Origin of the sequence: Streptomyces sp. H27-H5, from assembly GCF_026627505.1 — a bacterium.
Taxonomy (GTDB): domain Bacteria; phylum Actinomycetota; class Actinomycetes; order Streptomycetales; family Streptomycetaceae; genus Streptomyces.
On the sequence record NZ_JAPNLK010000021.1, the window covers coordinates 57,672 to 107,026 of the forward strand.

Annotated in this window: 42 protein-coding genes and 2 pseudogenes; 20 read left to right on the forward strand and 24 right to left on the reverse strand. The window is 70.0% G+C overall.

From position 1 onward, the window contains the following. The first annotated feature begins 595 nt into the window (after positions 1 to 595). Positions 596 to 1,609: an SPFH domain-containing protein gene (locus OTB19_RS13335; RefSeq protein WP_267798351.1), complete on the forward strand. Its 1,014-nt coding sequence runs from the start codon at positions 596 to 598 to the stop codon at positions 1,607 to 1,609. Beyond that, positions 1,606 to 2,505 carry a hypothetical protein gene (locus OTB19_RS13340; protein ID WP_267798353.1) on the forward strand — a complete coding sequence of 300 codons (900 nt, stop codon included), beginning with the start codon at positions 1,606 to 1,608 and terminating at the stop codon, positions 2,503 to 2,505. Before OTB19_RS13335 ends, OTB19_RS13340 begins: the two co-directional genes overlap by 4 nt. A 65-nt stretch (positions 2,506 to 2,570) precedes the next feature. Here the strand turns inward: OTB19_RS13340 and OTB19_RS13345 are convergent, their stop codons facing one another. Together OTB19_RS13345 and OTB19_RS13350 are read right to left on the reverse strand one after the other, a co-directional pair. Then, positions 2,571 to 2,846, reverse strand: coding sequence for a hypothetical protein (locus tag OTB19_RS13345; protein ID WP_267798354.1), 276 nt, complete (start codon positions 2,844 to 2,846; stop codon positions 2,571 to 2,573). A 260-nt stretch (positions 2,847 to 3,106) separates the two neighbouring features. After that, on the reverse strand, positions 3,107 to 3,634 hold the full coding sequence (locus tag OTB19_RS13350; protein ID WP_267798355.1) for a 2'-5' RNA ligase family protein: 528 nt from the start codon (positions 3,632 to 3,634) through the stop codon (positions 3,107 to 3,109). A gap of 314 nt (positions 3,635 to 3,948) precedes the next feature. On the opposite strand from OTB19_RS13350, the gene OTB19_RS13355 reads away from it, so the two are divergent. The 3 genes from OTB19_RS13355 (at position 3,949) to OTB19_RS13365 (ending at position 6,608) form a co-directional block, all read left to right on the forward strand. Then, positions 3,949 to 4,575 (forward strand): hypothetical protein, encoded by a 627-nt coding sequence (locus tag OTB19_RS13355; protein WP_267798356.1) that lies wholly within the window; start codon positions 3,949 to 3,951, stop codon positions 4,573 to 4,575. A gap of 214 nt (positions 4,576 to 4,789) precedes the next feature. Then, entirely contained in the window at positions 4,790 to 5,449 is a 660-nt protein-coding gene (locus tag OTB19_RS13360; protein WP_267798357.1) for a maleylpyruvate isomerase N-terminal domain-containing protein, read from the forward strand. A gap of 388 nt (positions 5,450 to 5,837) precedes the next feature. Beyond that, complete coding sequence (locus tag OTB19_RS13365) at positions 5,838 to 6,608, forward strand: hypothetical protein (RefSeq protein ID WP_267798358.1); 771 nt, start codon at positions 5,838 to 5,840, stop codon at positions 6,606 to 6,608. A gap of 257 nt (positions 6,609 to 6,865) precedes the next feature. Here OTB19_RS13365 and OTB19_RS13370 read toward each other — a convergent pair whose 3' ends face one another. Next, the gene (locus tag OTB19_RS13370; protein WP_267798359.1) at positions 6,866 to 7,771 is read right to left on the reverse strand and encodes a S41 family peptidase; all 906 of its coding nucleotides are present in this window, start codon (positions 7,769 to 7,771) and stop codon (positions 6,866 to 6,868) included. Between the two features lie 57 nt (positions 7,772 to 7,828). Here OTB19_RS13370 and OTB19_RS13375 point away from each other — a divergent pair, with 57 nt between their 5' ends. Next, a complete protein-coding gene (locus OTB19_RS13375; RefSeq protein WP_267798360.1) occupies positions 7,829 to 8,371 on the forward strand; it encodes an ArsR/SmtB family transcription factor in 543 nt (180 codons plus the stop codon). Between the two features lie 187 nt (positions 8,372 to 8,558). Here the strand turns inward: OTB19_RS13375 and fabV are convergent, their stop codons facing one another. Both fabV and OTB19_RS13385 read right to left on the reverse strand, forming a co-directional pair. Then, the gene (fabV, locus tag OTB19_RS13380) at positions 8,559 to 9,833 is read right to left on the reverse strand and encodes an enoyl-[acyl-carrier-protein] reductase FabV (RefSeq protein WP_267798361.1); all 1,275 of its coding nucleotides are present in this window, start codon (positions 9,831 to 9,833) and stop codon (positions 8,559 to 8,561) included. A 207-nt stretch (positions 9,834 to 10,040) separates the two neighbouring features. Beyond that, complete coding sequence (locus tag OTB19_RS13385) at positions 10,041 to 10,922, reverse strand: endonuclease/exonuclease/phosphatase family protein (protein ID WP_267798362.1); 882 nt, start codon at positions 10,920 to 10,922, stop codon at positions 10,041 to 10,043. A 67-nt stretch (positions 10,923 to 10,989) separates the two neighbouring features. On the opposite strand from OTB19_RS13385, the gene OTB19_RS13390 reads away from it, so the two are divergent. Then, complete coding sequence (locus OTB19_RS13390) at positions 10,990 to 11,571, forward strand: NADAR family protein (protein WP_267798364.1); 582 nt, start codon at positions 10,990 to 10,992, stop codon at positions 11,569 to 11,571. A gap of 127 nt (positions 11,572 to 11,698) precedes the next feature. After that, on the forward strand, positions 11,699 to 12,286 hold the full coding sequence (locus OTB19_RS13395) for a hypothetical protein (RefSeq protein ID WP_267798366.1): 588 nt from the start codon (positions 11,699 to 11,701) through the stop codon (positions 12,284 to 12,286). A gap of 268 nt (positions 12,287 to 12,554) precedes the next feature. Here OTB19_RS13395 and OTB19_RS13400 read toward each other — a convergent pair whose 3' ends face one another. After that, complete coding sequence (locus OTB19_RS13400; RefSeq protein ID WP_267798367.1) at positions 12,555 to 12,725, reverse strand: NAD(P)H-binding protein; 171 nt, start codon at positions 12,723 to 12,725, stop codon at positions 12,555 to 12,557. A 402-nt stretch (positions 12,726 to 13,127) separates the two neighbouring features. On the opposite strand from OTB19_RS13400, the gene OTB19_RS13405 reads away from it, so the two are divergent. Next, positions 13,128 to 15,155 (forward strand): HelD family protein, encoded by a 2,028-nt coding sequence (locus OTB19_RS13405; RefSeq protein WP_267798368.1) that lies wholly within the window; start codon positions 13,128 to 13,130, stop codon positions 15,153 to 15,155. A gap of 182 nt (positions 15,156 to 15,337) precedes the next feature. After that, positions 15,338 to 17,785 carry a hypothetical protein gene (locus OTB19_RS13410; RefSeq protein WP_267798369.1) on the forward strand — a complete coding sequence of 816 codons (2,448 nt, stop codon included), beginning with the start codon at positions 15,338 to 15,340 and terminating at the stop codon, positions 17,783 to 17,785. A 64-nt stretch (positions 17,786 to 17,849) separates the two neighbouring features. On the opposite strand, the gene OTB19_RS13415 is transcribed toward OTB19_RS13410, so the two are convergent. Together OTB19_RS13415 and OTB19_RS13420 are read right to left on the reverse strand one after the other, a co-directional pair. Next, on the reverse strand, positions 17,850 to 20,189 hold the full coding sequence (locus tag OTB19_RS13415; protein WP_267798370.1) for a TCP-1/cpn60 chaperonin family protein: 2,340 nt from the start codon (positions 20,187 to 20,189) through the stop codon (positions 17,850 to 17,852). Further along, positions 20,186 to 21,202 carry a trypsin-like serine peptidase gene (locus OTB19_RS13420; protein WP_267798371.1) on the reverse strand — a complete coding sequence of 339 codons (1,017 nt, stop codon included), beginning with the start codon at positions 21,200 to 21,202 and terminating at the stop codon, positions 20,186 to 20,188. The genes OTB19_RS13415 and OTB19_RS13420 overlap by 4 nt, the downstream gene beginning before the upstream one ends. A gap of 960 nt (positions 21,203 to 22,162) precedes the next feature. Here OTB19_RS13420 and OTB19_RS13425 point away from each other — a divergent pair. Then, positions 22,163 to 24,589 carry a DUF4157 domain-containing protein gene (locus OTB19_RS13425; RefSeq protein ID WP_267798372.1) on the forward strand — a complete coding sequence of 809 codons (2,427 nt, stop codon included), beginning with the start codon at positions 22,163 to 22,165 and terminating at the stop codon, positions 24,587 to 24,589. A 161-nt stretch (positions 24,590 to 24,750) separates the two neighbouring features. Here OTB19_RS13425 and OTB19_RS13430 read toward each other — a convergent pair whose 3' ends face one another. The 4 genes from OTB19_RS13430 to OTB19_RS13455 form a co-directional block, all read right to left on the reverse strand. Continuing rightward, positions 24,751 to 25,230 (reverse strand): serine hydrolase, encoded by a 480-nt coding sequence (locus OTB19_RS13430; protein WP_267798373.1) that lies wholly within the window; start codon positions 25,228 to 25,230, stop codon positions 24,751 to 24,753. 228 nt (positions 25,231 to 25,458) lie between these two features. Further along, positions 25,459 to 26,358: a GNAT family N-acetyltransferase gene (locus OTB19_RS13435; protein ID WP_267798374.1), complete on the reverse strand. Its 900-nt coding sequence runs from the start codon at positions 26,356 to 26,358 to the stop codon at positions 25,459 to 25,461. Positions 26,359 to 26,658: 300 nt separating this feature from the next. Next, positions 26,659 to 27,450 carry a hypothetical protein gene (locus tag OTB19_RS13440; protein WP_267798375.1) on the reverse strand — a complete coding sequence of 264 codons (792 nt, stop codon included), beginning with the start codon at positions 27,448 to 27,450 and terminating at the stop codon, positions 26,659 to 26,661. A gap of 594 nt (positions 27,451 to 28,044) precedes the next feature. Then, on the reverse strand, positions 28,045 to 28,953 hold the full coding sequence (locus OTB19_RS13455) for a LysR family transcriptional regulator (protein WP_267798376.1): 909 nt from the start codon (positions 28,951 to 28,953) through the stop codon (positions 28,045 to 28,047). Positions 28,954 to 29,096: 143 nt separating this feature from the next. Between OTB19_RS13455 and OTB19_RS13460 the strand changes: the two genes are divergently transcribed. Together OTB19_RS13460 and OTB19_RS13465 are read left to right on the forward strand one after the other, a co-directional pair. Beyond that, positions 29,097 to 29,447 (forward strand): carboxymuconolactone decarboxylase family protein, encoded by a 351-nt coding sequence (locus OTB19_RS13460; RefSeq protein WP_267798377.1) that lies wholly within the window; start codon positions 29,097 to 29,099, stop codon positions 29,445 to 29,447. A gap of 178 nt (positions 29,448 to 29,625) precedes the next feature. Beyond that, complete coding sequence (locus OTB19_RS13465; RefSeq protein WP_420716835.1) at positions 29,626 to 30,039, forward strand: SgcJ/EcaC family oxidoreductase; 414 nt, start codon at positions 29,626 to 29,628, stop codon at positions 30,037 to 30,039. Positions 30,040 to 30,352: 313 nt separating this feature from the next. Here the strand turns inward: OTB19_RS13465 and OTB19_RS13470 are convergent, their stop codons facing one another. The 4 genes from OTB19_RS13470 to OTB19_RS43615 all read right to left on the reverse strand — a co-directional run bounded on the left by OTB19_RS13470 (position 30,353) and on the right by OTB19_RS43615 (position 34,254). After that, the gene (locus OTB19_RS13470) at positions 30,353 to 30,883 is read right to left on the reverse strand and encodes a GNAT family N-acetyltransferase (protein WP_267798380.1); all 531 of its coding nucleotides are present in this window, start codon (positions 30,881 to 30,883) and stop codon (positions 30,353 to 30,355) included. A 266-nt stretch (positions 30,884 to 31,149) separates the two neighbouring features. Further along, positions 31,150 to 32,799 (reverse strand): amidohydrolase family protein, encoded by a 1,650-nt coding sequence (locus OTB19_RS13475; protein ID WP_267798381.1) that lies wholly within the window; start codon positions 32,797 to 32,799, stop codon positions 31,150 to 31,152. 121 nt (positions 32,800 to 32,920) lie between these two features. After that, positions 32,921 to 33,064 (reverse strand): hypothetical protein, encoded by a 144-nt coding sequence (locus OTB19_RS13480; RefSeq protein WP_267798383.1) that lies wholly within the window; start codon positions 33,062 to 33,064, stop codon positions 32,921 to 32,923. A 105-nt stretch (positions 33,065 to 33,169) separates the two neighbouring features. After that, positions 33,170 to 34,254 (reverse strand): IS630 family transposase gene (locus OTB19_RS43615; protein ID WP_420716834.1). Its coding sequence is split into 2 segments (ribosomal slippage): positions 33,170 to 33,808 and positions 33,811 to 34,254, totalling 1,083 coding nucleotides; the frame shifts between segments, so codons are not numbered across the junction. Positions 34,255 to 34,332: 78 nt separating this feature from the next. Between OTB19_RS43615 and OTB19_RS13495 the strand changes: the two genes are divergently transcribed. The 3 genes from OTB19_RS13495 (at position 34,333) to OTB19_RS13505 (ending at position 35,386) form a co-directional block, all read left to right on the forward strand. Further along, entirely contained in the window at positions 34,333 to 34,482 is a 150-nt protein-coding gene (locus OTB19_RS13495; protein WP_267798387.1) for a hypothetical protein, read from the forward strand. A gap of 78 nt (positions 34,483 to 34,560) precedes the next feature. Next, on the forward strand, positions 34,561 to 34,719 hold the full coding sequence (locus OTB19_RS13500) for a hypothetical protein (RefSeq protein WP_267798388.1): 159 nt from the start codon (positions 34,561 to 34,563) through the stop codon (positions 34,717 to 34,719). 367 nt (positions 34,720 to 35,086) lie between these two features. Further along, complete coding sequence (locus OTB19_RS13505; protein ID WP_267798389.1) at positions 35,087 to 35,386, forward strand: peptidase inhibitor family I36 protein; 300 nt, start codon at positions 35,087 to 35,089, stop codon at positions 35,384 to 35,386. 168 nt (positions 35,387 to 35,554) lie between these two features. Here the strand turns inward: OTB19_RS13505 and OTB19_RS13510 are convergent. From OTB19_RS13510 to OTB19_RS13540, 7 genes and pseudogenes are all read right to left on the reverse strand, one after another. Beyond that, positions 35,555 to 37,280, reverse strand: a pseudogene (locus OTB19_RS13510) (ATP-binding protein). Between the two features lie 10 nt (positions 37,281 to 37,290). Continuing rightward, positions 37,291 to 37,434, reverse strand: a pseudogene (locus OTB19_RS43620) (winged helix-turn-helix domain-containing protein); the annotation flags it as partial. A 237-nt stretch (positions 37,435 to 37,671) separates the two neighbouring features. Beyond that, positions 37,672 to 38,388: a potassium-transporting ATPase subunit C gene (locus OTB19_RS13520; protein ID WP_267798390.1), complete on the reverse strand. Its 717-nt coding sequence runs from the start codon at positions 38,386 to 38,388 to the stop codon at positions 37,672 to 37,674. Positions 38,389 to 38,394: 6 nt separating this feature from the next. Further along, the gene (gene kdpB / locus OTB19_RS13525) at positions 38,395 to 40,494 is read right to left on the reverse strand and encodes a potassium-transporting ATPase subunit KdpB (protein ID WP_267798391.1); all 2,100 of its coding nucleotides are present in this window, start codon (positions 40,492 to 40,494) and stop codon (positions 38,395 to 38,397) included. Next, complete coding sequence (kdpA, locus tag OTB19_RS13530; RefSeq protein ID WP_267798392.1) at positions 40,491 to 42,155, reverse strand: potassium-transporting ATPase subunit KdpA; 1,665 nt, start codon at positions 42,153 to 42,155, stop codon at positions 40,491 to 40,493. The genes kdpB and kdpA overlap by 4 nt, the downstream gene beginning before the upstream one ends. A 6-nt stretch (positions 42,156 to 42,161) precedes the next feature. Continuing rightward, a complete protein-coding gene (gene kdpF / locus OTB19_RS13535) occupies positions 42,162 to 42,251 on the reverse strand; it encodes a K(+)-transporting ATPase subunit F (protein ID WP_267724323.1) in 90 nt (29 codons plus the stop codon). Between the two features lie 239 nt (positions 42,252 to 42,490). Beyond that, the gene (locus OTB19_RS13540; RefSeq protein ID WP_267798393.1) at positions 42,491 to 42,949 is read right to left on the reverse strand and encodes a hypothetical protein; all 459 of its coding nucleotides are present in this window, start codon (positions 42,947 to 42,949) and stop codon (positions 42,491 to 42,493) included. A gap of 242 nt (positions 42,950 to 43,191) precedes the next feature. Here OTB19_RS13540 and OTB19_RS13545 point away from each other — a divergent pair, with 242 nt between their 5' ends. From OTB19_RS13545 to OTB19_RS13555, 3 genes are all read left to right on the forward strand, one after another. Continuing rightward, positions 43,192 to 45,102 (forward strand): APC family permease, encoded by a 1,911-nt coding sequence (locus OTB19_RS13545; RefSeq protein ID WP_267798394.1) that lies wholly within the window; start codon positions 43,192 to 43,194, stop codon positions 45,100 to 45,102. Between the two features lie 206 nt (positions 45,103 to 45,308). Further along, positions 45,309 to 47,246 carry an APC family permease gene (locus tag OTB19_RS13550; protein ID WP_267798395.1) on the forward strand — a complete coding sequence of 646 codons (1,938 nt, stop codon included), beginning with the start codon at positions 45,309 to 45,311 and terminating at the stop codon, positions 47,244 to 47,246. Positions 47,247 to 47,354: 108 nt separating this feature from the next. After that, entirely contained in the window at positions 47,355 to 47,528 is a 174-nt protein-coding gene (locus tag OTB19_RS13555) for a hypothetical protein (RefSeq protein WP_267798396.1), read from the forward strand. A 61-nt stretch (positions 47,529 to 47,589) separates the two neighbouring features. On the opposite strand, the gene OTB19_RS13560 is transcribed toward OTB19_RS13555, so the two are convergent. Then, positions 47,590 to 48,270: a TetR/AcrR family transcriptional regulator gene (locus OTB19_RS13560; protein WP_267798404.1), complete on the reverse strand. Its 681-nt coding sequence runs from the start codon at positions 48,268 to 48,270 to the stop codon at positions 47,590 to 47,592. Between the two features lie 101 nt (positions 48,271 to 48,371). Here OTB19_RS13560 and OTB19_RS13565 point away from each other — a divergent pair, with 101 nt between their 5' ends. After that, positions 48,372 to 49,265 carry an NAD(P)-dependent alcohol dehydrogenase gene (locus OTB19_RS13565; protein ID WP_267798398.1) on the forward strand — a complete coding sequence of 298 codons (894 nt, stop codon included), beginning with the start codon at positions 48,372 to 48,374 and terminating at the stop codon, positions 49,263 to 49,265. Positions 49,266 to 49,355: the final 90 nt, after the last annotated feature.

Below are 49,355 nucleotides of genomic sequence, written 5' to 3' on the forward strand. Positions count from 1 at the left end.
TCAGACAGTTTTGTGCTCGGTATCGCGATCAGCGCGAGATCGGTCTCAGTTGGTGTGTCGCCTGACCCAGGAGATGAAATCGCTTTCCGAGGAGAACGTGTGGTTGCGTTCCCTCGTGATTCCGTTGTTGTCATCGACGGTGGCATTTTTCAAGCTACCGTCCGTTTGAAGCTGCCCCGTGGCTTTCCAGTGACTGCTCGGGTCGATCCACATCTTCGTCGTCACTATCGCCTCCGCCGTGCGCACATGAGTCCTGCGAACTTCCGTGAAGGCTAACCGGCGCGAATGCAGGTTGTCTCAGAATCGGGCCAATCGACTGCGCATCCACACCTCGGCCAGGTCGCCAAGACGAACTCCCTGACCACGTGCCCCACGCCTACCTCAGCCGGCCCGTCACTACCCCCTGCGCAGGTCACACTGGCGCCGCAGACGACGACACCGAGCCCGCACCGGGCAGCCCCGTCCCGCGAGCCGAGGATCCGTTTGAGGACTCCGTTGTTGCTGGTCCAGTGCCCCGGATCCTCTCTTTTCGTCCCCTTGACGATATCTGCCCGCCTCGTTATCGTCGTCCTGACGAAATGAAGGGGGTTCAGTCATGGCCGACATCACCCGGCGCTTCGGCTGGCGTCACCTGCGCTCCGCGCCCACCACCCACATCCGCCACCACAAGCGCGGCCGGCTCGTCCACGACGGACGGGGGCTCAGTTTCTGGTACCGGTCGCTGTCGGCGGCGCTTTCCGAAGTGCCGGTCGACGACCGGGAGCTGGCCATGGCGTTCCACGCCCGTACCTCCGACTTCCAGGACGTCGCGGTGCAGGCCACCGTCACTTACCGGATCAGCGACCCGGCCGAGGCCGCGGAACGACTGGACTTCTCCGTCGACCCGGACACCGGGAGTTGGCGCGGCGCACCCTTGGAGCAGATCGCCACTCTTCTCACCGAGACCGCGCAGCAGCACAAGCTGGACGTACTCGCCCGCACCCCGCTGGCCGTCGCCCTGGTGGGCGGTGTCGCCTCCGTGCGGGAACGGGTCGCCGCCGGTCTCGCCGACGAGCCCAGGCTCCCGGCCACCGGCATCGAGGTGGTGGCCGTGCGGGTCGTGGCGATCCGCCCCGAGGCCGATGTGGAGCGCGCCCTGCGCACCCCGGCCCGCGAGCAGATCCAGCAGGAGGCGGACCGGGCCACCTATGAACGGCGGGCCGTCGCCGTCGAGCGTGAACGCGCCATCGCCGAGAACGAGTTGGCCAGTCAGATCGAACTGGCACGACGCGAGGAGCAGTTGATCGACCAACGCGGCACCAACGCCCGTCGCGAGGCCGAGGAGAAGGCGGCGGCCGACAGCGTACAAACCGAGACCGAGGCGGCCCGCAAGGTCGCCCTGGCCCGCGCGGACGCCGAGGCTGCCCGCGAGACGGGAGCCGCGCGCGCCGAGGTCCAGGCGGCCTGGCTGCGCGTGCACGGCGAAGCCGGCACGGGCACGCTGCACGCCCTGGCGGCGACCCGGCTGGCGGAGAACCTGCCGCGGATCGAGAGCATCACGCTCTCTCCCGACGTCCTCACCGGGCTCCTCACCAGGCTCGGACGTCCGGAAGGCGGCGCGGGAGCGTGAGCCTGGCCCCCCGGGCGGTGCTCGTGCACCGCAGAACCGAGTACGAGGAGCTGCTCGCCCGGCACGGGACGCACGGGCAGGCCGCGTTCTTCCTCTCCAGCCGGGGCCGTTCGATCGACGAGGTGGTACGCCGCCACGACCGCACGCGGGAGGCGCTGCGGGAGGTGGCCGCGGCGGTGCCGCTCACCTGGCGCAGCTCCCGGGTGGAGCGGGCGGACCTGGACCGCTTCCTGTTCGCCCCGGAGGACGTGGTGGTCGTGGTCGGCCAGGACGGCCTGGTCGCCAACACCGCGAAATATCTGCGGGGACAGCCGGTGGTGGGCATCGACACCGACCCGGGGCGCAACCCGGGGGTCCTGGTCCGTCACCGCCACGCCGACGCGGCCGCCCTGTTGCGTGCGGCGATCGGCGCCGGAGGCCGGGCAGAGGAGTTGACCATGGTCGAGGCCGTCGCGGACGACACCCAGCGCCTTCTCGCGTTGAACGAGATCTACCTGGGCTCGCCCGGTCACCAGACGGCCCGCTACCGCCTGGGCTCCGACGACGAGACGGGCCCGGGGGAGGCCCAGGCATCCTCCGGGGTGCTGGTGGGCACCGGCACCGGCGCCACCGGCTGGCTGCGCTCCCTGTGGTTGGAGCGCGGCAGCGCCGCGGGATTGCCCGCACCATGCGACCGGCGGCTCCTGTGGTTCGTGCGCGAGGCCTGGCCCTCCCCGACGACCGGAACCACGAAGGTCGCCGGTGAACTGGGGCAGGGGCAGGAACTGCAGCTGACCGTGGAGTCGGACCGGATCGTGGTCTTCGGCGACGGGATGGAGAGCGACGCCCTGGTGCTGACCTGGGGCCAGAGCGTACGGCTGGGCATCGCCGGAACGTCACTGCGCCTGGTGACGTGAGCGTCCAGCCCGGCCCGCTGTCGCCACTGCGGACCCACGGGGAGGACGACGCGCGAAAGAACGGCCTAGCGAGGCTCGTGGGCCGCCTCGCGACAGGCACCATTGGCGGCGCCACCGGAGACACCGGCGGCAGTCAGGCCGTTCACGCACCCCTGTACGTCTCCCGATACGCCACGGGTGCAGGCGGACGTGACGGCGTCGGTGACCTGGACACCCGTCCTCTCCGCAGTCTTCGTACAGGCCGGGATGTCCGTGGGCGCGGCGTGGACGGCGGGGGCCAGGCCGCCGAGCGCGAGGGCCAGACCGGCGAGGACGCCTGCGGTGCGGGTCGACGCGCGCATGCGACGCACCTGCTCTCCGGGGACTCGGGGCTCGGGGTACCGGCCCGGCGGGGGCCGGTGCTTCCTTACCCCTTCGACGCTAGACCAGCCCCCCGGCGCCCGCACCCGAGGGCCCGGGATACGGGGCGACCTGGTCTCCCTCCATCGCGGCAGCAGCCCGGCCCCCCATCCGGTCCGAGCGGAGGTCGTTCTTCACCGGCTGACGACACTGGTCTGCACCAGCATGCGAGGCGCGGCAGCACTGGGTGGGTGTGCGGAGTTCACGGCCCGTCCGGGACACCGAGCGGCACGGTGAACCGCGACTGCCAGCCTTCCTCCGTCAACACCACCAACTGGACCGCCGCCGCACGGGCGGGCAGTGGCAGCAGGTTGTCGATCGCAGCGCGGACATGGGCGGCAGTCGTCGGGTTGTCCGCGCCCAGGGCGACAGTGACATGGGCGGCGGGCCGCGCTCCGAAGCGGCCCCCGTACGGGCGCGACCCGGGCCACTGCGCGCGGAACGCGTCGACGATCGCTTGGAGTCCCGGAACGGTGACGGCGATGAAGCCGGGCTCCGTCGCGACCTCCTCCAGGAGCAGATCAGCCGCCGGAAAACTCGCCGCCAGGGAACGCACGTCCTTCTCGTCCTGGCCCGTCAGTGCCGATGCCGGCACGAACGGGTAGAGGAGCGAGACGTGCGCCGGCACCCCACGACGCACCAGAGCCGGGTCGATACCCGACGCCGCGTCAAGGAGCGGGGCGGCATCGGGCAAGACAATGACGACGGCGGTGGTCCCTGGATCTGGCATGCCGTCATCATCGCAGCCGGTCCGAATACTGCGCCCATCGCACTTCGAGGGAGGCGAGCTGGGCATGGTCAAGGCGGTCAGTCTGGTCGCGGTGGTGTCTGTCAGCGTGGGGGCTTGGCCCTTGGCTCATGCAGGCATCTTCGCCCAGGCGGTCAAGTTCACCGCAACCGAACTACCAGAGAGCCTTCAGGTGCGATGTGAGGGAAGGTACCGCTTCGTCGGACGCACGTGTGAGAGACTCTGCGGCACCTGCATGTCATGTTCCGGACAATCGTGTACCAGTGCGGTGCACAAAGGAGAAGGGCTGCGACGCCATGAACGGATCCGCCTCGAAGAAGTTAAGCCGGGTGGGCCTCGCGCTCGGTGCGGCCCTGGCGTCGACCATGCTCTGTACCACGGTGAGTGCCGCGGCGCCCGGGGGCGTGGGCGGGGTCGCGGGTGTGGACTCCGTCGCGCGTACGGTGGGCCTGCGAGACTGCCCCGTCGTGTACTTCGATCTGGGCGAGACCCTCGTGCACACCGCTGACGACGGCAGCATCACCTACCAGTCCGGAGCGGCCTCGTACCTGCGCGCCCTGCGTGAGCGCCACATCAGAATCGGGCTGATCACCAACGTGCCGCCCTCCTGGGGCGCGACTGACGCCGAGCGTGCCGCCAGGCTGAAGAAGGAAGTCGACGCTACCTGGAAGGGACCTGAGCCCTTCGCGTGGAAGGACTTCGGCGGCCGGATCCTGACCCCCCGCACCGAGGTGGAGCGCAAACCGGCTCCCGCTCTCTGGCAGCGCGCGAGGGCCGAGTCGGGGTCCTGCCGGCTCGTCTTTCAGGCGGAGACGACCGAAGAGGTCAAGGTCGCCGCCTCGCTGGGCTATGTGCCGTACCAGGTCGGACAGCCCCACCGACCCGCGTTCCTCCCGGTCGCCCTGGTCCGACTCCTCGGATAGCCGGCAGGGAGCGCGGCGGCCACGGTGACCACGGCGCCCATCACGGTCACCTGAGTGGTGCACAGGCTGGTGAGGTCTTTCCCCCGGCCGCTGTACCCACGATGGAGAGAGAACCACTGCCCAATAAGCGGAGCAGTGGGCGGCGGGGACACGACCCGGCCGGACCGGCCGGCCGCGCTTGTCCGCCGCCGGGGCGTCGCACGACGGTGCCGGTGTGGACCTTTTCACCCGTTCCTGGACGGCGTTGCGCACGGCGGTCGCCGAGATCCCGGATCCGGACTTCGCGCGGCCGTCGGGTTGCGCGGGCTGGCTCGTACGGGACCTCGTGTGCCACCTGGTCATCGATGCCCAGGACGTTCTGATCACCCTCGCCACCCCCGCCGCGACGAACCCGACCGTCGACGCGGTGACCTACTGGCACGCCCAGGACCAACCCCCGACCGACGAGGATCCGCTCGACGCCCTCACCGTCCGGCTGGCCGCCGCGTACGGGGACCCGCACCTGCTCCGGTTCCACCTCGACGACGTCGGCTCCGCCGCCGGCCGCGCCGCCGAACTCGCCGATCCGCGGGCCCGGGTGGGTACGCGCGACGAGGTCCTCACCGTGGGCGACTACCTCGGCGCGTACGTCCTGGAATGGACGCTGCACCACCTCGACCTGATCGCCCACCTCCCCAACGCGCGGATCCTGCCGCCCGAGGAGAGCATGGCCCGCTCCCGCGCCATGCTGGAGCGGATCGCCGGCGCGGCGTTCCCGACGTCGTTCACCGACCGGGACGCACTCCTGGTCGGCACCGGCCGCATCGCGCCCACCGACGCGCAGCGGGCCGAACTACGCGACACCGCGGTGAGGTTCCCGCTCGTCCTGGGCTGATCCGGCCCCGCCGGGCATTGGCGGGGACTCCGAGCGGAACACCGGCCGATGGTCCGTTGGTCTTCACGCCGGAGCCCGTGGAACTGTACTCCTTCGCTGCGGAGCGCGAGCGGCTGTCCACTTCTCCTGAGTCAGGAATCGTCCGGGTGCTCCAGGCCCGGCTTCGCGATGCCAAGAGCGTAGACATGCTGTGCTGTGTGCTGCTGTGTGCTGCGCCTGATCGCGCGACTCAAGTGGCCTGCGCCGTCTGCTGTTCGGGCTCTTCGCAGTGACGGCCGAGCCGGAGCCGCAGGACTTCCGGCCGCGCCCTCGGTGTGGTCGCCCCGTCGGGCAGCCGCACCACATTGCGTAGCCTGGCCCCCTTGCAACGGCGCGTACGGGGAGCGGCATGAGGCATCAGCAGGTGTTGGACAAGCTGGCCGCACGGGGGCACGTACGGGCGCTGGACGAGGATCTGGCACGCCAGGTGGCTCACCAGATGAGCTACCCGGGCTGCTCGCACGAGGACGTGGCCCGCGCGGTGATTCCCCCGATCCTCGCCCGGTGGCGCTGCCTGCTCGAATCCGAGGAGGCGCGCCCCGCGACGAAGGACGTGGTCCGAGTCGCGCTCGCCACGCTTCTGCACAAGTACGGTTTCCAGGATCCGGCGATCACCGCGGAGGCGATCGCGGCGGTGGACGCGCTCAACGACGCGGTAGTGCTCTCAGACGCCTTCGAACGACAGTCTGCAGACATCAAGAAACTGCTGCGCACGGCGCCGACTCCGCTGTCCCGCCGACCCGGTTCACCCCGGTCCGTCACTTTCCTGCGGGTCGGCGACGTTCTGTCGATCGAACTGAGAGGGCACTTCCAAGCCGCGTACGTGCGGCAGGTGACCGGCTTGAACGAAACCCCGGTGATCGAGTTCTACGCCGGCGCTTTCACCCGGCCGCCCGAACTCGCCGACCTCGCGGGCCGTGAGGCGGCACGGCCAGGCGGGCGGGCACGCTTCTCGGTCGACGGCCTCACCTACCTGCCCGACCCCGCCCACCAGGTCCGCGCGGTCGCCGCCGCACACGGGGAAGGGCCGCACGGCGGCGAGCCCGGCCCCAGCCAGGGCCTGCACACGATCACGGACATCCTCACCCTGCAGCGGCACATGGACGAACTCATCGCATAGAAACGGCCAAAGGCTACCGGTGCCCCCACCCGCGCCGCGCTCGCTCTGGTGGACTCGCTGCCGCAGGTCACGGTCCCACCGGCCGAGGTACGGCGAGCTCATTGCCGCCCCCCGAGCTGGGTTCCCGGCGTGGTGACGCGAAACGCCACGACGACAGATAACTGAACGGGGACGGAGCGAAGGCCCGTTGCTCTACTTTGCAGCCGCCACGGCCTGTAACCGGCGTGCGGTGTGGAATCTGGCGCGGTGCTCCCTGTTCAGTCTGCCAGGCGGGCGAGGGCCAGCGCGTGGGCCTGGGCGAGGGAGTCGGCAGCAGCGCAAGGGATGTCCGGCTGCACGCCGATGCCCTCCCAGTTGGTGCCGGAGACGGGGTTGATGGCGCGCCCCATGGGGATGGTGACTTCCAGGTGTGGGTGCACCGTCCAGCCCCTGCACGGATGTGCGCCGCCGCGGGTGCGCTCGCCGACGACCACGGCGCGGCCGAGCTGCTGGAGGTCGTACGCCAGCTCCTCAGCGGCAGAGAAGGTGCTGTCGCTGGACAGCACGTACAACGGCTTGCTGCCACCGAAGCGCGCGCCGGGAACGTGAGGCAGGCTCCACGACTGCTCGCTGCGCCCGCCGTCGCGCCAGTTCATGGTGTTGAGGTGGGTGCGCTCGTCGAGCAGGTAGCTGCAGACGAAGGCGACCGTGTCCGGGTCGCCGCCCCGGTTGCCGCGAAGGTCGATGATCAGCGCCTGGGCGCGGGAGGCCAGGGTGAGCGCGGCGCCCAGCGGTTCGGCGGCCCACTCCAGGGGAAACAGCATCGGCGCCAGCTCCACCACGGCGACCCCTCCGTCGAGCAACTGCACCCGGGGCGCACCGCCCAGCGTGCTGTCGAAGTCCCGCCGCATGGCGTCCAAGGTGGCCGCCCCCTGCTTCGGGGACACCGGATCGGCGTGGTGCTTCAGTCTCAGGTGTCGGTCGCCGTTGACGGACTGCAGGTCCGCGGTGACCAACCGGGCGAGCTCCTCGGCGCCGTCGACGTCGTAGGCGCCCTCGACGAGGCGTCGTTGCAGCAGGCCGGCGAGCTGCTCGGCTATCTCGGGGAAAACGTAATGTTCGGTCAGGAGTTGGACTGTCTCGTCGACAACCGGGGCCGTCTGAAGCTTCGTTGAAGTCGTCACGGCAGGGAGTAGAGCATCGCCCTTGCGAAAGCGTCAACAACTTTAGACACTTTGGGTATGCGTGATCAGCCTACCCATCTGCCACCCCCCGAGGATGTTCTGGAGATCGGTGCGCCAGAGCAGTTCGCGGCACTCGCCCACCCGTTGCGCCAGCGGTTGCTCTTCGCCCTAGGGCACCGGCCCGCGACCGTCAGGCAGCTTGCGGCGCAACTCGACGCGAAGAAGGGCAACGTGGCACACCACCTCAAAGTGCTCCGCGAAGCCGGGCTGATCCACATCGCCGAGACCCGCCAGGTCCGCGGCGGCACCGAGCAGTACTACCAGCGCACGGCCCGCCACATGGTCGTCTCCGAACCTCAAGCGGCAGGCACCGCAGCGATGTTCACCGCGTTCGCCCAGGAGCTGGACCTCTCACCCGCCGAGAGCCACCTGACACTGCGCCACCTGCACCTGAGCCCCACGAAGGCGAAAGAACTCGGCGAGACCCTCGCCAAACTGGTCGACGAAGCCGAAGAGGAGGCAGAAGGCCGGCCCCTGCACGGCGTGTTGGTGGCGCTCTATCAGCAGGCCCTGCCGGCCGGCACCATCAGTTCCGCCTAGCGGTACCAACCTCAGGCGCCAACCTCACGAGACAGCACGGCCAGGCCACCCCTGGTGAAGGCGGGCGGCACCACGGCTCAGCCGAGGTCGCCGCCTCGGTGGCGGGCCTGCAGGCCAACGTGCAGGCCGCCTTCACCGCCCGGACCGTGCGGGCGGGCGGTGACCGGCATCCGGAACGTAGCCGACGTCACCGCCCTCGCCCCCGGCCCTCCTGGCTGCTCTTCCCTGGCGCTTCTCCGGATGCGGGCCAGGGGGTGTGGTCGGGCCAGGGGATGTCGGTGGCGACCGGTGTCGTGTAGTCGATGCCGGGTACGGAGAATCCGTACAGGCGTCGGACCTCGGCGCGGAACCAGTCGAGGTTGGCCAGGTCGGCGATCGTCGCCGTGGTGGCGGACTCCCAGCGTTCAGCGACGGCCGCTTGGACGTCGTCGGTCAGTTCGAAGGTGTCCAGGCGGATCCGGCCCTCGTCGTCCAGGTCGAGCGGCGCGGCGCCGGTGAGCTGGTCCCAGAGGGCGGCGAGCTGGCGGATCGGCGGGACCAGGTCCTCGCCGAGGACGCCGCGCAACAGGCTGGTGTACAGGGCGATGCCGGGGATCGCGGTGGAGGACTGGGTGACGGCGGCAGCATTGACGGAGGTCACGGCCCACCCACCCACCGTCTTGCCGAGCCGCTCGTTCAGGGTACGTGCGGTGGCCTCCAGATCCGCCTTGGCCGCGCCGATGGTGCCCTGCCGGTAGATCGCCGCCGTCAGCGACGAGCCGATGTAGGACAGCGCGGCGGTGGCGAACCTGTTGGCAAGCAGCCCCCGCGCGGCAAGGTGGTCGATCCAGCGTTCCCAGTCCGCGCCGCCCATCACGGCCACGGTCTGCTCCACGTCGTCGCCCTCGGCCGGCCCGGTCTCCACCTCGCGGACCTCGGGAACACCCTCGTCGTCGAAGACGAGGGTCTTGGTGCGGTTCGCCTGGCCGATCGGCTTGAGGACCGAAGCGTAGGCGGTACCGGTGTCGGGGTCGATGCGCCGGGGCGCGGCCACCGAGTAGATCAGGTAGTCCAGTCGACCGCCGAAACGCTGCTCGATGAGATCGGCGACCTGATCCTTCAACGAGTCGGAGAACGCGTCGCCGTTGAGGAAGACCAGATCCCGACCGGCGGTGCGGGCGATGTCGGCGGTGGCCGCGGTGCGATACCAGCCGGCCGTCGCGGTACGCCGCACGGTGGGGGCTTTCTCGAAGGACACCGCGATACCGCGGATCCCGGCGCGCTTGAGTCCGGCAAGCGTGGCCGCGAGGCCGTATCCGGCGGACGAGCCGATGACCAGCGCGACCGGCCCGTCGCCCTCCGGCACGCCGGAGGGGGCGGGGCACGCCTGCCACATGTCGGCCACCAACTGCCGGCAGCCCGCCGGGTGGGAGTCGAGGAAGAGGAAGCCCCGGTTGCGGGGGGTGAGAACACGCTCGCTCAAGATGACAGTCCTTGGGTCGGCCGGGACACGGACGCGGCGACCAGCCCGGCCGGCCACGCCCGACCAGTCTGAGCCGGCTTCCCCACACGCGGTGGCCCCGACAGGAACAATGATCATGAGCCAGCCTTGGAGTGTTCCCCCACTGTGCCGATCGCGAAGATGGCCGACAGTCATGGGTCAACGATCAGATGATCCCAAGAGAATGGCTTAGCCCTGGTTCAGGTCGGTGTGAAGCAAGTGGTGGTCCGAGTACGGGCTGGGCCGGACGCGGTGCGTGCGCGCGGTGATGCCGCGCAGGAACATGTAGTCGAACGTGCTGTTCCAATCGGTGGTCGCCGCGCAGGCGTCGGTGCCGACGGTCGAGGGGTCGCATCCGGAGTCCGTGTCCGAGGCCAACGCCCACATCGGGCCGAGTTCGGGCGCGTCCGGCACGGCGTTGAAGTCGCCGAGGACGATCGCACGCTCGTGTCGGGCGACTTCCGCGGCGAGTACCCCCACCTGGCCCGCCCGCACCTCTTCCTGCCGGCGCTGGGCGAGATGGGTGTTGATGACGCGGACGGGCCGACCGCCCACCCGTGTGGTGACGGCCAGGTAACCGCGGTCCTCGGAGCCCCCGTCGGGGTATTCGACGCTCTCCCGGTCCGTCATCGGCGCCGCCGAGAGGATCGCCTGGCCGAAGCCGCCCGGCCGCCACGGCAGCCCCCCGCAGCGGTTCCAGTTCCGCAGGACCGAGCCGTACGCGACCCGGTAGACCAGCCCGTAGACCTCCTCCAGGTACGTGCGGATCTCCTCGACGTCACGTACGCATGCCTCCTGCAGGCCGATGACCTGCGGCGCGTACGTGGCGATCTCCGTCGCCCGGCCGAAGTTGTGCCCGCTCCCGCCGCACGGATTGCAGATGTTCCACGTGCCGACCCGGTCCGGTACGACTTCCTCGGCGGCGTCCAACGGCAGCGGCCTGGCGAGGGGGGCGCCACCGCTCGATCCGCTGGAGCCCAGGAGCAGCACCAGGCAGACCGCGGTCATCGCGCCCGCGGCCCACCGCGCGCCCCTTCTCGGCACGATCGCCTCCCCAAGGTTGACGCACATCATCACACGGCGCCCTCGACGCACCATCGAGGTGCTTCCCGGTCGGCCCGTCCGGCATCATCACGGCATGATCGGCCATCGGATCACCCATCGCACGGCGAACGGCGTCCGCGTACCCGGCACCTGGCGGCACGCGTTCATATGCAACGGCGGCTCCTACTTCCTCACGGACCTTTCCTTCACCCCCGCGGTCAAGATCTACCATTCGTATCCGCAGCGCGCGCTCGAAGACCCGGGCAAGCAGGCCCTGCGCAATGACTACCCCGCCCCGATCACCGTCGACGGCGCCACCTACCCGTCGGTGGCGCACGCCTACTGGGCCCGTTCCGTCGCCGATCCGGAGGCCCGGACCGCGGTCATGGCGGCGGAGTCGGGCGCGAAGGCCCGTACGGTCGCGGCCGCGGCGCCGCGGCGCGAAGGCTGGGAGCGGGTCCGGGCGGAGGTCATGGCCCGTCTGCTGCTCGTCAAGTACGAGCAGCACCCCGACCTCGCGGCGATCCTGCTCGCCACGGGGGACGCGACCGTGCTCTACGACGACGTCTGCTCGGGTTTCTGGGGCGAGAACGGGGGCCGGGGCCGCAACTGGACGGGCCGCCTCCTGGAACTCGTCCGTTCCCAACTACTGGCCGGGCAGACCCTCGTCGACTGACGGGGTGTCCACCCGCCGGGGGAGTGCGAAGACGCCCCCCGGCAAGGTGTTGACGAAAGGGACGGAGGCCCCCGCAGTGCCGGAGGACGCCCACGGGGAGCTTCGGGACGACGGATATCGTGCGGGCATGGCGATAACGGGGAAGCGACGGGTCCTGTACCGGCAGGGCAGCGGATTCTGGCGCATGACGGCGAAGTGGGTTCTGGCATTCGGGGCCCTGTACCTGCTGGATGGTGGGCTGCTTCGATCGTGGGGCGACGCTCTGGTCTGGCCGATGATCGGCATTCTGCTGTGGGCGCCGTTCGGGATCGGCGTCGTCTGGTACCCGAAGAAGGACCAGCGCGTCGAGCTGACGGCGCGTGAACTGCGGGTGCGACGCAAGCGGCTGCCGATGGAGAAGGTGAACCTGCTGCACGTGGCACGACTGTGGCTGGAGGGGCGGTCGACCGCGGACGGCGAGCCGGTGCCGGGATGGACACGGACCGACCGGGTGGTGTGGGTGCCTCTGCGGGACGGCCGAGCGTTCGGCGTGGAGTTTCGCGACCCGGCCGCGTTCGCCAAGGTTTTCGGCGCCTTCGCGGTCGCGGCGTGCGGCGGGCCCGACATCGTCCGCGCGAGGGCCGCTGCGGAGACCTACCCGGATCCACTCCCGATGCGGCCCCGCCCCGCCGAAGACGCAGGCTCCTGGCTCGACCTCCTGGACGTCTTCAACTGACAGGTCCTCAGGCTGCGTGACCGGAGGCGGCCAGGCGTCGAGGAAACAGGTCTCCGCTCTTGGCGGCGGCCCGGCCAGGTCCAGCCGATGCATCGGTGAACGAGGGCGGCAGAGCAGTCCTCCGGCCTGGAAGGCGCCACGTAGGCGTGCAGCGTGTCACTGCTCTCCCGGTGAGCGAGCATCGCCTTCGTGGTCTGTGCGCTGCCGCCGTTGGATCCGGCGGTGAAGACGACGGCGTCGGCGTTCCCGAAGGCGTCCGCCAGTTCCGTCACCGACAGTTCGGTGGGTCCCCGACCAGGGCGTGGATGCCCTGTGCGGCGAGGTCGGTCCGCTGTTCGTCGCGGCGCACGAGGCCGTGAACGGTGTCGCCTTGGGCGAGAAGCTCCTGCGCGAGCAGGCGGCCGATCTTGCCCGTGATGCCGATGATGAAGCCGTCCACTGCGAGGACTCCGTTCGTTTCCGGGGCGGTAGCCCGCCTTTGCCCCGGATGTGCCGGGTTACCAGCCGACCACCCCCGCGCGCCGGCCACACCTGCGATCCGGCTTCCCTCTTTTCCCGAGCGCGGCAAAACATTGCCGGCACCCAAGGGCGGCAGGCTCGGCATAAGGCAGGCAGGCAGGTATCGGGAGCGTAATGGGCGACGATATACGGAACGGCTGAATGCGTGACACGCCATCGGCAAGCCGCCATGGATTCCGTCGTGAGGCCATGGCTCACCAAGTAAGTCAAGACTTACCTTCAGGGGGCTTTGGCCGTACGGTGTGGCTCGAATCGAAGGAGCCCCCTGTTGTCGAAGATGAATGATCCCGCTGTGCGTGCGCTTGAATCGGAGCGGGATTATGTGTCCTCCTTGTACGAGTTGCTCACCGAGCGGCTTTCCGAGGCGCGAGTACACCGAGCGAGTGTGCTGAAGGCCCCGGCGGAAAGCACCGGTGAGGCATATGAGAGAGAAATCGCCGCCGAGCGTCTGGCCAAGGAAATCGGCCGACTGGAGGGCGCCGAAAAGGGGCTGGTTTTCGGGCGCATCGACTGGACGGATGGCACGGCCCTGCGGATCGGGCGGATCGGACTGCACACCGAGGAGGATGACCTGCCTCTGCTCGTGGACTGGCGCGCGAACGCGGCACGACCCTTCTACGAGGCGACACCGGTCCACCCCATGGACCTGCGCCGGCGCCGGCACCTGCGCCTCGCGGGACGCACGGTCATCTCGGTGAGCGACGAACTGCTGGACGGCACCGCCCCGACCGACGAGGACGTCGTGGGGGACGGCCCGTTGACCGAGGCCCTGTCGGCACGGCGTACGGGCAGGATGCACGCGGCCGTCGCGACGCTGCAGGCCGAGCAGGACGAGATCGTCCGCTCCGGCCATCGCGGGGTGACCGTGGTGCAGGGCGGGCCCGGCACCGGCAAGACGGTGGTCGCCCTGCACCGGGCGGCCTATGTCCTGTACGCGTTCCCGCGCGCCGCGGAGGAGGGCGTCCTGGTGGTGGGCCCGAACGCCCGGTTCCTCGACTACATCTCCCAGGTCCTTCCCTCGCTCGGAGAGAACGACGTCGTCCTGGCGACCTGCCGGGAACTGGCCGGAGTGTCCACGGACACGGTGGACCCGTTCGACACGGCGCGTCTCAAGGGCAGCTCCGACCTCGCCGACGCCTTGGCCGGTCTGCTGCGTGTCCACCAAGCTCCCGCCGGTGACTTCACCGTGCGGGTCGGACAGGAACTGGTTCACCTGTCCGGCGAGGAAGTCGCCACGGCACGCGACGCCGCCGTGGCAGCCGCACCGGGGCACAACCCCGCGCGCCAAGTGTTCAGGGAGCTCTTGGTCGACGCCGTCACCGACGCGATGCAACGGGACATGGGCGACCTGTTGGAGCAGATCGACGCCGATGCCGTCAGGATGACGGGCCTGGACCTCGACCGGTTCACGGGAGCCGCCCAGCGCCGTGTCGAGGGTGCGGACGACTCGGGCCCGGTTCACGAGCTGGACCTGGACGCCATCCGAGCCGATCTCCTCGCCGACGCCGGCGTCGACCGAGCGGTCGAGGTGTTGTGGCCGCGACTGGTACCCGGTGACCTCGTGAAGGCGCTCCTGACGAACGCCGGCGCTCTCGCCGAGCGCCTGCCCCGCCTGACCCTGCAGGAGCGGTCCCTTCTGCTGCGCGGGCCGGACGACCATTGGACCGATGCCGATGTGCCGTTGCTGGACGAGGCGGCGAGCCTGGTCGACGGCCCCCCCGAGCGGACGTACGGGCACGTCGTCGTCGACGAGGCGCAGGAACTGACCGCCATGCAATGGCGGATGATCGTCCGCCGCTGCCCGGCAAGGGCGATGACACTGGTGGGTGACTTCGCCCAGGCAGGCCCGGTCGCGACGGCACGCGACTGGAAGGAGGCACTGAGCCCCCACGTCGGACCGCGGTTCGCGCTGCACCACCTGACCGTCAGCTACCGCACCACGCAGGAGATCCTGGAGAGCGTCCGGGACCTGCTCGCGCGGATCGCTCCGGACCAGAAACCCACACGGTCACTGCGAAGCGGTGAGAGCCCTCGCACCGTGACCACACCTCCGCACGGGTTGGTCACCGCCGTCGTTCAGGAACTCCGCGCCCAGAGCACCGCGCACCCGGGCGAGCTTCTCGGAGTGATCTGCGCGGACACCAGGGTGAGCGACCTGACGGCCCAAGGCATCGCTCACCACGCACGCATCGTGCCGGCGTCCGAAGCGCGCGGCCTGGAATTCGACGGGGTCGTCGTCATGAACCCCGAGGAAATCATCACGGCCCGCCCCGGCGGGGAAAGAGACTTGTACGTGGCCCTGACCCGGGCCACCAAACGCCTCTGTACCATCACCGTCCAGCCCGCTTGAGACCCGGTAGGGACGGCGGACCAGTGGCCCTGGCCGCGTTGCCCTACCGCGCGTCATGCAACTGTCGTACCCGGCAACCCCTCGGAGCCCAGACGGACGGACAGCGCCGCAGCCGAGGCAGTAGGGTGCGGGACGCTCGTGCGGAACAGGCCGCAGGGGCGGAGGGGGAGGCACCGGCGGACATGCACGTGTGGTTGGTCCTGTCGGTTGTCGCCGTCGGCTGCGTGCTGCTTCTGCGCGGACTGCGCCCGGGCAAGGACGAACTGCTCGTCGGGCCCCAGCGGGCAAGGGCCCTGGACCGGCTCCAGGCGTCCGTGTGGCGGGACTGGTCCGAGGAGGCCGACAAGCGGGGCCTCACCCCGCACCTCCAGCGACCGCGACTGCTCCACACGCAGTGGGCGCCCGCGCCACCGAGGCTGACCGACGGCCGCACGCGCGGGCTCACCGGCACCACCGCGGACATGCCCGGACTGGTCGAATCCTTCACCGCGCTCGTTCCACAGCGGCTGGTCATCATCGGCCCGGCCGGTTCGGGAAAGTCGACCTTGCTCCTGCTGTTCCTGCTCGAACTGTGCCGAGCACGCGAGCTCGACCTGGCCGAACACGGCTCTCGGGCGCAGGGAGCCGAGGCCTCGCCGCCCGTCCCTGTCCTGTTCTCCCTCAGTTCCTACGATCCAAGGCGTCACGGGTTGCTGGACTGGCTGGCCGGGCGGCTGGCGGCCGAGTACCCCGAGGTGGGGTCGGCGGCCTCCGCGAGGGACCTTCTCCACCGAGGCGACGTGCTGCCTTGTCTCGACGGGCTCGACGAAGTCCCGAAGCAGCGTGTCGTCAGGGTGTTGGACCGCATCCGCAGGGAGTTCGCCACCGCACGACCGGTGATTCTGGCGTGCCGCACAGAGGAGTACGAGCAAGCCCTGTCCCTCGGGCCGGTGCTGCACGGCGCCTCGGTCACCGAGGCACGCGAGCTGGCCTTTCCGCACGTGCTGGCATACCTGCGTGCCAGCCTCGGAGAAGGCGGCCCCAGCCACGAGGAATGGGCCGACCTGTTCGGCCGCCTCGAACACGGCTGGGGGGTGCTGGAGGACGAGGTGACCGAGGCACGCAAGCACGGTGTGCCGATGCCCCCGCCGCGTTGGTCCCTGCTGGCACCGACCGCCGACAGGCCCAACGATTCATCGCCGGTCAGGCGATGGATGGTCCAGGCGCAAGCGGTGGCAGCTCAGGGTGGCCCGGCACGCGAGGTCACCCCCCACCTGCTCGCGGCCCTCGGCGAGGCACTGACCTCGCCCCTGACCGCAACCCTGTTCGCCGATCTGTACGGCTACACGGACGCCGGCGACGAGGAGCCGTTTCGGCGCCTGGCGCGTGCCGCGCCCGACGCCGTCCGGGCGGCGATCCTGGAGAACGCGGTGCGCGTCCTCTTCGACCACCGGCTGAACCCGGACGACTGGCCCGATGCGCGGCGGCACCTGTCCTTTCTGGCCCGCCACCTGGAGCGTTCGAACCGAACCGACCTCGCCTGGTGGGAACTGAGCGGTGCGCTCCACCATGGCGTCTACGGCGGCCTGTTGGGACTGCTCGCGGCCGTGGCCGGCGGCATCACCACGGCATCCGCGGTCGACGCGGGGGAAGGCGCGTCGGCGGCGCTCCTCCTGGGCTCGGCGGCACTGGGCACCGGGATGCTCGTGTCGTGGTGGGGACCGGACCGAGTGGCCTCGTGGCTGGACGAGTTCCTGCTCAAGAGGTCCGCGGCGCGGCGCCCGCGCCGGGAGAACCCGGAGACGGAGGCACCGTCGGGCAGCCGCGCGGGGGACCCGCGGCTCGGGCGGACGTCGACCGCTCTCGCCGTCGGGCTGCCGATGGGGGGAATCCTGGGATTCATCGGTACCTTCGCGAACGGTCCCGCCGTCGGGCTGCTCATCGGGACCTTGTGCGGCCTGCTGTTCGGCATACCCGCCGGTCTCCTCGGTGCGGGCGGGCCGGTACGGGGACCGCGCTGGTTCCGCCGCGGCACCGGCTTCCTGCGCCGCGTCGCGGGCGGAGCGGGCGTGGGATTCGCCGCCGGGGCCGCCTTGGGGCTTCTCATCTGGTGGACCCTGCGTACCGTCCGCGGGCCCGAAGCCGTTCAAATGAATCGGCCCACCTACGTGCTGGCCTCCGTGCTCCTGTTCGCCCTTGTCGGCATGGTCCTGGGGCTGGTGTCAGGTTTCCTGCGCTGGCTGCAGACACCGGCGCCGGCCGACGACTCCACGTCCCCGCGGATCCTGCTGCGCGGGGACCGGAGGCTGGTCGCCGGGTGGGCTCTGGTGATCGCCGCAGTGGCCGGGCTCGCCATGGCCTGGATCATGGCGACCTCCTCGACCGGCCGCGGGCAGGTCGCCGAGGGCAGCGTGCTCCTCATCGTCCTGGCCCTGTGGGCCCCCATCGCCGTCCGTCCCTGGCCGCGGTATGTCGTGGCGCGATCCTGGCTGTGGCTCCGGGGTGACCTTCCACGCGACCTCATGGGGTTCCTGGAACATGCCCACAAGGTGTCGGCGTTGCGGCAGGTGGGCGGTGTCTACCAGTTCCGTCACAAAAACGTGCAGGAGCACCTGAGCGGGTCACCCACCGACGCGAGCACGCGGTCCTAGGTCGTCTCTGTCGGACCTTGTCGCCCCGGCAAGATCCGACAGAGCCGGCCCAGCCGTCTGGGCGTCAGGAGCCGGCGAGGAAGGCGATCAGCGCGGCCTTCGCGGTGTCGAGGGCGAGCAGCACGGTCTCGGCGGCATCCTCCGACCGGTCCGCGAACAGGTCGGCTGACGGCTCACGGCCGAGCACGTCCGGATCACCGACGGCACACCACCGTTCGACATCGTCCGGGGCCAGTCCGGCCGTCGACGCCAGCGCGCGGAACGGCGCTGCCAGCGCCGTGCGCACCACGTGGGTCCCGGGATCCCCGGTGTCGTCCGAGAGGGCGGCCCGGGCACGGAGCAGCGCGAGACCGCCACCGGGCACGGTGCCGCACCGCAACGCGGCCTGCGCGGTGTGCGCCGCCCGTTCGGCGGACTCGGTGCGGGCGGCGATCGCCGTTTCCGTTTCCGCGCCGACGGCCAGGCACACGGCGCGGGAGGTCAACCAGGAGACCTGTTCCTCCAACGCCGATCGCTCGTCATCAGAGGCCGCCAGGTCCAACAGCGCACGAGCGGAGGCGGTCCACCGGTTCAGCATGCGCGGATCGTGACCGCCGCCCACCAGCACCGTCTCCGATGCGGAGACGACCGCCAGGTCGACTCGGCCCAGGACGTCGAACCAGGCGGTGCCCGGGAGCACGCCGGAGCTTTCCGTCAGCGCCGTGGCGCCGGTCAGCAGGGCCAAGGACCGCAGCCGCTGGTGCCCTTGCCGGCCGGCGGGAACACGGACCACCGTCGGCACCGGTCCGTCCGCCGGATCGCACAGGGCCCGCAGCAGGCCGCCCCGTGGATCGCAGCCGTCCGTGGTGGTGAGGACCAGGAGCGGGCTGCCCTCTGCGGCGAGATGGTCGCGCAGTCTGTGGAAGGCCTCGCCCTCGCCGGTCACCGAGTCGAGCAGCAGCACGTACGGTTTCACGAGCCGGGTCCGGCCGGTCCAGGCGTCGGTCCCGGGCGCGTCGGCGGCGTACGGGAAGGCGCGCCCGCCGGGCACGCGAAGGCCTTGGCGTACGGTCGGCTTCTCGATCGATCGGGTCACGCCGGGTTCGCAGATCAGGACGCCGTACGGGCCGGCGAGAAGTGCCGCGGCCGAGACCGCCTCGGCCACCTCCGGGTCTGCCGTCACACCGCGGGCGACGGCGTCCGGACGGGAACACGGCGTTGCCTGATCAGCCAAGGCGGCGCGAGCACGGTTCAGCGCCTCGACGGATTCCCGGAGCAGCTCCCGGAATCCGCCACCCCTGGCGTGCTGGTCGGCGGCCTCCCCGATCAGGGCCGCGGCGAGGACCGCCGCCGTCAGCGCTCCGTCTCCGGATGTCGCGTCCATCGCGCGGGCGGCCTCGACGACCGGCTCGATGCCGGGGACCGCTCGGGGGTCGGCGGTTCGGAAGCACTCGGCGACCTGCCGGGCGCCGGTCACCCTGAGGGGCCGACCGCCCGGGCCCGGCACCGTGGCACCAGGGGCACGGGAGCCGAGCAGGGTGCTCATGGCGGCTCCGATGGCCCGTGCGCCGTCGCCCGGTGTCGCGTCGCCCCCGCCCCGCCGTGTCACCGCATCCTCCGGAGCCCGGACGCGCGGCAGCGGGCTGGCAAGGGCGTCGCGCAGCAGCTCGCCGTGGGGTCCAGCCAGGACCCGGGAGGCGATGAGGGAGGTAGGGATGCCCTGGTTCATGCCGTTGCGGTGCCCGTGGTGCATGGCCACCAGAAGGCCGTCCTCGGTGATGAGGGGGCCGCCGGACGATCCGTCCAGGGTGTTCGCGCCTCGGTACCGGACACGGCTCTCGCCGGAGCGCAGGACCTTCTCGGCCTTGCTGTAGTCCAGCAGGAGCCGCAGGGGGTAGTGGAAGAGACCCAGTGGCCCGCTGCCGAAGGCGTGGTCCTCCTCGAACGGCTTGTAGTAACCCCTCGGGCGCAGGAGGCCGTTCGGCTCCACCAGATCGGGTGGAGGGGCGGCGAGGCGGACGAAGGCAAAGTCCAGGCCGTCCTCGGCGGTCTTCATGCCGAGTGGCACCGGGTCGTCCGGGGCGGGTGGGCTGGAGTCGAGGAGCTCGGTGAGGGGAATCCGCACAGCGTCCTGTGCGGCGGCATGCCCCGGGTCGTGGTACGGGGGGAACACGGCCACCATCCCGGCCACCGGTCCCACGCCGGACGCGCCGAGTGACAACCGGACCGCGTGCCCCGCGGTGAACAGCAGGGCCGGCCCGACCAAAAAACCAGTGGCCACCTGACTGCCGCCGCGCTCCAGACGGGCGACCCGTGCTTCGGCCTCGGCGATCCTCGCCCTGACGTCATGGGTCGAGTGCATTCCGGCGCCGGGGCTGGTGACGGCCTGGAGCGCGGAACCCGGATCGGGAGCCTCCACCGTCACGAGGCGCGCTGCCGAACGAGACGGGCGATGTCCCCGGCGGGAACGGCGTAGTTGCGTTTTCCTGCCAGGCCCTGGAAATGGAGGCCGAGCGCCCGTCCGGTGTCCAGGTCCACGACGACGGAACCGGAGTTGCCGCCGAGTGTCGTCGCGTCGTGATGGATCCACCGGTTGCCATCGAACGAGATGACCTGCCCCGGGGCAAGCCGCTTGCACTCGAAGATGTTGTTGAAGATGCGCTTGCGGTCCTCGGGGTCGTCGCGCTGCCCGATGTAGGGATAGCCGATCACTCCCACCCAACGGCCCACGGTGAGAGCTTCCTTGCCCTTGGCCAGCTCGATCGGCGGCGGCAGGGGCTCGCCGTTCTCACCGGTCGGAGCGAGCCTGAGCAACGCGGCGTCACAGGGAGAGGAGTCCGGCTCGATCCAGACCACCTCTATCACCTTGAACCGTGATTCCTGTGTCCGGCCGTGCTCGTGGCGCCAGTCGACGTAGGCGTGCACCTGGGCCAAGGGGTTCGCGCGGAACCTGAAGCCGCCGCGGCCCTTCTTCGCGAACTTCTCCGCCACGTGGCGGTTGGTGACGGCGAGACCCTCGGCCACCACCCACGCGGTTCCCACCCACTCCAGGTCGTGGTTGCGCAGATCGATCCGTCCCACGCTGGGAATGACGCCCTCAAGGCGGCGACGAGCGGCCTTCACCTTCGCGGCGACCACGAGGCTCTCGGCTTCGTTGTCGGGGGCGTCGGCCACGGTGGCGAAGGTGTCGCGCCGCACCAGGTAGACCGGCCTGCCGAACTGTCTGACGATGGCCTCCAAGCCGCTTTCGTCGCCCTGCCAGGTCCCCTCGGCCATCGCCTTGACGGCGCCGGCGGCCCGGTCCACGTCCAGGAGGCCTTCCAGAGCCCCGACGCTCTCCAGACCCCCCGACGCCGCGACCGCGTCCCTGATCTCCTGGAAGCGGTCGAGGAACTCCTCCCGCACCTCGCGGTCGGCGAAGATCTGCGTGTACTCCATGCCTGCCCCCGTCGGTGCGGCGCTGCTGGACCGACACGCTACTGGGCGCCAGGCCGGGCAGGCAGCGGCATTCGGGAAGTCCGACCCGCGAACCGTCCCGACGACTGGAGTCCGGAGCGGCGGTGCCCGGGGCGCCCGGGCCCGAGCGCGTATCGGTGGGATGACCGATGTGCGGGGAGCGGGGGAGCGGCCATGGTCCTCGGGAGATCGTTCACGGGCGTCCGTGGCGACGCCCGGTCTTCGAAAGGACCCTTCTGTGGACACGTACGCAGACCTCGCATTCGTCAGAGGGCGGGTGGTCACGGTCGACGCCGAGTTCTCCGTCGCCTCGGGCTCTCGCGGTGACCGACGGCATCATCAGCGCCGTCGGCGGACGGGAGGACATCGCGCCGCCCGGCGGAGCCGTGGTCGTCGACGAAGCGGGAGAGCCGACCGGACTGAGGGGCTCGCTCGGTACCGAGACCCTCGACGTCTACCGCCGGCTGCCGGCCGACGGCGAACTCACCGCCCGCGTCGGTGTCCTGCTGCTCCCCACCGGAATGGCGAGCACCGCCCACGAGTTCGCCCGCGCCCTCACCACCCTCACCTCCCTCGGGGAGTCCGACGCCGATCCGCGCCGCCTCGCGATCCTCGGGGCCAAGGTCTTCGCGGACGGCATCGTTCCCAACAAGACGGCCTGGATGCACGAACCGCACGTGGGCGGAGGCTGCGGCTCCCTGTGCGTCGGCGGCGACAGCGACGGCGAGCGGACCGCCGAGATCACCGCCATGATCCGGCACGCCCACGCCCACGCCCACGCCGCCGGGGCCGCGACCCGGCCGCCCGGCCTGCTCGATCGGACCGTGGCGGGAGCCGCTGCCCCGGCGGTCAGGACTTCCTGCCCTCGCGGTCCTTCCTCCGTGCGGGGCACCCGGTCTAAACAGGGACCGGCGGCCGTCGCCGCCGTAGGTGGGAGGACGGATGCGCAGTCAACGGGAGTCGAACGTCGAAGGGCCAGCGGCCGGCCGGACGGAACGTCCGGGGTGGCTGTCCGCGCCCTCCTTCGCACAGGCCGCGGCGCAGCGGGTGGCGGTGGGCGGGGCACTGACGCCGCAGCAGGCGGCCGCCCTGCAGGGCGCGGCGGGCAACGCGGCCTTGGTGCAGCGGCTCGCGCGGGACCGGGAGGAGCCGGGCGCGGAGACCCACCGGCACGGCGACGGCTGCGGCCACGCGCCCGTCGTCCAGCGCAAGTCGGCGGTCCTGGCAGTGCTGAACACTCCCGGAGTGCCCCTCGACGGCCCGCTGAAGAGCGAGATGGAGGGCCGTTTCCAGCGGAACTTCTCCCATCTGCGGCTGCACACCGACACCCGGGCGCAGGACTCGGCGGCGGAGATCGGCGCCGAGGCGTACACCTCGGGCTCGCACATGGTCTTCACCCCGGCCGCGCTGCGCAACAAGCACACCGTCGCGCACGAGATCGCGCACACCATCGACCAGGAGAACGGTTCCGTGCCCGGGACGCCCCAGGGTGACGGAACACGGATGTCCGCTCCCGGTGATGCCGGGGAGCGCTCGGCCGAGGCCAAGGCGGACGAGGTGATGAGCAGGCCGGTCGCACCGTCCCCGTCTGCGGCCGGGCAGGCCGACGGCGTCGCGGCCGAGGGGCCGGTGGGAGGCGGGCAAGGCGCCGCGGCTCCGACCGGCGCCGTGCAGCGGACCGTCAAGATCGTCCTGGCCGACGGCAACGCCACCGACATGCGCACCCGTGCGCAGAAGGACGGCGCCCACACCGATGCCGACGGCCTGCTGGCCTTCCTCCTCCAACAGGTCGCCGGGGAGGGCACGCTCTCCTCCGACGAGACGGCCGCGCTGCGACGCCATCAGGACACCGTCAAGGAGCAGTTGCACAAGTGGGTCTCCGGCGTCCCCGGCACCCGTGGCCCCAAGTCCCACCCGGACTTCGGGTCGAAGCAGCAGGACCGTACCTACGCGGGGTACAGCGACCTGGCGCGGGCGCTCGTCGGCTGGGTGGAGGCGAAGGACAACCGCCACCGGGAGAAGGAGCTGGCCGAGGAGGTGAAGAACAACAGCGATGTCGAACTGCACCTGGAGTCGCTGTTGTTGCGCGTCCGGAAGTGGGTCGACGAGCAGCAGAGGAACGCGCCCGCCGACGAGAGCGGGCGGTGGAACGACGTGCAGCAGCAACTGGACACCGGGCTGACCCCGGGACAGGGGCACGACGGGCTGCACGAGTTCGGGCACTACCAGAAGTACTACGACCGGGTGATCCAGGCGAAGATGGACATCCCCGAGCCCGTCCGGCAGCGGCTGCGGACCGCCATCAACGGCGGTATGGGGAAGGTGCTGAACCAGCCCACGCGGTTCACCTTCCGCGACAAGATCATCGTCCTGCACGACCTCATGGAGTTCTTCGGCCCGCGCAAGCCGTGGAACGCCGAGACCGCCGGCAACGGCTCGGTCCCGGACGAGGACGGGATGAACCTCACCACGACGGAGATCGACGCGGACGGGAAGCGGACCGGTACGACCGAGGACCGCGGGCAGATGGCCTTCCGGATCCCGGGCAATCGGGTCCGGTCCGTTCCCTCGACCCGCGCGGAGTACGCCGACAGCACCAAACTGGCCCGGCGGCACCACCTGCCGGTGTGGGCCGGGTCCTCGTTCACCGCCATGCGGATGCTCGGCCTGACCAAGGCCGTCGGCGGCACCATCTCGGAACTCAGCGCGGTGGCCTGGGGCACGTTCGCCTTCTGGCGCCTGGACTACGACCACACCTCGGACCTCGCCTACCACCCCTTGCAGGAGGTGATGGACATCGCGCAGAACTACGGGGTCCCGTACAACATGCTCGACCCGGAGAAGGACCTCGACCGCCATCGGAAGGGCAGCGCCAAGCGGGACCTGATCGCGGGCATGGGCGTTCTCGACCGCGAGCTGACGGCCGCCGAGCAGGATGTGGCGGACCTGATCGCCCAGTTGAAGACCAGCGCCGACCAGGGCCCGGAGGCCGCCGCCGCCATCGCTCAGGTCCTGGAACCGATCCGGCAGTACCACCGCGACATCCAGGCGATGCACGTCCGGGTACGCGGGTTCCTGGGCGAGGTCCGCGCCCTGGACGAGGGGTCGGGGCCGGATGCCCGCAGCACGCTGCTCACTCAGCTCCGCGAGTATCCGTCGATGACCCACGAACTCGGCCGCCTGCACGACGGGATCCTCGCCCTGCGCGCCCAGGTCGTGCTCCACCTCGTGGAACCGGAGACCGCCGTGCCGGACGCCGCTCCGGAAGCCGGGCCCTCACGGCACGACGACGACCTGATGATCGGCGCGGACATGGAGCCGGTCATGGTCAAGAGGCGCCCGAAGAAGGGCAGGAAGAAGCGCCCGTGACCCGGCACCCCTGATCCCTCACAACCTGTGGTGCACGCTCGTCCACCGAGGTCGCCTGGCGCGCCTCACTCCGTCGACAGGTCACGTGGAGAAGTCCGCACTGGACTCCTCCGATAGCTGCCCCACCCTCGTCACCGCCGGACCGGACAGTGCCCCGTGGTTCACCCGCTACCCGCGACCACCGGATCGGCCGGATCACCGTGCACGGCGAAGAGGAGCCGGCGGATCGTGATCCGGTCCCCGTTGGGGACTCCTGGCACCCACTTGGAGATGTGGTCCTCAAGGACGACTTTCCCCTCGCCCACCAGTTGCAGGACGAGGTTGGCCGTGAACGCCTTGGTCTGGCTCGCGATCTTGAACTGCATGTCCGTACGGAGCGGCGCCCCGTCGCGAGGTCGGCGACGCCGGTGGCACTGACGAAGGTCCCCTTCGGGCTCCAGATGCCCCGGGGTGCGGTTCGTGTTCGTGTCCTTGAACCGGCGAACGATCTGCTTGACCTTGGCCTCGGTCCGCGCATCGAGAGCTCCGCTGTCGCTGCCGCCCGACACCGCGCTGCCGGCCTGCGGCGACTGGCAGGCCGACCCTGCGAGGACTACGAGCAGGATCAGGCCACCGAGCGAGCGTCCTTTGTACCGGCCCATGGGTCCACGGCTCCGTGTCTCGATCTCTCCGGTCCCCGGCGAGCGAGATGTCCGGCCTTCTCGCCGGCGTCACGGGTGGAGCGGACGGACGCATCCAGGTCACGCCCATCGGAGTGGCGAAGCGTCCGCCCCCGCTCGCCTTCAGCGCCGGCCGCCGCGAGGCGCTCGAGGCCGGCAGCGGTCCGGGCCTGCCCTCGGTCCGAACCGCTCACCGCGTGCTGCTCCTCGCTAGGCCGCTGGGCCCGCCGGGTGGAAGTTGATGCGTTCACTGATGACGGGGAAGCCTGCCTTGGCGAAGTTCGCGGCCATGGGGAGGTTGCCCCGGTCCGTCGCTCCGCTCACGAACTCCGCCCCCTGCTCGACGAGGAGGTGGGTGCACTCCGCGAGGAGGTCGTAGGCGTAGCCGCGACCGCGCTGTTCCGGCACGACTCCGATGAAGCCGATGGTCGGGCCGGAGGGATTGTGGGCCGGGATGTGGATGCCGGCCAGGTCTCCCTCCGGCGTGTGCGCGACCTGCCACCACTCCCGCGGGGAAGGGCACCAGTGGAAGAAGTCGAGTTCCTCCTGAGCGGCCTGGTCGAGACCGCCCTCCCCGATGGCCCGAAGCGCGTGGGCGTCCAGGGTGACGGAGTGGATGCGGCGCAACGCGTCGAAGAACACGGCGTCGTCGGGTTCGGCGCGGAAACGCAGGCGTCCGGGCCGCTCGGGCAGGCCTCGCTCCGGGGTCCAGCGGTACAGGAAGCGTTCCACCAGGAGTTCGTACCCTGCGGCTCGTGCGGCGGCGAAGCGCGCCTCGGCGCCGGCGCGCAGATCGGCCTTCTCCCGCCAGTCGCCGGGCAGGTTGATCTCGAGTTCGACCTGCCAGGGAGCCGAGCGCAGGAGTTCGGCCCCGGCCTCCTCCTCGCCCTCGGCCACGTCGAACCAGTTGATGTTGACGGGCTCCGAGTCGTCGGGGCCGCCCCACCACGCGCCGCGGGCGACGACCTCGCCGTCGCGCAGGGCGACGCGCTTCCAGTCGGGGCGGAACCGGGTACGCCGATGGCCGACACGGGCGCCCAGGGGGTCGGGGAGTGCGTCGAAGAGATGAGCGTCGCTCGCGGAGAGCGCACGGATGACCGGATCGGTCATGGATTCCTCCGGGATACAGGCTGCTTGGAGCGCTCCCGGTCAGAACTCGCGAACCACGCCGGGACAGCGGAAAAGGGAGCGCTGGAATGGTGTGAACCGCACGGCACTCGCCTCCTTCCGTCCCTCTAAGGGCGTGGAGCCCCACAGTACGTGACCTGCCATGGGCCCGGCCACGGATTTTCGTACCCCTTGAAGGAGAGGTTCGCTGGACCACGCAGAGCGCTCTCAGGCCACTGCACACCGTGGATGGCGCCGTCCGCAGCCTCACGGCCGCGGACGACGACGTCCTGCCGGCCAGGCTCAGGTGGCGCGACGCGTCCTGACTCCGTCAGCCTCGAAGTCGTAGATGGTCCCGTTGATCCGCAGGCCGTCGACAGCGCCGATCCACATGTTGTCGCGGCCCTTGCCGACCGCAGCGGTGTAGATGGTCGGCTGCGCGCCGCCGTCGTTGAGCGCGCTCTTCAGCTGCGGGAAGGTGCACGGGGTCGCCAGGTTGCAGCCGGTCACGGTGCCCGCGTTCCCCGTGAGGAACCACGTACCGGTCGTGGCGGCGTTCAGATAGCCACTCCAGCGGTTCGTCACCGGGGAGGCCGGCGGCAGCCACACCATCGACGAGTAGGTGGTGGCCGGCGCCGCGGTGAGGTTCGGATTGATCTCGAACGTCACGTTCGGCATGTTCGTCGGGCCGCCGTAGGAGACGTTCTCGCCGGTCTGGAAGACGTGGAAACCGACTTGGTTCAGACCCTGGGCGCCAAGGACCGGCTTCCCGTTGAAGTCGACCTCGTTGCCGAAGCTGGCCTTCTCACTGGGCGGAGTGAGGGAAGTGGAGCGGTCCGCGACCTCGATTCCGAGGCTGCCTCGTCCATAGGGGGGCCTCGCGGCGGTCCCCGTCACACCGAACGATCCGTACGGGCCGTCCCTCAGAGCAGCGACGGGAGAGCCGATCGTGTTGCGGGTGATGACGCCCCAGTGGCGCGAGCTTCCCTGGCTTCCGTCGGTCAGGGCAGCGGCCGGGACGCCCCCGGCAGCGATCGCGATCAGCGCCGTCACCCCTAGCACGACGTTCCGCTTCATGCCGAAGCGAGCGTTCACGCTCACTCCTTTCGTGGTCGGTACATGGAGGGCAGGACCGGCATCTGAGCCAAGCCTGCGATGGTGTGCACGCCACGGTAGGGACTCGCACAGGCGTAATCGGGCGCTACGCGAATATGCCAGTGGCAATTACTCCCCATGGCGGAGCGTTCGATCGGGCGGACCAACGCGACAGTCCGAGGAAATGTCGTACGCGCCCGGCGATGCCGAGCGGAGATCGCCCCGCACCGGAAATCTCTGTGAGTCCCCAGGTCCATGAACGCGGCGAGCCGGGTCGATACACCCCCGCCGGCCAAGCACTGAGCCCCCGACCGGTCGCCGCCTGGCAGAGTGGGTGCCATGTCCGAACCCTCCCGGCCGCTGTCCCTGCGCCTCGTCGGCCGCGAGCTGCCCGGTCGGGACTGCGGGCCCTACCGGGACGTACACGTCGCCGTGCAGCGCGCCCGCGGTCAACTGGAGCCCACTGCCCCGAGGCCGGCCCGCGCCAGGTGGTGGTTCGAGGACAGGGACGGCAGCACCCGATGGCCGGCTGGGGTGAGGCCCCGCAGGTGCACGTAGTCGAACCTGCGCTCCCAGTCGGTGGTCGGCCCGCAGCTACCAGTGGCTGGGTGCGGCCCTGTCGCGCCGCCCCTGTCCTGCCTGTGCCCGTCCCGCGGCGTCGAGGGCATCCGCGAGCGCGTCGACGAGCGGGTCGGTGACCGCTGCCGGCCGGGCGATGACGACACGGCTCGGCGGATGGCCGTCGAGGGGTACGAAAGCGATGCCGGGCCGCGCGTGCCGCCGCGCGGCGCCGGCCGGGAGGAGGCCGACCGCGCCCTCCCACAGGACAGCGTGCAGGCACTCCTCGACCGACGTCACGACCGGGCCCGGCGCGTCCTCCTCGATGGCGAGCCAGTAGGCCCGCCATCGGGCATCGGTCCCCGGGGGCAGGCGGAAACGCGGGCGGTCGGCCAGCGCCGTGACGTGCAGGCGCGGGCGGCTCGCCAGCGGATCGTCCGCAGGGACGACCGCGACCAGCGGCTCCTCACCGAGCAGTCGAACCGTCAGGCCGGCCGTGTCGAAGGGCAGACGGGTCAGCGCGAGGTCCACCCGACCCTCGCGCAAGCCCGCCGTCGGATCGGTGACCGCCGCCTCACGCAGCCGCACCCGCACTCCCGGGCGCATGCGCCGCAAGGCGCCCAGCGCCGCCGGGCCGACCTCCAGTCCCGCGCCCGCGACCGTGCCCAGTACGAGCACCCGGTCGGTTGCCGTGTCGCGGACCCGCTCGCGGGCGCGTTCGACCCGCTCCAGAAGATCCCGCGCCTCTGCCAGCAGCACTTCGCCCGCAGGGGTGAGCCGCGCCCCGGTGGGGATCCGCTCGAACAGCCGGCACCCGAGGTCGGCCTCAAGCTCCCGGATACGGCGGCTCAGCGGCGGCTGGGCCAGACGCAGGCGTGCGGCGGCGCGGCCGAAGTGGCCCTCTTCGGCCACGGCGACGAAACAGTGCAATGCCCGCAAGTCCATGACCAGCCACGATACCGAGAACGAACCCGTCCTCCCGAAACCGGTCTTGGACAGCGCCGCGGCGACCGCGGTGAGGTGGTGCCAGGCGCCCGGGCAACAGGCCCGCCGCGCGCACCCCCGCCCCTCGCTTCAGGAGCCCGCACATGTACGCACACCCCGACGACCTCCACCGCGCCCGCTCCGTCGGCGGCAACGCCCCCGCGGAGTTCGCCGCGTGGGTCGCCTTCCAGCAGGCCGTGGACCGGGAGGACGGGGCGGTGCCGCGCCGATACCGCGAGCTGATCTCCGTTGCGGTCGCGCTCGTCACCCAGTGCTCCTACTGCCTGGACGTACACACGGCCGCCGCCCGCCGCCACGGCGTAACCCCCGAGGAACTGGCCGAGGCAGCCTTCGTGACCGCCTCCGTCCGCGCAGGCGGCACACTCGCACACGCACTGCTGGCCGACCGCCTCTACGAACAGCACACCCACGCCTCGGCGCCCGCCCACGGCTAATACGCCCGCCGGACCTCTGCATCACCACTGGTCAACGGCCGGAGTGCGGGACGGCCTTCGCGGACCGTCTCGCGCATGTGTGCCCACGGCGCCGGGCAACTTGCGCTGGAATCGCGCTGGATGCCCGGGATCTGCCCATCGCCACACACTTGACCTCAATCATGCTTGAGGTGTGACGATGATCCACATGACCACGGAATCCACATCCCACGCGGCGGACATCGAAGCGATCAGCCGGCTCGTAGCCACCGTCGAGCACTCCCAGCGGAACAAGGACCCCGAGGAGTTCCTCGGCCTCTTCCACCCGGACGCGGTCTGGACGACCGCCCACGGCAAGGTCCTCATCGGCCTCGACGCGATCTCGGAGTTCACCCGCAAGGTCCTCCCCGCAGCCAACTGGGACGGCGAGGTCACCTACGAGGTGGTCCACGTGCTCTTCATCCGCCCCGACGTCGCGGCGGTCAAGGTCCGTCAGCGCTACCTGGCCCCGGACGAGGAGAGCGAGGGCGCCCCGCTGTACGTGATCTCGAAGCAAGCCGACGGACGGTGGCTGCTCACCGCCTGCCAGAACACGGGGGTCCTTGCCGGCTAGCGGTCCCGTCGATCATGTTCGGAGGCGGATCGTGAGGGCCGCCGCGCTGGCAGTGCGGAGGCAGATGTAACGGCGCTTGGCGTAGCGGGTGGTGGCCACCGCCCGATGCTGTCTCAACAGACGCCGCAGAAGGCGGGAGGGGTCAAGGCCCGCACGGGCCCACTTCTTGGTCACACCCGAAGAACCCGTGCGGCCTGCCACGTCACCGCTGCCCGCCGATGATCAATGGGTGTGGCGCTTCTGCGGGAACTGTCCGAGCCGGGAACTTCCCTCCGGAAGAGCAAACGCAGCCGGCGAAGCATCGGACCGAGCATCAGGGCCTCAGCAGTCCGCCCACCCACCAGTCGTGCGGCTTGCCGTCGTTGGCGATGCCGCGATTGCGCAGTGTCCCTTCTACGGTGAAGCCGAGTTTCTCGGCGACGGCACGCGAGCCGGTGTTGCCGGCCATGGCCCACCACTCGATGCGATGGACGTCGAGGGTGTCCCAGCCCCAGTCGCACAGGGTCCGAGCGGCCTCCACCGAGTACCCGCGTCCGCGCTGTCCCTTGACCGCCCAGTAACCGAGCTCCCAGACGCCGCGGCTGACGAGGGTCAGACAGTACGAGCCGACCAGGGCGCCGGTGTCCTGGCGGAACGCGCCGAGGGTGTAGTCCCTGTCCTCGGCCCACTCGACGGGCAGCTTCTCGCCGATGAGCCTCTCCGCGTCCGCACGCCGGTACGGCACCGGCACCGGGGTGTAGAACTGGACGTCCTCGTCCTGGCAGGCTTCGTACACCGCATCCACGTCGGCAGATGTGAAGGCCCGCAGCACCAGACGGTCTGTCTCAAGCGTCACTGGATTCATCGCGGCAGTATGACCACCATCAACAAGCGGCGACCAGTCAATATCCCGGCCGAGCACCGCCCCTCACCACACCCCGGCTGGTCAACGCTCGTCACGGGGCCCACCGTGTTGACCGACGCCGCCCGAAGCGGAGTCACTTCGCACCTACCAAACGAGTCCCTCCGGCCTCCACGTGCAGTCAGAACCCGCCTACAAACGGAGTCAACGAACAGGAACACCTGCGAAGCCGGCCGCTGTCGTCGACCAACCGGCAGGCCGCCGGCAGGTCATCGGACGTGCTCGTAGTAGTCCGGCAGCTCCTTCAGGTAGGCCGGGAGATTGGGGTTGGCCAGCAGCCGGGTCATCCAGCCCGGGTCCTCGGAGGTGGTCAGGGGACTCAAAGAGGTTTCCTCGAAGGGAAGGCCCAGGCGGCAGCTCAGGACGCGCGCGATGTCCGCCGCCGTCAGCTCGCCCGGCGGGGGGCCACCCGGGCAGTGGGCCAGTTCGGCCCGGATACGCCGTACGGAGTCCGGTTTCGGCCGTACGCGCTCCAGCAGGAACCCGGGATCCATCGCCAGGGCACGCCGCAGCCGGTCCTCGGTCTCGGCCAGGGGCATCGGCGGCAGGCTCGTACCCGGGCAGTCGACGGCACTCACCTTGACGCGGCCGCCGGGGAAGCGGGCAGTCGGTTCGGTGTCCCGCGAGGGCCGGGCCCGCGCCATGACCGGCTCGTCCCCGTAGAGCATGCTGCCGTCCACGGAGACAAGCCGGACGTTCTCCTCGGTGGCCTCGATCAGATTGCGGTACGGATCGGCGTTCCGATCGTCCAGCACCACGAGGTCGGACAAGTAGCCCGGCGCGAGCCGGCCCGCACGACGGTCCCAGCCCAGCGCCCGGGCCGGGTTGCGGGTCACCATCTCCACCAGCTCCCGGTCCGTGAACAGCCCTTTCAGCCGGCGCTTGTTGACCAGGTCCGCGACCTTCAGCTCGCCAAGGACCGACTTGCTGCCCGAAGGCGCCCAGTCGGCGCCCAGGCTGATGCCGAGTCCGGCGGCCTTCGCGGTGGCGACATCGGCGGTGCTCCCGTAGAGGAGGAAGTTCGACAGCGGCGACCAGACCAGTTGCGCGCCGCGCGCCGCCATGTCGTTCAGCTCCTCCGCGGTGAGCCCGACGCCGTGCACCGCGATCAGCCGCGGCCCCACCAGACCGCTGCGCCGGACGGCCCCGTACTCGTCCGCCATGCGCTGCCCGACCCCCTCTGCCAGGTGCAGGACCAGCACGCCGTCACGCTCCGCCCGCGACAGGTCCGCCCATTCGCGGGCATCGCGCCCCAGATCCACCCGGCTCACGACGCCGTGCGGGCCAACGTCCGCCGTCTCGACGTTGCGGACCAGACAGCCGCGCGCGCTGCTCGACAGCCCCGCGTCCGCACCCTGCAGCGACGTCGTGCCCCCGGCCAACGCCTTGTACTCGCCGTACCGGCCCAACTCCGTCCCCAGGTCGTAGTAGTCGGGGCTGGAGAGGACGAACCCGCTGTAGGTGATGCGCTGGTTGTACGCGTCGTCGTAGAACCGCCACTCGTAGCGGTCCTTGTACGCCTTGCGGACCGGCATGAGGGGGTACGCGGCGTGCTCGGGGTGGTTGTGCAGGTCGATCATCCCGGGATAGATGACCCCGCCGCTCTCCACGACCCGCGCCGACCGCGCGCCCGGCGGCAGTCGACCGCCCGCCCTGACGACGGCTTCGATCCGACCGGACCTGATCCAGAGCGCGGCGTCCGGCCAGACGTCCCCCGCGTCGTTCATCGTGACCACGGTCCCCCTGAGCAGCACACCGGGATCCGCGGCGGCCGGCGGGGACGCGGCGGGGCCGAGTGCGAGCACGCCACTCACGGCCAGTGCGGTGAGCAGGGGGACCGCGTTGCTCCTATGCCTCACGTCGTCTCCGCGTCCGTCTCGGGGATGGTACGGATCATGGGCCACGTGCACCCGGCAGCGGGTCTGCCGATCCCGTCCTCTGAGCAATCCCCCGCAGGCGGTTGTCGCACGCCTTCTCCTCTCACTGGAAGACGGACAAGCCGGTGAAGGTCGTGAAGGTGTCGAGGAACCGGGATACGGCCGCCGCCTTCCCTCCCGTCTTGCCTCCCGTGTACGCCGAGAGCATGACGAAACTGCGACCCGTCGTCGTACTCCCGAGGGTCACGTCACCAACGCCCCGAGGGTTGCAGTGGTGTCGCAGCCCGCGTATGACGGTTGGAACCTGCGGGCGCCGGCCAAGGCCCGATGGCCGCCAACCCGTTTGTGGCCGTTACTGAGGTTGTAGGCGTGGTGTCGTCAGTGTGAGGCCGGTCCCGGTGAGGCATCCGTCGATGATGTGGCTGCGGTATTGGATTTGGCGGAGGCCGTGCCGTAGCCGGCGGATGAGGTGGTCGGGGTCGGTGAAGGCGGTGTTGGCCTGGGTGGTCCGACGGAGTACTGACCAGATGCCTTCGACGGGGTTGAGGTCGGGTGCGTAAGGCGGCAGGTGGTAGGCGGTGATCCAGTCCTGTGCGTCGATGAAGGCCCGCATGCGGCGGTCTTTGTGGACGTTCAGGTTGTCCCATATGAGGACGATGGGTCCGTCGAGCTGCTGGTGGGCGGCGATGAGGAGGTCGCGGTACTCGGTCCAGGCGAAGCTCTTGCGGCCGCCGCTCTTGTGGTCGGTATGCCGTTTGGGCCGGTAGATCAGGCGGGATCGTTCGCCGGGCCGGTAGCAGCACAGGGCCGCCACGGAGAAGCGACGCTGGGAACGGCCCCGGACGCGGATGACCGGGGTGGATCCGCGTCTGCCCCACGTGCGTGAGGTCGGCGGCGTCATCGAGAATCCGGCCTCGTCTTCGAAGACGATCCAGGCCCCGAGCGCCGCCGCGGTGGTTCCAGGTGCGGCCACACCTCCTTCACCCAGCCGGCGACGGCTGCCTCGTCGCGCTCGACGGCACGACGGGCCGGAACCTGATGGCTCCAGCCACGGCGCCGCAGCATCTGGGAGATCCCCGACAGCGTCATGGACTTGTGGAACCGGCGGCCGATCAGCGTCTTGATCCGGGCGAGCGTCCACCGCTGGTCCGGCCAGCCGTGAGCGACCGGGCCCTTGGCCAACTCCTCCTCAAGCAGCGCGAACAGTCGGTCATCCAGCTTCGGACGGGACATCGGACCGCGGGAACGGACCGCGTCCTGGCCGGCCTCCCGCCAGGACCGCCGCCACCGCTGAACCGACCGGACGCTGACCCGTAACTCCTTCGCGATCTCCGTACTGCCACGTCCGTCGGCGAACATGGCGACCGCTTCCATCCGGACCCGCTCGCGAAATGCTTGCCTCTCCGCGGTCAGACCCCCACCCTGCGGATACCTCATACCTCCGGCATACCGCGACGATCACCAACCGTCAGCCCCCACGACAAGACGACTTCAAGGTCAGTAGAGTCACAGGCCATGGGGGATCGGACACGTGTGAAGCACTGCAAGCAGTGCCGTCGGCCGCTCGACCAGCGCAGCCGGTGGCGCCGCCCGAAGCGGTTCTGTAGCCGCCGGCACCGTCTGGGGTACTGGGTGGAGGAGATCTTGGACGCCGTCCTGAACTGACGGCTCGCCCCACTCACCGGCGAGGTCGAGAAGGGGCCCGCCGCAGCCGCGCGGGGATCGCAGCTGGGCGCCGGCCCGATGGACGCACGCCCACTGCAACGGCAGACCGAGCCGACCGGCGTCCGCCTCTGCGTCGGCGAGCAACCGCTCGGCGTACCCGGCGTCCCCGTCCGCCGGCGCGGCGGTCGCCATCAGGGCAAGGAGCGAGGGCCGGAAGGCGGGCTGCACCTGCGGTAGGCCGTCACCGCCCCCGCCGTCCAGCAGCGTCCGCAAGCATCCGGTGGCGTCCCCGCCGAACAGCTGCGCATGCGCCGGCAGGCTGATCGCGGAGGTGGCCCACCAGCCCGCGGACAAGGCGGACGGCAACTGCGGTGATCAACAACCTGGCTCGCCGTTTTCTACAAGACCCGCCCCTGGACACCCCGGCACACTCAGGCCCAGTTCCGTCCGACAGGCGCTTTTCCCTCCTCCGGCCGGCCGTCTCGTGGGCCGGACGGTCGGGTCGTAGGCGCACCCGGACGTCGAAGGAGACAGAGACATGGGCATGACGAGGAACCTCGCAGGAATCGTCACTGGTATCGCGCTTACCGGCGGGTTGCCGGCGGTGGGTACAGGAACTGCCGGCGCGGCGGCGTCGGACTGTCCTTCGGGCTACTTCTGTGTCTGGTCCGGACAGAACTACACCGGGCGGAGGCAGCAGATCGCCGGCAGCAACTCCATCCTGACCCAGTACGCGGTCTTCCAGAACTTCAGGTCGTGGTACAACCACGGTGCTTCCTGTGACCTCAAGTGGTACTCGGGAACCAACTACACCGGCTCCAGCGGGATCATCCCGAAGGGGACCAAGAAGTCCGACAGCGTGGGCCACTACATGAAGTCCAACGACTGGGTCAACTGCAGCTGAACGGCCCAGGCATGAGGGCGGTGCTCGCCGGAGTCCGCCCTGCCTCGCGCTACCCCATGCACCGGCGGTCTGCAATCCGACGGAGGCGCCGAAGATCCACTGGCGTCTGAACTCGACGATCACGTCCCTCGTACCCTGATCGGCTCTTCAGGGCACGGGCCTTCGGGATCAGGTCGTGGCCCCGGCCGGCAGGTCGGGGAGGCGCTGTGGTGCCCCGTCCTTCAGGGGCAGGGTGAGGACCATCGTCAGGCCGCCGCCGGGGGTGTCCTCGGCGGTCAGGGTGCCGTCCGTGGCCTCCAGGAAGCCCCTCGCCACGGCGAGGCCGAGGCCCACACCGGCGCCCCCGGGGGCGTCCCCGTACCGCTGGAACGGTTCGAAGATCCGGTCCTTGGCCTCGTCGGGGACTCCGGGTCCGCGGTCGACGACGCGGACTTCGAGCCGGGTGGCGACGGCGCTGGCGGCCACCAGGACGCTCTCACCGGCGGGGCTGTACTTGACGGCGTTCTCGACGATGTTGGCGACGGCCCGCTCCAGCAGACCGCGGTCCACGGCGACCATGGGCAGCGTCTCCGGGATGTCGAGGACCACGCTGTCGTCGGGTACGCCGGCCAGGGCCATCGGCACGACCTCGTCGAGGTCGGTCTCCCGGACGATCGGGACGACGGTCCCGGTCTGGAGGCGGGACATGTCGAGGAGGTTGCCGATCAGGTGGTCGAGGCGGTCGGCGCCGTCCTCGACGCCCTCCAGGAGCTCGGCCCGGTCCTCCTCCGACCATTCCACGTCGGTGGAACGGAGCGAGGTGACGGCGACCTTGACGGAGGCGAGCGGGGTGCGCAGGTCGTGGCTGACGGCGGCCGGCAGCGCCGTGCGGATCTGATTGCCTTCGATCAGGCGCCGCGCTTCCTCCGCCTCGTCGACCAGGCGCTGGCGGTCCAGTACGACGGCGGCCTGCGCGGCGAACGCGCCGAGCACCCGGCGGTCCTCCGCGGGCAGGACCCGCCCGGTCAGGGCGAGCGCCATGTTCTCGCCGATGGGCATGTCGACGTCGGCGTCCTCCGGGCGGGCGACCGGATTCCGTCCGGTGCTGCCCGCGCAGGTCCACGGGTCCACCTCAGTACCGCGCTCCAGCAGAGCGACGGACTCCATGGCGAAGGTCTCGCGGACCTGCTCCAGCAGGGCGTCGAGCGCGGTCCGATGCGTTCGCGGGCCTGCCAGGTGGTGCGGATGTTGTGCTCACCGCGGTACTCGCGGAGGTACTCGTCGACTCGGTCGGCGACCCAGAGTAGCGCGAGCTCGCGCAGGGCGGTCAGTTGCCGGGGCGGAAGTAGTTGGACAGGGCCGCGTCGACCTTGTCGGTCTTGTAGATGTTCCCGTGGGCCATGCGTCGGCGCAGTGCCTGCGGGGACATGTCCACGAGCTCGATCTGGTCTGCGCGGCGGACCACCTCGTCCGGCACCGTCTCCCGCTGCCGCACCCCGGTGATCGTCTCTACGACGTCGCCGAGTGACTCCAGGTGCTGGATGTTGACGGTCGAGACCACGTCGATACCGGCCTGGAGGAGTTCCTCCACGTCCTGCCGGCGCTTGGCGTTGCGCGAGCCGGGCACGTTGGTGTGCGCGAGCTCGTCCACGAGGGCGACAGTGGGCCGACGGGCAAGGACCGCGTCCACGTCCATCTCGGTGAACGTGGAACCCCGGTGGCCAAGTTCGCGCCCGGAGATCTGCTCCAGCCCGTGGAGCATCACCTCGGTGCGCGGACGGTGGTGGTGCTCCACGAAGGCGACCACGACATCGGTGCCCCGCTCCACCCGGCGGGGGCCCTCCGAGAGCATCGCGTACGTCTTGCCGACGCCGGGGGCCGAGCCCCGGTAGATACGAAACTTGCCGCGTCCCATGGTGTTTACGTCATCCCTCGAAGCGGTAGCCCATGCCGGGCTCGGTGATCAGGTATCTCGGATGCGACGGGTCCGCTTCCAGTTTGCGCCGGAGCTGGGCCATGTAGACCCGCAGGCAGCAGGATGACGTCCGGCTTGCGGACGGCTGCCAGACGCAGGGCCTTGTGCCCGTCGGAAGCCGTTTCCACCTCGAACTTCCGCGCCTCAAGGTTGATCTCGAGCGCGCGGACGAGCTGGGCGTCGTCTTCCACCACCAGCACCTTGATCATCGGTGTGGGGCCTTCCTCAGTCGGTGGATACGGGTCGGAGCCGGCGGGGCGCGTGGCCACCTCCCAGCAGTGGCTGGGGGAGCTTCGCGCCACGCCGGCGCCGACCCCTGTTCGGGGGAACGTCAGCCCCTGGTCAGTGCCTTGAGCGCGGTGTTGAGTTCGAGGACGTTCACGCGGCGTTCGCCCATGAAGCCGAGGGTGCGGCCGGTGGTGTGGTCGGCGACGAGCTTCTCGACTTGCTTGACGTCGAGCTTGTTCTGCTCGGCGACCCGGTGGATCTGGATCTTGGCGTACTCGGGGGAGATGTGCGGGTCGAGGCCGGAGCCGGAGGAGGTGACGGCGTCGGCCGGTACGTCCTCCGGCTTGACCTTGTAGGAGGTGGTCGAGTTGTCGGTGACGACCGAGTCCTTGGCGGCGACGACCTGGGCACACAGGGTGTCTTCCTCCGCGCCCGCCGTGCACAGGCCGTTGACGGCGCCGTTGTCGGCGGACCGGTTGGTGGCGCCCGAGAGGATCAGCGAGTACTGCGTGTTCACGCTGTTGGAGCCCAGCCCGTTGGAGGGGCGCGGCTGGAACCACTTGAGGTCCGGCTTGGCGGATTCCTCGGGGTCGTCGGGGTTCTGCTTCGGCAGGTTGTAGGTCTGCCCGACGAGGGAGGAGCCGACGACCTGGCCGCTCTTGTCTTTGACCTCGGAGCCGTTGGCCTTGTCGTTGAACAGGGCCTGGGCGATGCCGGTGACGGCGAGCGGGTAGATCACGCCGCAGATGACCGTCAGGACCAGCAGCGCCCGCAGGCCGGCGCCGATCAGGCGTGCGGTGTTGCTGACAGAGTTGTTCATCGCAGATCAGCCGATTCCGGGGATGAGGGAGATGAGGAGGTCGATGACCTTGATGCCGATGAACGGGGCGATCAGACCGCCCACGCCATACAGACCGAGGTTCCGCCGGAGCATCTTGTCGGCGCTGGTCGGCCGGTACTGCACGCCCTTGAGGGCGAGCGGTACGAGCGCGATGATGATCAGCGCGTTGAAGATGACCGCGGAGAGGATCGCCGACTCGGGGGAGGTCAGGCCCATGATGTTGAGCTTGTCCAGGCCGGGGTAGACCACGGCGAACATCGCGGGAATGATCGCGAAGTACTTGGCGACGTCGTTGGCGATGGAGAAGGTGGTCAGTGCCCCTCGGGTGATCAGCAACTGCTTGCCGATTTCCACGATCTCGATGAGCTTGGTGGGGTTGGAGTCGAGGTCCACCATGTTCCCGGCCTCCTTGGCGGCCGAGGTGCCGGTGTTCATCGCGACGCCGACGTCGGCCTGAGCGAGGGCGGGGGCGTCGTTGGTGCCGTCGCCGGTCATCGCGACGAGCTTGCCGCCGGCCTGCTCCCGCTTGATGAGGGCCATCTTGTCCTCGGGAGTCGCCTCGGCGAGGAAGTCGTCGACGCCCGCCTCCTCGGCGATCGCCTTGGCGGTCAGCGGGTTGTCGCCCGTGATCATGACGGTCTTGATGCCCATGCGGCGCAGTTCGTCGAACCGCTCGCGCATGCCCTCCTTGACGACGTCCTTGAGGTGGATGACACCCAGCACACGGGCTCCGCGCTCGTCCTCGACGGCCACGAGAAGAGGGGTGCCGCCGGCCTCGGAGATCCGATTGGCCAGGGTGTCGGCGTCGTCGGCGACCTGCCCGCCCTGCTCCTTCACCCAGGTGATGACCGAACCGGCGGCTCCCTTGCGGGTCTTGCGGCCGTCCACGTCCACCCCCGACATGCGGGTCTGGGCGGTGAAGACGATCCACTCGGCGCCGGCGAGCTCGCCCTGGTGGCGTTCCCGCAGTCCGTACTTCTCCTTCGCGAGGACCACGATGGAACGGCCCTCGGGGGTCTCGTCAGCGAGGGACGAAAGCTGTGCGGCGTCCGCCAGTTCGGCTTCCGTGGTGCCCTTGACCGGTACGAACTCGGAGGCCTGCCGGTTGCCGAGGGTGATGGTGCCGGTCTTGTCGAGCAGCAGGGTGGACACGTCGCCCGCGGCCTCGACGGCGCGGCCCGACATGGCGAGGACGTTGCGCTGGACCAGGCGGTCCATGCCGGCGATGCCGATGGCGGAGAGCAGTGCACCGATCGTGGTCGGGATCAGGCAGACCAACAGGGCGGTCAGCACGATCATCGACTGCTCGGCGCCCGCGTAGATCGCGAAGGGCTGCAGGGTGACGACGGCGAGGAGGAACACGATCGTGAGGGACGCGAGCAGGATGTTGAGCGCGATCTCGTTGGGCGTCTTCTGTCGGGCCGCGCCCTCCACGAGGGCGATCATCCGGTCGATGAAGGTCTCACCGGGCTTCGTCGTGATTTTGACGACGATCCGGTCGGAGAGCACCTTCGTGCCACCGGTCACGGCCGAACGGTCGCCGCCCGACTCGCGGATGACGGGAGCGGATTCGCCCGTGATGGCCGACTCGTCGACCGAGGCGACGCCCTCGACGACGTCACCGTCACCGGGGATGATGTCGCCGGCCTCGCAGACGACCAGGTCGCCGATGTGCAGCTCTGTGCCGGGGACCCGCTCCTCCACCGAGCCGTCGAGGCGGCGGGCGACCGTGTCGGTCTTGGCCTTGCGCAGCGTGTCGGCCTGGGCCTTGCCGCGGCCTTCGGCGACCGCCTCGGCGAGGTTGGCGAAGATCGTGGTGAGCCAGAGCCAGGCCGTGATGGCCCAACCGAACCAGTCGGTCGGGTCCTTGACCGCGAGGACGGTCGTGACGACCGAGCCGATCAGGACCACGAACATGACGGGGGACTTGATCATGATGCGGGGATCGAGCTTGCGCACCGCGTCCGGGAAGGACTTCAGCAGTGCCTTGGGGTCGAACAGGCCCCCGCCGACGCGGCCGGCAGCTGGCTTGTGCCCGGTGGGGACGTCCTCGTGCGGAGCGCGGGTGGGAGTGATGGTGCTCATGAGGCGAGCCCTTCGGCGAGGGGCCCCAGCGCGAGGGCGGGGAAGTAGGTCAGGCCGGTGATGATGACGATCGTGCCGACGAGCAGGCCGGCGTAGAGCGGCTTGTCGGTGCGCAGCGTGCCCGCGGTCTCGGGCACGGGCTTCTGCTCGGCCAGCGAACCGGCGAGCGCGAGGACGAACACCATGGGCAGGAAACGGCCCAGCAGCATCGCGATGCCGATGGTGCTGTTGAACCACTGGGTGTCGGCGTTCAGACCGGCGAAGGCGGAGCCGTTGTTGTTGGCGCCCGAGGTGTAGGCGTAGAGGATCTCCGAGAAGCCGTGCGCGCCGGAGTTGGTCAGCGAGTTGCCCGGGGTGGGCAGGGCCATCGCCGCGGCGGTGAAGCACAGTACGAGAGCCGGGGTGATGAGGATGTAGCAGGCGGCGAGCTTGATCTCGCGGGTGCCGATCTTCTTGCCCAGGTATTCGGGGGTGCGGCCGACCATCAGGCCCGCGATGAACACGGCGATGATCGCCATGATCAGCATGCCGTAGAGACCGGATCCGACGCCGCCGGGCGCGATCTCGCCGAGCTGCATGCCCAGCATGGTGATGCCGCCGCCGAAGCCCGTGTAGGAGGAGTGGAAGGAGTTGACCGCGCCGGTCGAGGTCAGCGTCGTGGCCACGGCGAAGATCGACGAACCGCCGATCCCGAACCGGGTCTCCTTGCCCTCCATCGCACCGCCCGCGACGTCCAGCGCCGGGCCGTGGTGGGCGAACTCGGTCCACATCATCAGGCCGGTGAACGCGATCCAGATGATGCCCATCGTGGCGAGGATCGCGTAGCCCTGGCGCAGGTTGCCGACCATCCGGCCGAACGTCCGCGTCAGCGCGAATGGGATGACGAGGATCAGGAAGATCTCGAAGAGGTTCGAGAAGGGGGTCGGGTTCTCGAAGGGGTGGGCGGAGTTGGCGTTGAAGTAACCGCCGCCGTTCGTGCCCAGCTCCTTGATGACCTCCTGCGAGGCGACCGCCCCGCCGTTCCACTGCTGGGCGCCGCCCATGAACTGGCCGACCTCGTGAATTCCCGCGAAGTTCTGGATGACCCCGCAGGCCACCAGGACCAAGGCGCCGATCACGGAGATCGGGAGCAGGATGCGGACGGTGCCGCGCACCAGGTCGGACCAGAAGTTGCCGAGCTCACCGGTTCGGGAGCGCGCGAAGCCCCGTACGAGAGCCACCGCGACGGCCATGCCGACGGCGGCGGAGACGAAGTTCTGCACCGCGAGGCCGCCGGTCTGTACGACGTGGCCCATGGCCTGCTCGCCGTAGTACGACTGCCAGTTGGTGTTCGCCACGAAGGACGCTGCGGTGTTGAAGGCCTGGTCCGGGTCGATCGACACGAAGCCGAGCGAGCCCGGCAGGCTGCCCTGCAGGCGCTGAAGGGCGTAGAGGAAGAGGACGCTCACCGCCGAGAAGGCGAGGACGCCGCGCAGGTAGGCGGGCCAGCGCATCTCGGCCGACGGATTGGCGCCGATGACCTTGTAGATCCACTTCTCCGGCTTGTAGTGCTTCTCGGAGGAGTAGACCCGGGCCATGTAGTCGCCGAGGGGACGGTAGGCCAGTGCGAGCGCGGCGATGAGCGCGAGCAGCTGGAGCACACCAGCGGTTACGGGGCTCATATCTGCTCAGAACCTCTCCGGGTACACGAGGGCGAGGATGAGGTAACCGAGCAGTGAGACGGCCACGACGAGGCCGACAACGTTCTCGACAGTCACAGCTTGGTCACCCCCCGGGCGATGAGAGCCACCAGCGCGAACACCGCGACCGTGGTGACGACGAAGGCCAGATCGGCCATCGCGAGCTCCTGAGTGAAGTGGGAAGAAATGAATCAGCCAGTTGGCTGAGGACGAGACAACCGCGTCTTCACCCCGGTGTTAAGTCGCCTTGACGGGCTCCATACGGGCGCCCGGGAACCCTTAACGCCACCCATACGGGAGGGCCGTCGACGACCGGATCAGCCTCGGTGGGACACTCCGGCCGTGTCCAACGCGGCGCCGGCCTGGGCAGCCGGCGCGACAGCGACCAGGCGCGCCTCCTCGGAGGGCAGGGGGCGGCCCGGCGGCGGATCGAGCAGGAACCGACCACCTCCGGCGAGCACCCCGGCCGTCCGGCTGCCCAGGGCGGCGACCGCGACCATCACGACGACCAGGATCAGCGCCGCGTTGGTGGCGGAGAGGTCCGTCCGGAAGGGCGCGAGCGCGAGCGCCACGAGGAACGGCGCCAGGAGGCCCGCGGCCAGGGCGAAGGGGTCGCGAAGGCGGAAGCAGTACCCGGACATGTGAGGCCTCCCGTCCGGAGGAGCCGATGGTGCTTCGACGCGGCCCTCAGAACTTGTCGGGCCTATCAGCGCGAAGAGGAGATGGTCGAGCAGCGCGAGGGCGACGAACAGGCCGACCACGTTCTCCACGTCCATCAGGGCTTTCTCCCTTTTGTCGTAGGCAGGCGCTTTCGCCCGGATCAAGCCTGCCCCTCGACGGCGCCGGCGCCACGCACGACAGCACCTCTTGACGGACCTCTTACGGCCGTCCCCACCTGCGCGTATGGAACGCGTGAAGAGTGTCGGGGCGGGCGTATGGAACGCGCCAAGGGTGCTGGTGGCCTGATCGTGAGGCTTCGACGCTGTCCTCACTTTGCTCATTCCGAGGGACCGGCGACATGGCCATTCACGTAGGAAAACCGACCGAGGCCGCTCAGGGGCCGGGCCAGGAGGAGCCTCCCGACACCCGAGCCGGTGGAGCGGGGGACCGGCACAAACTGACCGCCCTCCAGGGCCTGGCCGCGCTTTCGCTCGACGCGATGGCGTCGGTGGCCTACGGACCGGAGTCGATCGTGCTGGTCCTGGCGGCGGCCGGAGCCCACGGGATGGGCTTCACACTCCCGGTCACCCTCGCCATCGCCGCGCTGCTGGCGGTTCTGGTGGCCTCTTACCGGCAGGTGATCGCGGCGTTCCCCGACGGCGGCGGCTCGTACGCGGTCGCCAAGCGGCATCTGGGCAGGCGTACGAGCCTCGTCGCGGCGGCCTCACTGATCCTCGACTACGTCCTGAACGTGGCCGTGTCCGTCACCGCCGGCGTCGCCGCGCTGACCTCGGCCTTCCCTGGCCTGCACGGCGAGCGGGTGTGGATCTGTCTCGCGGTCCTGGTCCTCGTCACGGCCGTGAACCTGCGCGGGGTCGTGGACTCGGCGAAAGCGTTCCTGATCCCGACCGCACTCTTCGTCGGCTCGATCCTGGCGATGATCGCCGTCGGGTTGTTCCGCGACGGCCCCGCCAGTACGGCGTCCGCCGCCGGGCACGCCTCCGCGCTCGGCGAGGGCGCCACCGCAGTGGGTGCGCTCCTGCTGCTGAAGGCCTTCGCGGCCGGCTGCTCCGCGCTGACCGGTGTCGAGGCCGTGGCCAATGCCGTGCCGTCCTTCCGGGCGCCGGCCGCCCGCCGCGCCCAGCGCACCGAGGTCGCCCTCGGCGCCCTCCTCGGCGTCATGCTGATCGGCCTGTCCGTCCTCATCGGCCGTTTCCACCTCCAGCCGGTCGAGGGCGTCACCGTCCTCGCCCAGCTCGCCGACGCCTCCTTCGGACACAACGCGGCCTTCTATGTCGTCCAGTGCGCCGCCATGGTGCTGCTCGCGCTCGCCGCGAACACCTCCTTCGGTGGCCTCCCGGTGCTGATGAGTCTGCTGGCCCGCGACAACCACCTGCCGCACTTCTTCGCCCTCAAGGCCGACCGTCAGGTCCACTGCCACGGCGTGGTCTGGCTGGCTCTCGTCTCGGCAGCCCTGCTCGTTTTCTCCGGCGGCGACACCAACACCCTCGTCCCGCTCTTCGCCATCGGAGTCTTCGTCGGCTTCACCATCTGCCAGGTCGGCATGGTCCGACACTGGTACGGCGAGCGCCCGCGCGGCCGGCGGGCCAAGGCCGCCCTCAACGGCTTCGGCGCGCTCCTGACCGGCGTCTGCGCGGTGGTCGTCACCGCCACCAAGTTCACCGAAGGCGCCTGGCTGATCGTCCTCGCCCTGCCGCTCATCGTCCTCGGCTTCGAGAAGGTCAACCGGGCCTACGCGCAGATCGGCGAGCGCCTCGAACTCGGCCGCGTCCCGCAGCCCCCGCAGCGGGCCCGCTCGCTCGTCGTGGTCCCCGTATCCGGCCTGTCCCGCCTGACCTGCCAGGCCCTCACCGCCGCCCGCTCCCTGGGCGACGAAGCCCTCGCCGTCACGGTCACCCACCCCGCAGCCGAGGACCGGGCCGCCGCCGAAGCCCTGCGCCGCGACTGGGAGTTGTGGAACCCCGGCGTGGACCTCGTCGAGGTGACCTCCGAGACGCGCTCCCTGGGCCGCCCGGTATCCGGCTACGTACGGAAGCTGACGCAGACCCATCCGGACGCCCAGATCACCGTCCTCATCCCGGAGACCGAACCCGCACACCTCTGGCAGCGGATCCTCCAGAACCAGCGCGGCTCCGTCGTCGCCCACGCCGTCCGCCGCGACACCGACGCCGTCATCTGCCGCCTCCGCTTCCGCCTCGGCTCCCCGACCGCACCGCAGGTCCCTGACGCGCCCTTCACGGGGTCCTGACGGGATCAGGTACACAGCCGTCAAGAGGACACAAATGCAGGGTCCCGGCTGCGACAGGAGTACGTCCACTACGCCACTGGGAGGGTGCGCGTTAAGGACGCGTCAGAATTCGCTCACACGCGGGCATAAGTGATCAGGCTGCGTACGCTTGCCCAGCCGTCGACGTCGATGGCTGATTCTTTGCCGTACGACAGGAGCCCCCCACGATGGCCACCCCTGCCCGCACATCGCGCCTGCGCGCGTGGATGCTGGAAGGCTTGACCGCCGAGAACAGTTCGCCCGCCGCCAAGGAAGCGGCGGCACAGCCCCACGGCCGGCCCTGGTGGCGCGTCATGTGCCTGACAGGCCTGGACTACTTCTCCACCCTCGGCTACCAGCCCGGCATCGCGTTCCTCGCGGCCGGGCTGCTGTCACCGCTGGCGACCATCGTGCTCGTGCTGCTCACCCTGTTCGGCGCGCTGCCCGTCTACCGGCGGGTGGCAGAGGAGAGCCCGCACGGCGAGGGCTCCATCGCGATGCTGGAGCGGCTGCTGACGTTCTGGAAGGGCAAGCTGTTCGTCCTGACCCTCCTCGGGTTCGCGGCGACCGACTTCCTGATCACCATCACCCTCTCCGCGGCGGACGCGACCGCGCACCTGGTGGAGAACCCGCACCTCACCAGCACCCTGCACGGCCACGAGGTGCTGATCACCCTGATCATGATCGCGCTGCTCGGCGCCGTCTTCCTCAAGGGGTTCAGCGAGGCCATCGGCGTCGCGGTCTTCCTGGTCTTCACCTATCTCGGCCTGAACGTGGTCGTGGTGGCGGTCGGGCTGTGGCACGTGTTCACCGCACCGCAGGTCATCACCGACTGGACGACCGCGCTGACCACCGAGCACGGCAACCCGTTCATGATGATCGCCATCGCGCTCGTCGTGTTCCCCAAGCTCGCGCTGGGCCTGTCGGGGTTCGAGACGGGCGTCGCGGTCATGCCGCACGTCAAGGGCGATCCCGAGGACACGGAGCAGAAGCCCGCCGGGCGGATCCGAGGTGCCAAGAAGCTCCTGACGACCGCCGCGATCATCATGAGCGTGTTCCTGATCTGCTCCAGCTTCATCACCACCCTGCTCATCCCACCCGCCCAGTTTCAGCCAGGCGGTGAGGCCAACGGCCGCGCCCTGGCCTACCTGGCCCACGAGTACCTGGGATCGGCCTTCGGCACGGTCTACGACATCTCCACGATCCTCATCCTCTGGTTCGCCGGCTCCTCCGCCATGGCGGGCCTGCTCAACCTGATGCCGCGCTACCTGCCCCGTTACGGCATGGCCCCGCAGTGGGCCCGCGCACTGCGTCCCATGGTCATCGTGTTCACGCTGGTCGCGTTCCTGGTGACCTGGATCTTCGACGCAGACGTGGACGCCCAGGGAGGCGCGTACGCCACGGGGGTGCTCGTCCTGATCACCTCGGCGGCGGTCGCCGTGACCATCGCCGCGCGCCGGGCGGGGGAGCGCGGCTGGACCATCGGCTTCGGGATCATCTCCGCCGTCTTCATCTACACGACCGCGGTGAACGTCGTCGAACGCCCCGACGGTGTGAAGATCGGCGCCTGCTTCATCGGCGGCATCATGGCCCTCTCCTTGCTGTCCCGCCTCGCCCGCGTCTTCGAGCTGCGCGTCACGGACGTGGAGCTGGACGACATGGCCCAGCGGTTCATCCGCGACACCGCCAACCGCACGATCCGCTTCATCGCCAACGAGCCCGACAACAGGGACCGGACCGAGTACCGCGAGAAGGTCGAGCAGATCCGCGCGGACAACGACATCCCGCAGGGCGACGACGTCATGTTCGTCGAGGTCACCGTCCTGGATGCCTCCGAGTTCGAGTCCGGCATGCGGGTACGCGGAGAGGTGCTCCACGACCGCTACCGCGTCCTGACCCTGGAAAGCTCCAGCATCCCCAACGCACTGGCAGCCCTGCTGCTCCATGTACGCGACGAGACCGGACAGCGCCCTCACATCTATTTCGAGTGGACCGAGGGCAACCCGATGGCCAACTTCCTGCGGTTCTTCCTCTTCGGCCAGGGCGAGGTCGCCCCCGTCACCCGGGAGGTCATCCGGGAGGCGGAACCGGACCGGGCCCGCCGCCCCCACGTCCACGCCGGCTGACGTCCGAGGCGGAAGTACGAACCCGAAGTCCGTGGCCCGACGTCAAGATGCCGAAAGGAATCCCGCCGGACCCTCGCCAAGGCGAGTTTCCGGCGGGATCCTCGGACCGTGACCATCGACTGGCTTCCCGACCGTGGCATCCGCCGGGCGATCCTCGCCATCGGCACGGCCGGCGTGACCGTGATCGCCACCGGCGCCGTCCTCGAAGCCCTGTGGCTGCTCGGCATCGGCGTCTGGGCGGTCATCACCGCCATGATGATCGAACTCGTCTACCGGCCTTAGGGCCTGTTGCGAAAGTGGAGTTATCGGGCTGGATGTGCTCTGCGGCAAGTACCGTTTCTTGTCAGGCTCGGGAGGGTCGTTGCCCCTGGGGACTGTCTGTTGCAATCGGGAGGCTGCGCAGTGTCAGTGCAGCCGGAGGGGGCAGCGGTTTGTTGGCCGGGTCGGTGCGGAACGACTGGAGCAGATAGGCCACCAGGCGCCGGGACGCTGCACCGTCATCCGGTAGGGCGGTCGCCAGACCGCAGTGTGCCAATAGGACCACGGCGAGGTCGGAAGGGTGAAAATCGGACCGTAGCGCGCCCGACGCTTGGGCCCTGCGTACCAGAGTCGTGAAGTCCCGCTCGGCTCGTTGCCGGGACTGCGCGTGTTCCGACTCGGTTTCCGGGAAGGCCGCGACGAACGCGGCCGAGAACCCGCGTTCCTCCCGTTGCAGAGCGCAGACCGTTTCGACCAGCTGCTGGAAGCCCTGCCACGGATCAGGGGCGGCCAGAGCCTCGGTGAGCGCCCGCGCGCAGGTCTCCATCTGCTGCGCGAACGCGCCTCTCACCAGGGCGTCCCGGGTCGGGAAATGCCGGTACAGCGTCGCCACGCCGACCCCGGCCCGTCGGGCCACGGTCGCCATCGGGGCGCCGATCCCGTGCTCCGCAAAGACCGCACGGGCGGCGACGAGGACGCGCTCTCGGTTGCGCCGGGCATCCGCCCGCACCCCGTCCCGGGCTGTGATCCGAGAGGATTCCGCCATCACTGTCTCTCGCTTCCGGTCCAAGTGGACGATTGCGTCCACCTAAGAGCTTACGGTCGATGCCAGATCCCTGTACGGCCCCCGGCGGCAAAGGCAGAACGATGAACGACCGCATGATGAAGGCAGTGCTCTACGACCGCTATGGCGGCCCCGATGTGCTCTACACGGGCTGCGTGCCACGCCCTGAGCCGGCCCCCGGCGAGGTCCTTGTGAGGGTGCGCGCGTTCAGCGTCAACGGCGGCGAACTGGCAGCACGTGCCGGCCGTCTCCGCCTCATGACCGGCCGGAAATTCCCCAAGCGCGTCGGCTTGGACTTCACCGGCGAGGTCGCCGCACTGGGCGCCGGAGTCACCCGGTTCGCGGCAGGCGACCGCGTATGGGGGGTCTTGGGCCGCACCTCCGTACTCGGCAGCGCCGCCGAGTACGTGACCGTACCCGCTGAGCGGGTCGGCCGGCTCCCCGACGGCCTTGACCTGGTGGACGCCGCCGCGCTGCCGGTAGCCACCACGGCCATCACCGCGCTGCGGGACAAAGCCGGGCTGCGCCCCGGCGAACGACTCCTCGTCCGGGGTGCTTCGGGCGGTGTCGGCAACGCCGCCGTCCAGCTCGGACTGGCGTACGGCGCCGAGGTCACGGCCCTGGCCCGTGCAGCCAACCTCGACTTCGTCCGCGGGCTCGGCGCGCACAAGGCCGTCGACCACAGGACCGTGCGGCCGGCGGAACTGGGCCGCTTCGACGTGGTCCTGGACACCGCGGGGACCGACCTGCGGGCCTTCCGGCGCCTGCTGAATCCGGGCGGGCGCATGGTCACCATCGCCTTCGACCTGAAACGGCCCGCGGCGTCGCTCGGCTACCTCGCGGCCAGCACAGTCCACGGACACGGCCGGGTGCGTTTCTTCAGCGGCAACCCCACGCGGGCGGACTTCGACGACCTCGCCCGCCATGTGGTCGAGGGCAAGCTAAGTGGTCTGCGTCGTAAGTCCTTCGGGGGTTGATCACGCGGCCTTGGCGGCGGAGGATTCTTCTGGGTGATCGGCGGTGTGCTGGTCGAGCCTGGCCAGGAGATCGTCCAGGTCGGAGGTGGT

What these genes read in the sequence shown, in the direction of transcription:
- OTB19_RS13550 (WP_267798395.1), top strand. Translation starts at nt 45,309, where the DNA reads ATGGCCACCCCTGCCCGCACATCGCGCCTGCGCGCGTGGATGCTGGAA.
- OTB19_RS13335 (WP_267798351.1), top strand. Translation starts at nt 596, where the DNA reads ATGGCCGACATCACCCGGCGCTTCGGCTGGCGTCACCTGCGCTCCGCG.
- OTB19_RS13520 (WP_267798390.1), bottom strand. Translation starts at nt 38,388, where the DNA reads ATGAACAACTCTGTCAGCAACACCGCACGCCTGATCGGCGCCGGCCTG.
- OTB19_RS13545 (WP_267798394.1), top strand. Translation starts at nt 43,192, where the DNA reads ATGGCCATTCACGTAGGAAAACCGACCGAGGCCGCTCAGGGGCCGGGC.
- OTB19_RS13435 (WP_267798374.1), bottom strand. Translation starts at nt 26,358, where the DNA reads ATGACCGATCCGGTCATCCGTGCGCTCTCCGCGAGCGACGCTCATCTC.
- OTB19_RS13365 (WP_267798358.1), top strand. Translation starts at nt 5,838, where the DNA reads ATGAGGCATCAGCAGGTGTTGGACAAGCTGGCCGCACGGGGGCACGTA.
- kdpB (WP_267798391.1), bottom strand. Translation starts at nt 40,494, where the DNA reads ATGAGCACCATCACTCCCACCCGCGCTCCGCACGAGGACGTCCCCACC.
- OTB19_RS13385 (WP_267798362.1), bottom strand. Translation starts at nt 10,922, where the DNA reads ATGTGCGTCAACCTTGGGGAGGCGATCGTGCCGAGAAGGGGCGCGCGG.
- OTB19_RS13410 (WP_267798369.1), top strand. Translation starts at nt 15,338, where the DNA reads ATGCACGTGTGGTTGGTCCTGTCGGTTGTCGCCGTCGGCTGCGTGCTG.
- kdpA (WP_267798392.1), bottom strand. Translation starts at nt 42,155, where the DNA reads ATGAGCCCCGTAACCGCTGGTGTGCTCCAGCTGCTCGCGCTCATCGCC.
- OTB19_RS13560 (WP_267798404.1), bottom strand. Translation starts at nt 48,270, where the DNA reads ATGGCGGAATCCTCTCGGATCACAGCCCGGGACGGGGTGCGGGCGGAT.
- OTB19_RS13355 (WP_267798356.1), top strand. Translation starts at nt 3,949, where the DNA reads ATGAACGGATCCGCCTCGAAGAAGTTAAGCCGGGTGGGCCTCGCGCTC.
- OTB19_RS13500 (WP_267798388.1), top strand. Translation starts at nt 34,561, where the DNA reads ATGGACGCACGCCCACTGCAACGGCAGACCGAGCCGACCGGCGTCCGC.
- OTB19_RS13540 (WP_267798393.1), bottom strand. Translation starts at nt 42,949, where the DNA reads ATGGACGTGGAGAACGTGGTCGGCCTGTTCGTCGCCCTCGCGCTGCTC.
- OTB19_RS13395 (WP_267798366.1), top strand. Translation starts at nt 11,699, where the DNA reads ATGGCGATAACGGGGAAGCGACGGGTCCTGTACCGGCAGGGCAGCGGA.
- OTB19_RS13460 (WP_267798377.1), top strand. Translation starts at nt 29,097, where the DNA reads ATGTACGCACACCCCGACGACCTCCACCGCGCCCGCTCCGTCGGCGGC.
- OTB19_RS13390 (WP_267798364.1), top strand. Translation starts at nt 10,990, where the DNA reads ATGATCGGCCATCGGATCACCCATCGCACGGCGAACGGCGTCCGCGTA.
- OTB19_RS13425 (WP_267798372.1), top strand. Translation starts at nt 22,163, where the DNA reads ATGCGCAGTCAACGGGAGTCGAACGTCGAAGGGCCAGCGGCCGGCCGG.
- OTB19_RS13350 (WP_267798355.1), bottom strand. Translation starts at nt 3,634, where the DNA reads ATGCCAGATCCAGGGACCACCGCCGTCGTCATTGTCTTGCCCGATGCC.
- OTB19_RS13375 (WP_267798360.1), top strand. Translation starts at nt 7,829, where the DNA reads ATGCGTGATCAGCCTACCCATCTGCCACCCCCCGAGGATGTTCTGGAG.
- OTB19_RS13430 (WP_267798373.1), bottom strand. Translation starts at nt 25,230, where the DNA reads ATGGGCCGGTACAAAGGACGCTCGCTCGGTGGCCTGATCCTGCTCGTA.
- OTB19_RS13565 (WP_267798398.1), top strand. Translation starts at nt 48,372, where the DNA reads ATGAACGACCGCATGATGAAGGCAGTGCTCTACGACCGCTATGGCGGC.
- OTB19_RS13465 (WP_420716835.1), top strand. Translation starts at nt 29,626, where the DNA reads ATGATCCACATGACCACGGAATCCACATCCCACGCGGCGGACATCGAA.
- OTB19_RS13470 (WP_267798380.1), bottom strand. Translation starts at nt 30,883, where the DNA reads ATGAATCCAGTGACGCTTGAGACAGACCGTCTGGTGCTGCGGGCCTTC.
- OTB19_RS13455 (WP_267798376.1), bottom strand. Translation starts at nt 28,953, where the DNA reads ATGGACTTGCGGGCATTGCACTGTTTCGTCGCCGTGGCCGAAGAGGGC.
- OTB19_RS13420 (WP_267798371.1), bottom strand. Translation starts at nt 21,202, where the DNA reads ATGGAGTACACGCAGATCTTCGCCGACCGCGAGGTGCGGGAGGAGTTC.
- OTB19_RS13495 (WP_267798387.1), top strand. Translation starts at nt 34,333, where the DNA reads ATGGGGGATCGGACACGTGTGAAGCACTGCAAGCAGTGCCGTCGGCCG.
- OTB19_RS13345 (WP_267798354.1), bottom strand. Translation starts at nt 2,846, where the DNA reads ATGCGCGCGTCGACCCGCACCGCAGGCGTCCTCGCCGGTCTGGCCCTC.